We start from the raw sequence: 41288 nt of genomic DNA, 5'->3' as shown, positions 1-41288 counted from the left end.
AGCCCGGAATCCATAACCACCGCCGGGAGTATGGATTCCGGGCCTGCGCCCCAACAGGGGCGCATCCCGGAATGACGGAGTGATGAGTGGCAAGCGTGAGACTGAGGCACCCGTCATTGCGAGCGCAGCGAAGCAATCCATACCGCGAGCACAGACTGGATTGCTTCGTCGCTTCGCTCCTCGCAATGACGACCGAACCGGAGGACCAACGATGACTCCCGACCAGATCGCCCTCGTGCAGCAGAGTTTTGCCAAGGTCGCGCCGATCTCCGACCAGGCGGCGAGCCTGTTCTACGGCCGGCTGTTCGAGATCGCGCCCGAGGTGAAGCCGCTGTTTGCGAAAGCCGACATTCGCGAACAGGGCAAGAAGCTGATGGGCACGCTGGCCGTCGTGGTCGGCGGCCTGACCGACCTGCCGTCGATCCTGCCAGCCGCCAGCCGCCTCGCCAAGGCGCATGTCGGCTACGGTGTCACCGCCGCGTACTACGCGCCGGTCGGCGCCGCGCTGCTGTGGACGCTCGAACAAGGCCTCGGCGACGCCTGGACGCCGGAGCTGAAAGAGGCCTGGACCGGCGCCTACACCACGCTGTCGACCTACATGATCGCCGAAGCTTATGGTGTGGCGGCGTGATGATGACGCTTGCGACATCGCGCGTGCGCTCGAACTCTAGCCGCGACGCACGGCGCCCCCACCCTCCCCTGGAGGGGGAGGGTCGCTCGCGCAGCGAGCGGGGTGGGGTGGCGAAGAGTTCATCCGCAGTGCCCGCGGCTCACCCCACCCGGGCACGCACCCCGCTTTGCGGGCTGCATGCCGACCCTCTCCCTCCAGGGGAGGGTGAAGATCGCTGCGGCGCCTTCGCTTTCCTGCAAGGCCAAGCGCATCCATGAGCGAGCCTCTCGTCATCATCGGCAACGGCATGGCGGCGGTGCGGCTGGTGGAGGAGCTGGCCAAGCGCGCGCTCGGCCGCTACGCGATCGCGGTGATCGGCGACGAGCCGCGGCTGGCGTATAACCGCGTGCTGCTGTCATCGGTGCTGGCGCGCGAGATCGCCAAGGCCGAGATCGAGCTGCGACCGCCGCAATGGTGGCGCGATCGCGGCGTGACGCTGCTGTACGGCGAGAGCGCCGCCGCGACCGCGATCGACGCCGGCATTCGCCGCGTCCGGCTCGCCACCGGCGCGACGCTGCCGTTTTCCAAACTGGTAATTGCCACCGGCTCGAGGCCGATCCGGCTCGCCGTCAAGGGCATGGAGCTGCCCGGCGTGCTGACCTTTCGCGATCTCAGCGACGTCGCCGCGATCGAAGCCGCCGCCTCCGGCGGCCGCCGCGCCGTGGTGATCGGCGGCGGCCTCTTGGGCCTCGAGGCCGCCTACGGCCTCGCCAAGGCCGGTGCGCAGGTCACCGTCGTGCATCTGATGGACCGGCTGATGGAGCGCCAGCTCGATCAGGTCGCCGCGACGATGCTGAAGCGCGCGGTGGAGAGCAAAGGCATCGCCGTCGAACTCTCGGCCGACACCGCGGCGATCAGCGGCGAGCGCCGCGTCGAGGCGGTGCAGCTCGCCGATGGCCGCAGCCTGCCCGCCGACCTCGTCGTGGTCGCCGCCGGCATCCGGCCCAATGTCGAGCTGGCGCGCGGCGCCGGGATCGAGATCGGCCGCGGCATTCTGGTCGATGATCATCTGCAGACCAGCCTGCCCGGCATCTACGCGGTCGGCGAATGCGCCGAGCATCGCGGCGCCTGCTACGGCCTGGTCGAGCCGGCGTATGAGCAGGCGCGCGCGCTGGCGTCGCATCTGTCCGGCGGCGACGGCGCCTATCGCGGCAGCGTGCTGGCGACCAATCTCAAAGTATCCGGCGTCGATCTGTTCTCCGCCGGCGACTTCCTCGGCGGCGCCGGCTCCGAAGCGATCACCATGACCGACCCCGGACTCGGCGCCTATCGCAAGCTGGTGATCAAGGACGGCAGACTGACCGGCTGCGTGCTGTTTGGCGATACCAGCGACGGGCTTTGGTATCTCGAACTGATCCGCTCCGGCCGTTCAATCGAAGCGATCCGAAACGACATGATGTTCGGCCGCGTGCTCGCCGAACGCGCCGAGACGGCGGTCGTGGCATGAGGGACTGATGGGCAGCGAATTCACGATCGACCAGAAGCGCTATCTCGAAGGCTTTGCCTCCGGCGTCACCGCGGCGCGGGCGCAGCGCGGCGCCCTGCCCGCCGGCGGCGCGGCGCAGCCGTCCGGCCCCGATGCGATCCACCTCGCCGCGCAGGACCGCTTCACCGCCGCCGGCAAGAAGCTCGCCGAGCAGGAGAAATGGAAGCGCGATGAGCATCCGTTCGACGCCTATCGCCGGCTGAAACAGCAGGCCAAAGACAATGTGCCGCCGAAGCCGGCCGACAATTTCCGCTGGCGCTATTACGGCCTGTTCTACGTCGCGCCGGCGCAAACGTCCTATATGTGCCGGCTGCGCATTCCCAACGGCGTGCTGAGTTCGTGGCAGATGGCGGGCCTCGCCGACATCGCCGACAGCTGCGCCGGCGGCTACTCGCACGTCACCACGCGCGCCAATCTGCAGATGCGCGAGATCGAGCCGAAGCACGCGGTGAAGCTGATCGAGGGCATCGAGAGCCTCGGCCTGTGGGCGCGCGGCTCCGGCGCCGATAACATCCGCAACGTCACCGGCTCGGCCACCGCCGGCATCGATCCGCAGGAACTGCTCGACACCCGGCCGTATGCGCGCGAGTGGCACTTCCACATCCTCAACGAGCGCGCATTGTACGGTCTGCCGCGCAAGTTCAACGTCGCGTTTGACGGCGGCGGGCTGATCCCGACGCTGGAGGACACCAACGACATCGCGTTCCAGGCGGTGACCATCGCGGATGGGTTTGGCGTGGAGCCCGGCGTGTGGTTCCGGCTCGCGCTCGGCGGCATCACCGGCCACAAGGACTTTGCGCGCGACACCGGCGTGATCGTGCGGCCCGATGAGGCGACCGAGGTGGCGGACGCGATCGTGCGCGTCTTCATCGAACACGGCGATCGCACCGACCGCAACAAGTCGCGGCTGAAATATGTGCTCGACCGGATGGGCTTCGACGGATTTCTGAAGCTCGTCGAGGAGAAGCTGGCGCGCAAGCTGCTGCGCGTGGCAGCGGAGGCCGCGCAGCCGCGGCCGGTGCAGGATCGCAGCGCGCATATCGGCGTGCACAGGCAGAAGCAGGACGAGCTGAGCTGGATCGGCGTGCGGCTGTCGCTCGGGCGGTTGTCGTCGGATCAGATGCGCGGCCTCGCCGACATCGCGCGCCGCTATGGCGACGGCGATATCCGCCTCACCGTCTGGCAGAACCTGCTGATCTCCGGCGTCGCGGATACGCGCATCGAGGACGCCATCGCGGCGATCGCCGCGCTCGGCCTCGCGATCGAGGCGACGCCGCTGCGCGCCGGACTGATCGCCTGCACCGGCGCCACTGGCTGCCGGTTCGGCGCGGCGCAGACCAAGGAAACCGCCGAAGCCATCGCGCAGCATTGCGAGCCGCGCGTCGCGCTCGACACGCCGATCAACATCCACGTCACCGGCTGCCACAACACCTGCGCGCAGCATTACATCGGCGACATCGGCCTGATCGGCGCCCGCGTGCCGATCTCCGACGAAGACAGCGTCAACGGCTTCCACATTCACGTCGGCGGCGCATTCGGCGACCGCGCCGCGATCGGCACCGAGGTGCTGCGCGACGTCAAGCAGGAGGATGCGCCGCGCGTGATCGAGCGCATGCTCGGCGTGTATTTGGCGCGGCGCGCATCGCCGGCCGAAACCTTCCTCGACTTCACCCGCCGTCACGACGAGGCCGCCTTGAAGCAACTCTTCGCCACCGCGCCGGAGACCACGGCATGAGCCAGAATATGCCGCCGCCGCTGCCGATGCTGATCCCGGACAACGCGCCGTTCTCCGACGAGCAGCGCGCCTGGCTCAACGGCTTCTTCGCCGGCCTCGTCTCGCTCGACGGCGCCGCCGTCACCGCGCTGTCGCCCGACCAAGCCGCAGCGCTGCTCGCCGGCGGCCCCGCGCCCGCTGCCGATGACGACGACGGCGGCGCGCCGTGGCACGATCAGACGCTACCAATCAGCGAGCGGATGCAACTCGCCGAGAGCAAGCCGCTGCGCTGGAAGCTGATGGCCGCGATGGCGCAGCAGGATTGCGGCCAATGCGGCTACGACTGCCGCAACTACTCGGCCGCGATCTTCGAAGGCAAGGAGACGCGGCTGAACCTGTGCGCCCCCGGCGGCAAGGACACCGCCCGCATGGTCAAGGCGCTGGCCGAACAGGTCGGCAGCGCACCGGCGGCAGCTGCCGCGCCGGCGGCTGCTAGCGAGGCTGCGCCCGCAGCGGCGCTGCCGCCGCGCGGCACCTCGCGCGACAATCCGGCGACCGCAAAGGTGCTGTCGCGCCGGCGGCTCAACAAGGGCGCCTCCGAGAAGGAGACCTGGCACATCGAGTTCGAACTGGAGGACGGCCTCGCCTACGAGGTCGGCGATTCCTTCGGGCTGTTTCCGAGCAACGATCCCAAGCTGGTCGAGCTGGTGCTGCAGGCGCTCGGCGCGCCCGGTGACTTCCCGATTGCGGACCGGACGCTACGCGCCGTGCTGACCGACGCCGTGTCGCTGGCGCCGGCGCCGGACATGCTGTTTCAGCTGATCAGCTACATCACCGGCGGCGACAAGCGGAAGAAAGCCCGCGCGCTGGCGAATGGCGAGGACCCGGACGGCGACGCAGCGACGCTCGACGTGCTCGCGGCGCTGGAGAAGTTTCCCGGCATCCGCCCCGATCCGGAAGCCTTCGTCGAGGCCCTCGATCCACTGCAGCCGCGGCTGTATTCGATCTCGTCGTCGCCGAAACCGATCCCCGGCCGGCTGTCGCTGACGGTCGATTGCGTGCGCTATACGGTCGGCCAGCGGCAGCGGCTCGGCGTCTGCTCGACCGGCCTCGCCGAGCGCGTCGCGCCGGGCGAGACGGTGCGCGTCTATGTGCAGAAGGCGCACAATTTCGCGCTGCCGGCCGATCCCAACCAGCCGATCATCATGATCGGCCCCGGCACCGGCGTGGCGCCGTTCCGCGCCTTCCTGCATGAGCGCCAGGCCGTGCAGGCGCCCGGCAAGAACTGGCTGTTCTTCGGCCATCAGCGCTCGGCTTGCGATTTCTTCTACGACGACGAACTGAACGCGATGAAGCGCAGCGGCGTCCTGACGCGACTGTCGCTGGCGTGGTCGCGCGACGGCACCGAGAAGATCTACGTGCAGGACCGCATGCGCGAGGTCGGCCGCGATCTGTGGAGCTGGCTCACCGAAGGCGCTACCATCTATGTGTGCGGCGACGCCAAGCGGATGGCCAAGGATGTCGAGCTGGCGCTGGTCGACATCGTCGCGCAGCACGGCGCGCGCACGCCGGCGGAAGCGACCGCCTTCGTCTCCGACCTGAAGAAACACGGCCGCTATCAGCAGGACGTTTACTGATGAACGCTTCCGCGCAGCATCCCCTCGCGGTGCGCACCACCTGCGCCTATTGCGGCGTCGGCTGCGGCATCCTCGCCAAGCCGGACGGACGCGGCGGCGCGGCGATCAGCGGCGATCCGGAGCATCCGGCGAATTTCGGCCGGCTGTGCTCGAAGGGCTCCGCGCTCGGCGAGACGCTGGCGCTGGAGACGCGGCTGCTGCATCCGATGCGGCGCGGCGCTGACGGCACGATGGCGCGGACGTCGTGGGACGATGCGCTGGCGAGCGTGGCGAGCGGCTTTGCCGAGACCATCGCGAAGCACGGACCGGACTCAGTCGCGTTCTATCTCTCCGGGCAATTGCTCACCGAGGATTACTACGTCGCCAACAAGCTGATGAAAGGTTTTGTCGGCTCGGCCAATGTCGACACCAATTCGCGGCTGTGCATGGCGTCCTCGGTCGCCGGCCATCGCCGCGCCTTCGGCAGCGACACCGTGCCGGGCAGCTACGCCGATCTCGACGAGGCCGATCTGATCGTGCTGGTCGGCTCCAACACGGCATGGTGCCATCCGGTGCTGTATCAGCGCATGCTCGCCAACAAGCGCGCGCGCGGCGCCAGGATCGTCGTGATCGACCCGCGCCGCACCGCGACGGTGGAGGACGACGACCTGCATCTGCCGGTCGCGCCCGGCATGGACACGGCGCTGTTCAGCGGCCTGCTGGTGCATCTCGCCGACACGGGCGCGCTCGACCACGCTTACCTCGCGGCGCACACCACCGGCTTCACTGAAGCGCTTGTGCGCGCCCGCGAGATCGCGCCGGATCTCACCGCCATCGCGGCGGCGACCGGCGTCGCGGAAGCCGACATCGCACGATTCTTCGACCTGTTCCGCGGCACCGAAAAGGTCGTCACCTGCTATTCGCAGGGCGTCAACCAGTCGGCGCAGGGCACCGACAAGGTGAACGCGATCATCAACTGCCATCTCGCCACCGGGCGGATCGGCAAGCCGGGCATGGGGCCGTTCTCGCTCACCGGCCAGCCCAACGCGATGGGCGGCCGCGAGGTCGGCGGCCTCGCCAATCAGCTCGCCGCCCATATGGGGTTCGATGCCGACGCAATCGACCGCGTCGGCCGGTTCTGGCGCGCGCCCGCCATGGCGCAGCGCGAGGGGCTGAAGGCGGTGCAACTGTTCGACGCGATCGGCCGCGGCGAGATCAAGGCGCTGTGGATCATGGCGACCAACCCCGCGGTGTCGTTGCCGCGCGCTGACTTCGTGCAGCAGGCGCTGAAGCAGCTCGACCTGCTGGTGATCTCCGAGAACGTCCTCAGCAACGACACCGTCGCGGCCGGCGCGCATATGCTGCTGCCGGCGGCGGCGTGGGGCGAGAAGGACGGCACCGTCACCAATTCGGAACGGCGGATCTCGCGGCAGCGCGCGTTCCTGCCGCTGCCGGGCGAAGCCAGGCCGGACTGGTGGATCGTCACGCAGGTGGCGCAGCGGATGGGGTTCGCGGAGGCCTTCAACTACGCGTCAGCCGCCGCGATCTTTCGCGAGCACGCGGCGCTGTCGGCGTTCGAGAACGACGGCACGCGCGATTTCGACATCGGCGCGCTCGCCGCGCTGTCTGACGATGCGTTCAACGCGCTCGATCCCGTGCAATGGCCGGCCCGCGCCGGCGCGCCGCTGGCGGACTCGCGATTCTTCGCGAATGGCGCTTACTACACGCCGGACCGCAAGGCGCGGCTGATCGCGCCGGCGCTCCCTGCGCTGCACGAAGCGCCCTCGCCCGCCTTCCCGCTGCTGCTCAACACCGGCCGTATCCGCGACCAGTGGCACACCATGACGCGCACCGGCCTCAGTCCGCGACTCGGCGCGCATTTGCCGGAGCCGTTCGTCGAGGTGCATCCGGACGACGCCGCGCAGCATGGGCTCAGCGACGGCGGCTTCGCGCGGATCTCGACACGCTACGGCGCCTGCGTGCTGAGGGTGATGATCAGCGCCGGCCAGCAGCGTGGCACGCTGTTCGCGCCGATCCATTGGAGCGGCGAGACCGCGGCGGCCGCGCGGGTCGGCGCGCTGGTGGCGCCGATCACCGATCCGTTCTCCGGTCAGCCGGAAGCCAAGGCGACGCCGGCAGCGATCGCGCCGGTGAGTCACGCGCTGCGTGGCTTTGCGCTGGCGCGCGGCGCGTTGGCGCTGCCGGCCGAGAGTTGGTGGGCCAGGATGGCAGTGCGCGGCGGCGCGGCGGCTCTGTTTGCCAGCAATGCGCCGGTGGCCGAATGGCGCGCGCAGGCCGCGGCACTGTTCGGCAGTGGCGTCGAGCTCGCCGAATATCTCGACGAACCGCGGCAAAGCTATCGTGCCGCCGCGTTCGAGGACGGCAAGTTGGTCGGCTGCCTGTTCGTCGGGCCGGCCGAAGCGGCGCCGCAATGGGACGCGGTGAAGGCGCTGTTCGAAGCCGAAGCGCTGCCCGCCCCGCAGCGCCGCGCCGTCCTGTCCGGCCGCTCCACAGACGGCCTTGCCGACCCCGGCCCGACCGTCTGCGCCTGCTTCGGCGTCGGCCTCCACACCATCCGCGACGCGATCACAAGCGGCGCCGCGGTCAGCGTCGAGGCGATCGGGAAGAGCCTGCGCGCCGGCACGAATTGCGGCTCGTGCCTGCCGGAACTGCGCAAGATCGTGGCGGGGGCAAAGGTGGTGGAGACGGCGTGAGGCTTACGCACACAGCCAGGCGCTCCTCGCCTTTGCCACTTGCGAATACACACTCAGCGTTCGTCATTCCGGGGCGCGCCTCTTGGCGCGAGCCCGGAATCCATAACCCCTATGCTTTCGATGATGAACACCGCGCCTGAGAGCAGAGGCTGCGGCGTATGGATTCCGGGCTCGCGCTACGCGCGCCCCGGAATGACAACCGAGAGGGCGGTGACGGGTCTACTACACCGACGCTGTCGTCACGCCGCCGTCGATGACGATGGTCTGGCCGGTCATGAAGGTCGAGGCGTCGGAGCCGAGATACGCCACGGCGCCGGCGATTTCGTGGGGTTCGCCGATGCGGCGCAGCGGCGTGCTCGCGGTGCGGCGCTTCAGATTAGCTTCGTCTTCCCACAGCGCGCGGGCGAAGTCGGTCTTCACCAGGCCGGGCGCGATGGCATTGACGCGCACGCCCTTCGGGCCGTATTCGCCGGCGAGGCTGCGGCACAGCGCGAAGTCGGCGGCCTTGGAGATGCCGTAGGCGCCGATCACGGTCGAGCCGCGCAGGCCGCCGATCGACGAGATGATCACGACCGAGCCCGAGCCGCGCTCGGCCATCTGCGGCATCGCGCGGGCGCACAGCCAGATGTTGCTCTTGACGTTCGAGCTCATGATCTTGTCGAAGGCTTCGTCGGGGATGTCGAGCAGCGGGCCGTAATACGGGTTCACCGCGGCGTTGCAGACCAGGATGTCGACCTTGCCGTATTTCGCGGTGGCGCCGTCGATCAGCCCATCGACCTCGGCCTTGCGCGAAATGTTGCAGGCGATGACGTGGGCGTCGCCGCCGTCCTTGCGGATGCCCTCGGCGACCTCTTCACACGCATCGGCCTTGCGGCTCGACACCACCACCTTGGCGCCGAGCTTCGCCAGCAACTCCGCCGACGCCCGCCCGATGCCGCGCGACGAGCCGGTGATGACGGCGACCTTGCCGGTGAGATCGAACGGATTGCTGGTCATGGCGGCGCTCCCTGGTTGTTGTTTGTTATTTGTCAGTGTTGGCCGTTAGCTCTCCCCGTCATTGCGAGGAGGCGCAGCCGACGAGCAATCCAGTTCCGTGCACTGCGCTGGATTGCTTCGCTTCGCTCGCAATGACGGAGAGTATTGTCGTCATTCCGGGCTCGCGCTGCGCGCGCCCGGAATGACTCGTGGATGGGCTCAGATCAGCCCGCCGCCGTTGCTGACCTGCGTCAGGTGATACTCGGTGTCGCCGAAGGTCTGCTCGATCATGGTCAGCCGCTTGAAGTAGTGGCCGATCTTGGCTTCCATGGTCATGCCGATGCCGCCGTGCAGCTGGATGGACTGCTGGCCGACGAACTTGGCGGACTTGCCGATCTGCACCTTGGCGGCCGAGATCGAGTTGGCGCGGTCCTTGGCGTCGTCGAATTCGGCCGCCATGGTGGCGAGCATGGCCATCGAGCGGGCCTGTTCGGTAGCGACGAACATGTCGGCGGCGCGATGCTGCAGCACCTGGAAGCTGCCGATCGGCACGCCGAACTGCTTGCGGGTCTTGATGTACTCGACCGTGGTGGTCAGCGACTCGTCCATCGCGCCGACCGCCTCGGCGCACAGCGCGGTGCGGGCGTCGTCGACCACCGCTTCGATCAGCGGCAGGCCGTTCGCCGGGTCGCCGATCGCCGCATCGGCGCCGACCTCGACGCCGGTGAAGGTGATATCAGCGGCGCGAAAACCGTCCTGGGTCGGGTAGCCCTTGCGCGATACGCCCTTGGCGTCGGCCGGCACCAGGAACACGCCGACGCCGCTGCGGTCGCGCTGGCCGCCCGCGGTGCGCGCGGTGACCACCAGCGTGTCGGCGGCCTCGCCGTTCAGCACCACGAACTTCTCGCCGTCGATCACCCAGCCGTCGCCCTTCTTCTTGGCGGTGGTGGTGACGTCACCGAGATCCCAGCGCGAGTTCTTCTCGAGCTGTGCGAACGCAAACGTCTTGCTGCCGTCGATGATGCCGGGCAGATGCGCGGCCTTCTGCTCAGGCGAACCGGCGCGGCGCAGGAAGCCGCCGGCGACGATCACGGTCGGTAGATATGGCTCGAGCACCAGCGAATGGCCGAGCGCCTCCATGACGATCATGGTCTCGACCGCGCCGGCGCCGAAGCCGCCGTCCTCTTCGGCGAACGGCAGGCCGAGCAGGCCCTGCTCGGCGAACTTGCTCCAGACGTCGCGGCTCCAGCCGTCCTTTTCCTTGGCGTATTTCTTGCGGCTGTCGAAATCGTACGAGGACTTCAAGAGGCCCTCGACGCTGTCCTTGAGGAGCCGCTGCTCTTCCGACAAATCAAAATCCATGGTGATGCATCCTTGAGAAATTCGAACTCTGTTTCCTCGTCATTGCGAGGAGCCCCCGGATCGGCGCTTCGCGCCGTCCGAGTGCAGGCTCCGCGATGAAGCAATCCACACTTTGCCTCGCGGCCCTGGATTGCTTCGCTTCGCTCGCAATGACGGGTACCTCGCAATGACGGACACCTGTAGGATGGGTTGAACGAAGTGAAACCCATCGCGGCGCTGCCGGCATGGGTTTCGCTGCGCTCAACCCATCCTACGACCACGCGCCGCCTACAGCCCGAGCACCGCCTTGGTGATGATGTTGCGCTGAATCTCGTTGGAGCCGCCGTAGATCGACACCTTGCGGTTGTTGAAATAGCTCGGCGCGATCTGCGCGGTCCAATCCATCGTCTCGTTAGAGTCGTCGTCGCCGTGCACGTCGTAGGGCGCGGCGAACGGGCCGATCACTTCCATGAGCAGCTCGGTGGTGGCCTGCTGGATCTCGGAGCCCTTGATCTTCAGCACCGACGACGCCGGGTTCGGCTTGCCCTTGCCGTGCTTGCCTTCATCGGCGACGACGCGCAGCTGCGTCAGCTCGAGCGCTTTCAGCTCGATCTCGACCGCGGCGAGCTTCTCGCGGAACTTGCTGTCCTCGATCACCGGCTTGCCACCGGACTCGACCGAGGCGGCCAGCTCCTTGATACGGCGGATACGCTCCTTCGACATGCCGACGCGGGCGATACCGGTGCGCTCGTTGCCGAGCAGGAATTTGGCGTAGTCCCAGCCCTTGTTTTCTTCACCGACCAGATTCTCGAGCGGCACTTCGACGTCGTCGAAGAACACTTCGTTGACTTCCTTGCCGCCGTCGATGGTCTGGATCGGGCGCACGGTGATGCCCTTCGACTTCATGTCGACCAGGATGAAGGAAATGCCGGACTGCTTCTTGGCGGTGGGGTCAGTGCGGCACAGGCAGAAGATCCAGTCGGCATATTGCGCCAGCGTGGTCCAGGTCTTCTGGCCGTTGATGATCCACTTGTCGCCCTTCTTCTCGGCCTTGGTCTTGAGCGAGGCGAGGTCCGATCCCGAGCCCGGCTCGGAGAAGCCCTGGCACCACCAATCCTCGACGCTGGCAATGCGCGGCAGGAAGCGCTGCTTCTGCTCCTCGCTGCCGAAGGTGTAGATCACCGGGCCGACCATCGACACGCCGAAGGCGAGCGGCTGCGGCGCCGGCGCGGCCTGCAGCTCTTCGTTGAAGATGTAGTGCTGCACGCTGCTCCAGCCGGTGCCGCCATATTCCTTCGGCCAGTGCGTGACGCCCCAGCCCTTCTTGTGGAGGATGCGATACCACTCCACCATGTCGTCCTTCGACGGATGCCGGCCCTCGACCAGCTTCTGCCGGGTCTTCGGCGGCACGTTGTCCTTGAAGAACTGCCGCACCTCGTCGCGAAACGCGATCTCTTCCTTGGTGAAATTCAGATCCATCGGATCCTCCTGGGGTCAATCAGCTCAGTTGTAGCTCAGTCGTCGCCGCGCCGGCAGCCCGCTCCCTCGCCCTGCTCTTGCGGGGAGAGGGCTGGGGTGAGGGGCGACGCGAGCACGAACGCTCGACTTCGCGGAGGCGCCCCTCACCCGGATTGCTGCGCAATCCGACCTCTCCCCGCGCGCGGGGAGAGGTCGCGCCGCGTTGCGCGGCGATTAGTTACTGCACGATCTCGAACAGGCCCGCGGAGCCCATGCCGCCGCCGACGCACATGGTGACCATCGCGTACTTGGCGTTGCGGCGGCGGCCTTCGATCAGCGCGTGGCCGGCGAGGCGAGCGCCCGACATGCCGTAGGGATGGCCGACCGAGATCGCGCCGCCGTTGACGTTGAGCTTCTCCGGATCGATGCCGAGCTTGTCGCGGCAGTACAGCACCTGCACGGCGAACGCTTCGTTGAGCTCCCACAGGCCGATGTCGTCGACGCTGAGGCCGTGACGCTTCAAGAGGCGCGGCACCGCGAACACCGGGCCGATGCCCATCTCGTCCGGCTCGCAGCCGTAGGAGACCATGCCGCGGAAGATGCCGAGCGGCTTGAGGCCCTTCGCGGCCGCTGTCTTGTCGCTCATGATCACCGTGGCCGAAGCGCCGTCCGACAGCTGGCTGGCGTTGCCGGCCGTGATGGTGAAGCCCTCGCCGCGCACGGCCTTGAGGCCGGCGAGACCTTCGGCGGTGGTTTCCGGCCGCGGGCCTTCGTCCTGCGACAACGTGATGTCCTTGAACGACACGTTGCCGGTCGCCTTGTCGACGACACCCATCTTGGTCGAAATCGGCGCAATCTCGTCCTTGAACTTGCCGCCCTGCTGCGCGGCGGCGGTGCGGCGCTGGCTTTCCAGCGCGTACTCGTCCTGCGCCTCGCGCGAGATGTTGTAGCGCTTCGCCACGGTTTCGGCGGTGTCGAGCATCGCCATGTAGACGTCGCCCTTGATAGCTTCGAGCGCCGGGTCGACGGCGTGGAAAGTGTTCATCTTGTCGTTCTGCACCAGCGAGATCGACTCGCCGCCGCCGCCGACCGCGACCTCGACGCCGTCGAAGATCACCGAGCGCGCCGCCAGCGCGATCGCCTGCAGGCCGGAGGCGCATTGCCGGTCGATGGTGGTGCCGGCGGTGGTGATCGGCAGGCCGGCGCGGAGCAGCGCCTTGCGGGCGATGTTGCCGCCGGTGGCGCCCTGCTGCAGCGCCGCGCCCATCACCACGTCTTCGACCTCCTTCGGGTCGATGCCGGCGCGCTTGACGGCGTGCTCGATGGCGTGGCCGAGCAGGGTCGCGCCCTCGGTGGCGTTGAGAGCGCCGCGATACGCCTTGCCGATCGGCGTGCGCGCGGTGGAAACGATAACGGCCTCGGTCATGAGCGGGCTCCTGTTGGTTTAAGCTTGGGCTTTGAGGTGGGGAGAAATCTGACTGCGTAGTTCGTGGCGCGACAGTTTGCCGACGGGGGTCCGCGGCAACTCATCGACGAATTCGACGGCGGCCGGCAGTTCGTGCTTGCCGAGCTTGCCGGTGAGGAACGCCCGCAGGTCCTCGATCGTGAACGGCGCCGCGCCGTCGCGCAGCTTCACGAACGCCTTCGCGGCTTCGCCGCGATAATCGTCCGGGATGCCGATCACGATGACTTCCTGCACGGCGGGATGCTCATAGATCGCCTGTTCGATCATCTGCGGATAGACGTTGAAGCCGCCGGAGATGATCATGTCCTTCTTGCGGTCGACCAGGAAGAAATAGCCGTCCTGGTCCATATAGCCGATATCGCCGGTGAGAAAATGGTCGCCGACGAAGGATTGCGCGGTTTCCTCGGGCCGGTTCCAATAACCCTTGGTGACATTCGGGCCGCGCACGCGGATCTCGCCGACTTCGCCCGGCGGCAGCAGCTTGGCGGGATCGTCCAGCGACACCACGTCCATCTCGATGCCCGGCAGCATCAGGCCGATCGAGCCGGGCTTGTCCGGCCCCACTGGCGGATGGCCCGTGCCGGGCGAGCAGGTTTCGGTCATGCCCCAGCCGCTCTTGAGCTGCAGGCCGGTCTTGCGCTCGAACAATCGCGCGACTTCGACCGGCAGCGGCGCGCCACCGGAACCGGCGGTGACCAGCGACGACAGATCGCGGCTCTCCAGCGACGGATCGTTGGCGAGCGCGATCCACATCGTCGGCACGCCGGGGAACGCGGTGGCGCGCTTCTCTTCGATGTCGCGGAAGACCGCCGCGACGTCGAAGCGCTGATGCAGCGACAGCAGTTCGCCGCGCTTCAGGCCACGCGTCAGAATGACCGTCAGAGCGTAGATATGGAACAGCGGCAGCACGCAGATCACGCGCGACTGACCGTTCGGCGCATCGCGGACCACGCGCCAAAGATCGAAGATCGACACCGCCGCTGTGAGATTGGCGTGCGTCAGCATCGCGCCTTTTGGCAAACCTGTCGTGCCGCCGGTGTATTGCAACAGCGCGATGTCGTGCTTGTCGATCACCGGCCAGGCGGCGGGCGGCTTGGCGCCCTTGACGAAGTCGGCGTACCGGACGACGCGCGGATCGTCCGGCAGCGGCGCCAGCGGCGCGGTCGACGAGCCCCACGCCGCGTCGGCGCAGACGATCAGCCGGTCGAGCAGGCCCTTGGCGAGAAACCTCTCGGCCATCGGCAGCAACGCGGCGGATTCGGTGGTGATCAGCACGCGCGCGCCGGAGTCGCTGAGCTTGTGCGACAGCGCGCGCTCGCCGTCGAGCGGCGACAGATGCACGACGCGCGCGCCGGCCTTCAGCGTGCCGAAGAAGTTGATCGGATGATCCGGCGTGTTGCCGAGAAACAGCGCCACCGACGCGCCGGGGCCGTAGCCGGCCGCCAGCAAGGCCGCCGCGGCGATGTCGGCGTGGTTCTGCAGCTGCGTATAGCTGATCTGTCGATCGCGGAATTCCAGCGCCGGGCGATCGGTGTAGTCCTTCGCCGCCTGCGCCAGCAGATCCGGCAAGGTGCCTGTCGCGATCTCCGCATCCCAGCGAAGGCCGGGCGGATAGTACTGCTCACCGGGATGGGTCATGCGGTCACTTCGCGATTGGAGACAAAACTGTTAGTTCGTCTATCGGATGGGGGACGACGTCGCGTTTTGGCTCCCCTCCCCCTTGCGGGGAGGGGTCGGGGGTGGGGGTCCACGACGGAAGCCTGTCCGTGTGGCGGGGGCGCCCCCGCCCCCCCCCCCCCCCCCGGGGGGGGGGGGGGGGGCCCCCCCCCCCCGGGCGGGGGGGGGGGGGCGGGGCCGCGGGGGGGGGGCCGCGCGGGCCGCGGGGCGGGCGCCCCCCGGCGATTATTCCCCCCCCCGCCCCGCCGCCCCACCCCACCCCGTCGCGCAGCCCGCTATGCGGGCTACGCGCCGACCCTCCCCCTCCAGGGGAGGGTGAAGCCAAAAGAGGAGCCTCGCCATGTCGCGCGTGAAGCTTCTCGCGTTGCAATTCCTCGTCGCTGTGACGGCATTGGTTATGTGGCAGGTGTTCAGCACGGTGCCGATTGCCGGCAAGGTGCTGCTGCCGCCGTTTTTCTTTTCGACGCCCCTCGATGTCGCCCAGCAGGTGTTCGCCTGGTTTTCATCGGGCGTGATCTGGAAGCATCTGTGGATCACGCTGCTGGAATCGCTGCTCGCCTTTACCATCGGCTCGGTGGCGGGCGTTCTGGTCGGGTTCTGGTTCGCACGGCAGCCGCGGGTGGCCGCGGTGTTCGATCCCTATGTGAAGATGATCAACGCGCTGCCGCGGGTGGTGCTGGCGCCGATTTTCACGCTGTGGCTCGGGCTCGGCATTTGGTCGAAGGTCGCGCTCGGCGTCACGCTGGTGTTTTTCGTGGTGTTCTTCAACGTCTATCAGGGCGTCAAGGAAACCAGCGCCACGCTGGTCGACAACGCGCGGATGCTGGGGATGAGCGAGCGGCAGATGATGCGCCACGTGTTCTGGCCCTCGGCGCTGTCCTGGATGTTCTCGTCGCTGCACACCGCCATCGGTTTCGCGGTGGTCGGTGCCGTCGTCGGCGAATATCTCGGCGCCGCCGCCGGGCTCGGCTATCTGATCCAGCAGGCCGAAGGCGCGTTCGACGTGGCGGGGGTGTTTGCCGGGATGTTCGTGCTGTCGGTCTTTGTCATCGTCATCGATCTTGCCGTCAGCCTGGTCGAGCGGCGGCTGCTGGTATGGCGGCCGCAGCCGAGCGGCCAGCCGGCGGACTAGAGCCCGCCGCGGCTTTGACCTATTGTCCTGATCGCTTCGTCCGGGGAGAACAAACGCCATGAAGGCCGGTTTCAAATCCATCATTGCGGCGCTGGCCGCGGTCCTGCTCAGCGCGGGCGCCGCATCGGCGCAGAGCAAGGTGACGATCGCGATCGGTGGCGGCGCCTGCCTGTGCTATCTGCCGACCGTGCTGGCCAAGCAGCTCGGCGAATACGACAAGGCCGGGCTCAGCGTCGAACTGGTCGATCTCAAGGGCGGCTCGGATGCGCTCAAGGCCGTGCTCGGCGGCAGCGCCTACGTCGTCTCCGGCTATTTCGATCACACCGTCAATCTCGCCGCCAAGAAGCAGGAGATGCAGAGCTTCGTGGTGTACGACCGCTATCCGGGTCTGGTGCTGGCGGTGTCGCCGAACCATACGGCGAGTATCAAGTCCATCAAGGATCTGGCCGGCAAAAAGGTCGGCGTCAGCGCGCCGGGGTCGTCGACCGATTTCTTCCTGAAGTATCTGTTGAAAAAGAACGGCGTCGATCCGAACAACGTCTCGGTGATCGGCGTCGGGCTCGGCGCCACCGCGGTGGCGGCGATGCAGCAGGGCCAGATCGAGGCCGCGGTGATGCTCGATCCGGCGGTGACAATCCTGCAGGCCGCGCACAGTGATCTGCGTATCCTCAGCGATACCCGTACCGAGCACGACACCCGCGAAGTGTTCGGCGGCGACTATCCGGGCGGCGCGCTGTATGCGACCACGGCCTGGATCAAGGCACATCCCAAGGAAGCGCAGAGCCTGACCAATGCGATCCTCGGGACGCTCGCCTGGATCCATGCGCATTCGGCCGAGGAGATCGCCGACAAGATGCCGCCGAATATCGTCGGCAAGGACAAGGCGCAATATGTCGCCGCATTGAAGAACACAATCCCGATGTACTCGACCACGGGGCTGATGGACCCGAAGGGCGCCGAGGCGGTGCTGACAGTGTTCAGCACAAGTTCGCCCGACGTGGCGAAGGCCAATATCGATGTCACCAAGACCTATACGAACGCTTTCGTCGAACAGGCGGCAAAAACATCGGGCGCTGTGAAATAACCATGTCGGCAGTGGACGTCCCCGTACCAGTCACCATCCATCGTGTCACCAATCTCGACCTCTGGGTCGGCGACCATGTCTGGCCGTTCGCGGACAAGCGACGCGAGGAGATCGATGCGCATTTCGCGCAACGTCAGGCGGAGCAACCCAAGCTGTGGAACGGACGCGTACTGCTGGGGCGGCAGCCGCGGTTCGACGGGGTGTACTTCAGCGCCGAGTACTTCGAGACGGACTTTGCCAGCTTCATGGCCTGGCGCGATTGGGGGTTCCCTGACGTATCCGTGTTCAATGGCTTCGGCATGGGGGTGATCCGCGCCAGCGACGGCGCGATCGTGCTCGGCGTGATGGGGCCACACACCGCCAATGCCGGCAAGGTGTATTTCGCCGGCGGCACGCCGGACCCGTCCGACGTCCGCAACCGGCGCCTCGAAATCGCGTCCAGCGTCGCCCGCGAGGTCAAGGAAGAGACGGGTCTATCGCGGCTCGATTATCACGCGGCCGATCACTGGCACTGCGTCGAAGCCGGCTCGCTGGTGGCGATGCTGCGCGTGCTCGACGTCGATCAGCCGGGCGATGCGCTGAAGGCGCGGATCGAAACCTTCCTGGCCCGTGAGGCCCACCCGGAGTTGAGCGGCGTGCATCTGGTACGGTCGAAAGCCGATTTCCTGCCAACGATGCCGCGCTTCGTGACTGCGTATCTGACGATGCTGCTGCACGGGGATGATTAGTTCGGCCTCTCGGCGTCATTGCGAGCACCCGGATCGGCGCTACGCGCCGTCCGGGCACAGGCTCCGCGAAGCAATCCAGCGCCGTGCAGTAGTTTGGATTGCTTCGTCGCTACGCTCCTCGCAATGACGGGGTGAGGGCACGTGTCGCTTCAAGGCGAAAGAGCACTTAACTTCGTCATGGCCGGGTCGAAGCCCGGCCATGGCGGCGGTGGGTGCGGGGCGTCGCCGCGCCTCAGCCGTGCGCGTGGACGCCGATGTCGTCGCGCGGGGTGATGCCGAGGCGGGCGAATAGCGCGCGGTCCTTGCTGTCGCCGGGGTTCGGCGTGGTCAGCAAAGTGTCGCCGATGAAGATCGAATTGGCGCCGGCCAGGAAGCACAGCGCCTGCATTTCGTCGCTCATCGCGGTGCGGCCGGCGGCAAGGCGGACATCGGACTTCGGCATCATGATGCGTGCCAGGGCAATGGTGCGGACGAATTCGAATGGATCGACCGGCGTCGCGGTCTTGGCGATCGGGGTGCCCTCGATCGGGATCAGCATGTTGATCGGCACGCTCTCCGGATGCTGCGGCAGGTTGGCGAGCGTGCGCAGCATCTCGACGCGGTCGGTCGGCTTCTCGCCAAGGCCGAGGATGCCCCCGCAGCACACCTTGATGCCGGCGTCGTGCACCTTCTCCAGCGTGTCGAGACGATCCGAGTAGCTACGCGTCTTCACCACGGAAGAGTAGAACTCCTCGGAGGTGTCGACGTTGTGGTTGTAGTAGTCGAGGCCGGCGTCGGCGAGCTGCTTGGCCTGGTCGTCGCTCAGCATGCCGAGCGTCATGCAGGCTTCCATGCCGAGCGCCTTGACGCCCTTCACCATCTCGATGATCGGCGCCATGTCGCGATCCTTCGGCGAACGCCAGGCCGCGCCCATGCAGTAGCGAGTCGCGCCGGCATCGCGTGCCGCCTTGGCGCCTTCGATGACCTTGACCGGGTCCATCAGCTTGGAGGCGGGCAGGGCGGTGTCGTGATGTGCCGATTGGCTGCAATAGCCGCAATCCTCGGCGCAGCCGCCGGTTTTGACGTTGAGCAACTGATTGCACTGCACCGCGTTGGCGTCGAAGCTCTGGCGGTGAATGGTCTGGGCCCGGAAGATCAGGTCGGCGAACGGCGAATTGTAGATCGCGGCGGCTTCCTCGCGGCTCCAGTCGTGGCGCAAAGTCGGGGTGGCGGCGGCCAGCGAGGCCAGATCGATCGAGTTCAACGCGGTCGCTCCATGCTGTGGTGTCAGCTCGACCCAAGCCATAGGCGGTTTCGCCGACAGAGGAAACCCGCCCCGGCGCAAGGCCGGACCGACGATGGTTTAGGTCAGGAATTCTGACGTTTTTTGACGATTTTTGCCCATCATTTGCCGTTGCGGACCCTTGGCGAGGTCGTCTAGAAGGATAGCCATTCGGTCCATCGGCCACTTGCGTCGACTCTCCTCGATACCCTTCCTTTGTGGGTTGGCGCGCACGATATGGACTTCAAGGTGTCGGATATGGCGATTCGCGGCGACAGGGCTGGGATGAAGAGGACGGCGGCAATCGCCGCGTCCGCGATTCCGGCTGCGCCGATCGGTCAGGCCGCTCTTCACACCCTCGCGCTGATCACCCTCGCGCTTGGCGGGCTGCTTCTGCTTATTCGCCCCTGAGGGCCGTCTGGGCGCGTGCGCCTGGGCACTCAGGGGATCGCAAGAATGCCAGACCCAATTGCGCCGAGATCTCCGCAGAGACGGCGCCCTGAACCAAGGAAATCTTTCATGACCACGACTTCGAAGTCCGAGCAGGACCGCGTCATCATTTTCGACACCACCTTGCGCGACGGCGAGCAGTGCCCCGGCGCCACCATGACGTTCGAGGAGAAGCTGAACGTCGCCAAGATGCTCGACGACATGGGGGTCGACGTGATCGAGGCCGGCTACCCGTTCGCCTCCGACGGTGACTTCGAGGCGGTGCATGAGATCGCCAAGCGCTCGAAGAACTCGGTGATCTGCGGCCTGTCGCGCGCAGCCCACAAGGACATCGACCGCTGCGCCGAGGCGATCAAGCCGGCAGAGCGCGGCCGCATCCATACCTTCCTGTCCACCTCGCCGGTGCACATGAAGTACAAGCTGCAGATGGAGGCAGCCCAGGTCTACGAGATGGTGATCTCGTCGGTCACGCGTGCGCGCAACCACACCGACGACGTCGAGTGGTCGGCCGAGGACGCCACACGCACCGAGTTCGACTTCCTGTGCCGCTGTATCGAGGCGGCCATCAAGGCCGGCGCCACCACGATCAATTTGCCGGACACCGTCGGCTACTCGGTGCCCGAAGAGTATCGCGAGATGTTCCGCAAGGTGCGCGAGACCGTGCCGAACTCCGACAAGGCGCGGTTTTCGGTGCATTGCCATAACGACCTCGGCATGGCGGTCGCCAATTCGATGGCCGGCGTCGCCGGCGGCGCGCGGCAGATCGAGTGCACCATCAATGGCATCGGCGAACGCGCCGGCAATGCCGCGCTGGAAGAAGTAGTGATGGCGATGCGCGTCCGTCAGGACAAGCTGCCCTATTGGAACAACATCGAAAGCACGATGCTGACCCACGCCTCCAAGACGGTGTCGGCCGCGACCTCGTTCCCGGTGCAGTACAACAAGGCGATCGTCGGCCGGAACGCGTTCGCGCACGAGAGCGGCATCCATCAGGACGGCATGATCAAGAACGCCCAGACCTACGAGATCATGACACCCGAGACGGTCGGCGTGAAGGGCACCTCGCTGGTGATGGGCAAGCACTCCGGCCGCGCCGGCTTGATCCACAAGCTGGAAGAGCTGGGCTACAAGCTGTCGCGCAACCAGATCGAGGACGTGTTCGTGCGGTTCAAGGCCTTGGCCGACCGCAAGAAGGACGTCTACGACGAGGACATCGAGGCGCTGGTCGACGAGCAAATGACGCACGGCCAGGACCAGATCAAGCTGACCTCGCTGACCGTGATCGCCGGCACCCACGGCCCGCAGCGCGCGACGATGAAGCTCGACGTCGACGGCCAGGTGCGGATCGAGGAAGCCGAGGGCAACGGCCCGGTCGACGCGGTGTTCAACTGCATCAAGGCGCTGGTGCCGCACGACGCCAGGCTGGAGCTGTATCAGGTCCACGCCGTCACCGAAGGCACCGACGCGCAGGCGGAAGTCTCCGTCCGGCTCTCGCATGAAGGGCGTTCGATGACCGCGCGCGCCGCCGATCCGGATACGCTGGTCGCCTCGGCCAAGGCCTATCTGGGCGCGCTCAACAAGATCGTCGCCAAGCGCAAGCGCGACGTTCGCACCGACGCGCCGTCGGTCGCCGTCGCGGGCTGATACCGCTCCGCGAACCCACTTGGTACGCCATCAGACGCAGCGCCTCGGCGCTGCGTTTTTGTTTTTTGCAGCACAGCAAAGTGCGCCAGCTTCAAAGCCTGGCCGGAAACACGCCCCTTAAAATGAGGCACTTTCCCATCCACCCGTCATGGCCGGCACTCGGGTCCGGCTTCGCCGGCCCGAGCACAGGCTCTTGTGCCGGGCATCCACGCCTTGCTGACGGAAATCCAGAAAAGGCGTGGATGGCCGGGACAAGCCAAGGACAAGCCCGGCCATGACGGAGCTTGTGCGCGAATTCACCGGCTGCAGGATGTCGCCGAGACTTCGGCCGTGTTTCTGAGTCAGGCTCTCCGGCCCCTCCGAAACGACAATGGCTTTTCGCTCCGAGTCTCTGTAAGGGGGAAACGAGCCTGTGCGTTTCCGCGCACCCAGAAAATCGAGGGGAAATCCCATGCGTAAACTGATTCTATCCGCGGCCTCGGTCGCAATGCTGGCCCTGATCGGCCCCGCCGCGGCGCAGTCGCCGATCGTGATCAAGTTCAGCCACGTCGTGGCGCCGAACACGCCGAAGGGGCTTGCCGCCGACAAGTTCAAGGAACTTGCCGAGAAGTACACCGACGGCAAGGTCAAGGTCGAAGTCTACCCGAACTCGCAGCTCTACAAGGACAAGGAAGAGCTCGACGCGCTGCAGCTCGGCGCGGTGCAGATGCTCGCCCCCTCGATTTCGAAGTTCGGCCCGGCCGGCGTCAAGGAATTCGAGGTGTTCGATCTGCCGTACATCCTTCCGGACATCGCCGCGCTGCGCAAGGTGACCAACGGCCCGGTCGGCGCCAAGCTGTTCAAGCTGCTCGACGCCAAGGGCATCACCGGCCTGGCGTATTGGGACAACGGCTTCAAGATCATGAGCGCCAACAAGAAGCTGATCGAGCCGGCCGACTACAAGGGCCTGAAATTCCGCATCCAGTCGTCCAAGGTGCTGGACGCGCAATTCCGCTCGCTCGGCGCGATCCCGCAGGTGATGGCGTTCTCGGAAGTGTATCAGGCGCTGCAGACCGGCGTCGTCGACGGCCAGGAGAACACGCCGTCGAACATGTACACCCAGAAGATGCACGAAGTGCAGAAGTACACCACCGTGACCAACCACGGTTACATCGGCTACGCGGTGATCGTGAACAAGAAGTTCTGGGACGGCATTCCGGCGGACGTTCGCGCTCAGCTCGACAAGGCGATGGCGGAAGCGACGGAATTCGGCAACAACCAGTCGCAGAAAGAGAACGAAGACGCGCTCGCCGAGATGAAGAAGTCCGGCAAGACCGAGATCATCACGCTGTCGCCCGAGCAGAACGCCGCGATGCGCAAGGCGATGGCGCCGGTCTATGACGATGTCGGCGGCCGCGTCGGCAAGGCGCTGATCGCCGAATTCCTGAAAGAGAGCGGCGGCGGCCCGACCAACTAAGCCTGGATCCGGGCGCTCGCGTCGACAAGCGCGGGCGCCCGTTGTATTTCCGGACGCAGCGCGCCCGGCACCAATAACGGCCGCTGGCGGATCCGCCGGGCGGCCGATCGATTTGGGGGAGAGAGAATGTTCATGCGCATCCTCGACAGGCTTGAGGAGATCCTGATCGCGACCATGATCGGCGGCGCCACGCTGCTGATCTTCGTTGCGGTGATGCACCGCTATCTGGTCGGGATCCCGCTGTTCTATCCGATCCTGTTTCCGATCGACCTGTCCTGGGCACAGGAGCTGTGCATCTACATGTTCGTGTGGATGGCCAAGTTCGGCGCTGCTTACGGCGTGCGCACCGGCATCCATGTCGGCGTCGACGTGCTGGTCAACGTGATGCAGCCGCGCTTGCGCAAGGTGACGATCCTTTTCGGCCTGTTCTGCGGCGCGCTGTTCACCTTTATCATCGGCACGATGGGCGCCAAATTCGTCTACGGCCTGATCGACACCAACCAGACCTCGCCGGATCTCGAGATCCCGAGCTGGATCGTCTATCTGTGTATCCCGCTGGGCTCGTATCCGATGTGCTTCCGTTTTCTGCAGGTGGCGTATCACTACGTGCGTCACGATCATCTGCCGCATCACGACCATAGCCATGTCGAAGGCATCGACGAGCCCCACATGCCGGGAACGGCGGCGGCAGCTGCGGAGGCGGTGCGATGAACACCGCCCTGATCTTCTCGCTGCTGATCGTGCTGATGTTGACCGGCATGCCGATCTCGATCGCGCTCGGCCTCACCGTGCTGTCGTTCGTGTTCCTGTTCACCAACGTGCCGGTCGAGGCGGTTTCGCTGAAGCTGTTCACCGGGATCGAGAACTTCGAGATCATGGCGATCCCGTTCTTCATCCTGGCCGGCAACTTTCTGACCCACGGCGGCGTCGCGCGCCGCATGATCAACTTCGCCACCACCATGGTCGGACACTGGCACGGCGGGCTCGGCCTTGCCGGCGTCATGGCCTGCGCGCTGTTCGCCGCCGTGTCCGGCTCGTCGCCGGCCACCGTGATCGCGATCGGCTCGATCATGCTGCCGGCGATGGTGAAGCAGGGTTTCCCGAAGCGATTCGGCGCCGGCGTCATCACCACCTCGGGCGCGCTCGGCATCCTGATCCCGCCGTCGATCGTGATGGTGGTGTATTCTGTGGCGACCGGCGGCTCGATCGCGCTCGACCCGGCCGGCAACCGGGTGTCGTCGGCCTCGGTCGGACAATTGTTCATGGCCGGCGTGATCCCCGGCATCATGCTGGCGACGCTGCTCGGCTTCACGACGTTCTATCGCGCCTGGAAGAACGACTATCCGCGGTTGCCGCGCGCCACCTGGGGCGAAAGCTTCGTCGCATTCCGCAAGTGCATCTGGGGGCTGCTGCTGATCGCGATCGTGCTCGGCGGCATCTATGCGGGCTGGTTCACGCCGACCGAAGCGGCGGCGATCAGCGCGGTGTATGCGTTCGTGATCGCGGTGTTCGTGTATCGCGACCTGTCGCTCAGGGACGTGCCGAAGGTGCTGCTCGGCTCCGCCAATATGAGCGCGATGATCCTCTACATCATCACCAACGCGGTGCTGTTCTCGTTCCTGATGGCCAACGAGAACATCCCGCAGCAGATCGCCAACTGGATGTCGACCGCGGGCGTCAACTGGATCGTGTTCCTGCTGGTGGTGAACCTGCTGCTGCTGCTCGCCGGCAACGTGATGGAAGCGACCTCGATCGTGCTGATCATGGCGCCGATCCTGTTCCCCGTGGCGGTGAAGCTCGGTATCCATCCGGTGCATCTCGGCATCCTGATGGTGGTGAACATGGAGGTCGGCATGTGCCACCCCCCTGTGGGCCTCAATCTCTACGTGGCATCCGGAATCGCCAAGATGGGCATCACCGAACTCACCGTTGCGGTGATGCCGTGGCTGCTGACGATGATCGCCTTCCTCGGCGTCGTCACCTACGTGCCGGAGATCTCGCTGTGGCTGCCGCGTACGCTCGGCATGCTGTGACGCCGGCATGAAGGTGTGCTGAACAGATCGGCGTGGCAGCCATGAGTGCTGCAGACGCGTAGTAACACCAGCCGAACATGACATCTTGGTCATCTTCGGCTTTCTGTCCAAAGCGTAAGTTGATCGGGCAGGGCGGCGCGCTCATCCTCGGGAAACCTTTGCACGGAGGTTTCCATGAACAAGCTACTGCTCGCCGGCGCGACCGCGCTGGTTCTCGCCGGCTCCAGCGCTGCCTATGCCCAGCAGCGCGGTTGGTTCGACCATCATCGCGATCACCGGCCCTGGGCGAGTGCGGAAGACCGCACCGCCTTTGCGGATGCACGGATCGCCGCAGTCCATGCCGGCCTCAAGCTGACCCCGGATCAGGAAAAGCTGTGGCCGCCGCTCGAGGCCGCGGTGAAGGATTTCGCCAAGCTGCGCATCGACCGCGCCGAGGCGCGGATGAAAGCGCGCGATGATGATCGTGACAGCATGCCGGCTGATCCTGTGACTCGGCTGCGCGACCGCGCGGACACGATGGCTACCACCGCGGCGGCCTTGAAGAAGATCGCCGATGCTGCGGATCCGCTCTACAAGTCGCTGGACGAAAGCCAGAAGCGCCGCCTGCGCGTGCTGACGCGGTTCGAAGGCGGCCATGGCTGGGGCGGCGAGGGGCGCTGGCATCGCCACCATCCGCGCATGCATCGCGACGATGACGACCGCGGCCCGCGTTGGGAGCGTGGTGATCATGGCCCAGGGCCGCGTCCCGGCATGCGCGAGGATCACGATGACGACGACGGACCGGGCTCCCGTCCGCTTTGATCCGAGCGTTGGATTTCCGTTCGCCATAAGCCTTGGAGGCCGCCGGAAGCCCGGCGGTTTTCCCTGCTCCACAATAAATGCGCCCAGCCATAAAAATGTCGCGCAGCTTGCTGGACATCTCCGATCGGCTTTGCTAAACGCAGCCGTCCCGAACGGGAAACTCCGGATCGGCTCCGGGCGCATAGCTCAGTTGGTAGAGCAGCTGACTCTTAATCAGCGGGTCCCAGGTTCGAGCCCTGGTGCGCCCACCATCCCTTCAATGACATCTCAAGCTTGGCGTGTCCGAATGACTGTTTGCATTCGGACGACCGGCTCCCTGCGGGCAGGGCAGCGCCTGCCTGACGTGAGTTGAAGCGCGATATCCATCAGCAAGATATTCGTGACGCCGAGGCGCCAGCCGTCCTGCGGCTCAGCGGCTTGAAACCGAGTCGAAAGCCCGGCTCAATTCGTGAAGCTCGTAGGGCTTCCGAACCATCGGAAATTCCAGATCAGATCTCAGCGCTGTGTCGCTGTAACCCGTCGTCAGGATGATCGGCAGTGACGGGTAGTCGCGCTTCAATTGGCGGGCCAGACCGAGCCCGTCCATCCGGCCGGGCATTACGATATCGCTGAACACGAAATCGATGCCGTCCTTCGCGATTTCGGCGAGAGCCGATTCTGCATTGGAAGCCCATTTCACGCGATAGCCGAGCTCCTCCAGAAGCATCGCGCCGGCGCAGGCGACCTCGGGATTATCTTCGACGAGGAGCACTGTGCTGGCGGCTTTCCCGCCAATGGAACTCGCCTCGGCGCTTTCACCTTCGGCCCGTGGCAGCCAGATTGCCACTTCCGTGCCTGCGCCGACCCGGCTCTCCACCTCGACCCGGCCACCCGCCTGGTTGGCAAAGCCGTGCACTTGCGACAGCCCGAGGCCTGTGCCCTGGCCGACCGGCTTGGTGGTGAAAAACGGATCGAATACTCTGGCCAGCACATCGGGCGGAATGCCGACGCCGTTGTCTCGAACAGAGATCCGCACAAATTCCTGCGTGCTGTCCGGCGCGCGGTGATTGGCGGCGCTGATCCGGACTTCGCCGCCCTCGAGCAGAGCGTCGCGTGCGTTGACGACCAGATTGACCAGCGCGGTTTCGAGCTCTCCCGGATCCGCGTACACAGGCCAGACCTCTGGCGTAATATCGACCACCAGCGCCACGTTGCTGCGAAGCCCGGCGCGCAACACCTCCTGCATCGATCCGATCGTCTGCGCCAGGTCGAGCTGGACCGGGCTGACCTGCTGGCGGCGGGCGAAGGTGAGGAGCTGGCGGGTCAGCCCCGCGCCGCGCCGGATGCTGGTCTCCATTGCCTCGATCGCTTTCAGAATCTCGGCATCGCTGGTTGAACGCTTGATGCGTCGCAAGCCACCGGTGAGGCCCATCAGCAAATTGTTGAAATCGTGGGCGACGCCGCCGGTCAGCTGACCGAGCGCGTCCATCTTGCGCGACTCGGCAAGTTCGGCCTGCACGCGTTCGAGCTTCTGCTGAGCTTCGCGGCGCTCGGTGATGTCGCGCGTGATCTTGGCGAAGCCGATCAGTTCGCCAGCGTCGTCGCGGACCGGATCGATGATCACGCTGGCCCAGAAGAAGCTGCCATCCTTTCGGACGCGAAAGCCTTCTTCTTCGTAGCGGCCCATCTCACGAGCGGTCTGCAACGCGCGCGCCGGCTTTCCGGCCTTTCGATCGGCCGGTGTGTAGAAGCGGCTGAAGTGTTCGCCGACGATCTCGTCGGGTACATAGCCCTTGATCCGCTGACCACCCAAATTCCAGCTGGTGACGAAGCCGTCCGGATCCAGCATGTACAACGCATAGTCGGTGACATTGCGAACCAGCAGGCGGAAGTGATTCTCGCTCGCGGCCAGCGCAGATCGTGCTTTCAGACGTTCGGTGATGTCTCTGGTGATCTTTGCGTAGCCGATAAGTTCGCCGTTCTCGACGATTGCGTCGATCACCACCGACGCGAAGAAGCGCGAGCCGTCCTTTCGGATCCGCCATCCCTCGGCTTCGAACCTGCCGTGTCGACGCGCGATCGCCAGCGCGTGGTTCGGCAGACCCGCGCTCCTGTCCTCGGGAGGGTAGAAGACTGAAAAATGCTGGCCGATGATCTCAGCGGACTGATACCCCTTGATCCGCGCCGCGCCCGTATTCCAGCTCGACACGATGCCGGCCGGGTCGAGCATATAGATCGCGTAGTCAGTCACCCCCTGGATGAGAATCCGGAAAGCTCGCTCGCTTTCATGAAGCTCGCGTTCCGGCATCATCCCATCGGTCATTCAGTCGCTCCGAAACCGACAAAACACGTTGGGGCAGCTTTTGTTCCGAAGGATCGGAAAAAAATCGTGAGCGTCCGCCAATTGCCTAAGACCGTAAGGCAGAGGAGCAAAATAGCCCGCCGGGAAAGAGGGCCGCAGAGATCTCACCGATCTCCACGGGCTTCTCGCAGCGCCGAATGTGCTCGAAGCGGGCCGGAATGGCTGCCGCGCCATAGCCGGTGGCGAACACCAGGGCGACCCCGCGGGAGGCGAGGAGGTCCGCCAGCGGATAAACCAGCATGCCACGAAGGTTGATGTCCAAGACCGCAGCGTCGAGCGGTTCGCGCGCCAATTCCATGGCCTCGGGAAGCGTCGCGACTGGCCCGACAATCTGCGCACCGCATTGCGCGAGCGCAATCGCGACGTCCTGGGCCACGAAGTATTCGTCCTCGACGACCAGGACACGCAGGCCGGACAGCGGTTTGTTAGTCGTCATCGCGAGTTTCCCCCGCGCCGCCGATGTTGTCGATGCGCGTCAGTGGGAGCCTTCGCGCTCTTGCAGCCACGCAATCATTCCTCGGGCGGCCTCGGCCGATCGGGCGCGCTCCTGCCAGACGCCCTGGATTTCGCTGCTGCCGCTCTGCTCGGCTTCGCGCTTCCAGCGTTCGGAGCACAACGACAGCCGCTCTTCGAGCGACAACTGCTGCTTGGTTCTGTTGCGACGTTTTTTCACGCTGACCCTTTCCGTAATTTCGGACAGGCTATCGGCGTACGTCCTCGGCGGCATTCACCTATGCTAATGGATGTCCCGGAAGCAAACCGCCCTTCGCACCGCGCCGGCCAAGGGCGTCAAGCTGTTTATATTTCGAGACTGAGGGACCCGTAACGCGGCCATTGGCTTTGGCGGAATCCTTAAAAGTTGGCCGCAAGCCGGCAGAAGGGGCCGCACCCCGCCGGTTTGAGTGCTCCTGCTCTAGCCCATCGGAAACTGGATCGAACAGCGTAGCCCGTCGCTCTCGAAATCCAGCCGAGTCGTGGCACGAATTTCGTATGCCAGCATCCGCGTCAGAACTTCGGTGCCGAAACCGTCGCGTTGCGGCTGGTTGATGGGCGTCGCGTCATGCTCCTTCCAGACGAAGATCAGAGTGGGCGTCGCTCCGGTTTCGTCGACGCGCCAGGCGATTTCGACGCGGCCGGTGCTACTCCCGAGACTGCCATGCTCGATGGCATTGACGGTGAGCTCGTGGATTGCCAGTGCGAACAGGCGGCCCATCCGCGGCTGCAAGGCGAGCTCGGGGCCGGATAGCCGGACGCGTACGTCGTCGAGTGGACGATAGTGCAGCAACTCGTCGGTCAACAGCTTCTGCAACTCGATAACGCCCTCTTCGTCGGCGATCGCCTGCACCCGCGCGATCGCGTCGAGTCGATCTTCGAGCAATCCCATATAGGCGTCGAGATCGGTCCGGCTCTCGGCGGATTTGCGGATGATCATGCGGAGCAGGGCGACCGTGCTGCGCAGCCGATGGCGCAACTCGCCGGGTGCGTCTTGCTGATCGAGCAGCCGGCGCAGTCGGTGGTTGTCGGCTTCCAGCTGCGCGATCCGGGTCACCAAAGCATCGTCTGCCATTCACGGCCTCCGCGGTGGTTGCTGATCATGCTCATCCGTTGGCGCCTTCCGGATGAAGGTAGCCCTCGTCGAAATACGATAGCTCGCGCAGCCCATCGAGATTGTTGATCGTCAGGCGGCGACCGCGCAACGACATCAGGCCGGTGCGACGCAGCTCCTGCAGCGATCTGTTGACGTGGACCATCGAAAGGCCGAGCAAATCGCCGAGATCAGCCTGAGTTATGGGCATTTCGTAACTCATCCCCTCGACGAGGCCGACCATATCGAGGCGCAGATGCAGCTCGCAGAACAGGTGGCCGAGTCGCTCGGTGGCGGTGCGTCGGCCGAGGCTGACGAGGTGTTCGCGATCGATCGCGGTCGAAACCAGGAGATCCCACCACAACGCCTCGTCGATGCGCGGACTGCTGATCACCGCGGATTTCAGTCGCTCGACACGCACCGGCGACATCAGCACCGGCGTAAGCGTGGCTACCGAATGATCCATGAAGCGAGGCAGCATGCCGAAAGGTTCGCACAAATCGCCCGGAATGAACAACGAGATGATCTGGCGCTGACCATTGGCCAGCGTCGAGTAGCGGCATGCCCAGCCGTCAACGATGAGCGGCAGAGCATTCGGCTGCACACCTTCTTCGGCGACGTCTTCGCGCTGACGGACCGGTCGCGCCGGCTCGATGATACTCGTCAGCACTGCTTCGTCCTCCGGCGTGAGGCGCGCGCCGAAGCGTAGCTTACGCAAAAACGGATGGGCCATCTTGCTGGTGCTCCAAATCAGTTCGCAGCCGGACGTCAGCCATTTGATCGGCGGCTCTTGCCGTAGGGCCGCAAAGGGCTGGGTGCGCTGCTAACGGGCCCCCTGCAGGGCCGAAGCTGGAGGCAGTGACGAACGGGCGCGGTCCGGCCCGTTGTTCGCCGGCTCCGCACGGCCCGCAGCCAATGTTTCCAAAAGCCTCCATCCGCGTGAACGCTCGATCTGTTCAAGGGGTAACGCGTATTTGCGACGCCAGTTCGGATGTTCGGTCGAAGTCGCTGGCACGTTTACAGGATCATGCTCGCCCAGAAGATCATCGAGCTGCGTCATCGCCAACAGCGAGCGCGTCCGGCCGAGAAAACCATGCACGGCGTTCGAGAATACATCGGGCGTGATCTGCTGCGACGATCCGTCCAGACCGAGGACGCGCATAACGGCACGACGCTCCCGCTGGCGCGACTGCCGCTGCTTTTCGGTTTCTTCGGCCGACGGGTACAGGCCCAATTGATCTTTCAGGTCGATGTCGCTGCCCGAAAGCCAGCTCGGCAGCGTCGGCAGATCGTGACTTCCTGCTACCGCAACGGCGAGACGCGGATAGCTCGTCGCCGGCTTGAACTCACCATCGCCGTCGGCCTCGAAGAACAACACGCGATAGGACAGGATATTGGCTTCTTCCATGCGCTCCCGGAAGCCGGTTGGCACCGTGCCGAGGTCCTCGCCAACGACCAGGCAGTGGTGACGTTGGCTTTCAAGCGCCAGAATGCCGATCAGATCGGCCACCGGATAGTGCACATAAGCGCCAGCGGAGGGCGGCGATCCTTCGGGGATGCAGTACAGCCGCTGGAGACCCATGGCGTGATCAATCCGCAGCCCCCCGCCATGTCGCATGTTCGCGCGGAGCAGATCGATGAAGGGACGATAGCCCTCGGCGATTAGCGAGACCGGATTGAGCGGCGGCAATCCCCAATTCTGCCCGGCTGGATTGAAGATGTCGGGCGGCGCGCCGACTTCGGCCGCGTTCATGTAATCGCCCGGGTTCGCCCAGGTCTCGGACCCGCTGCGATCACATCCAACTGCGAGATCGAGATAGAGCCCGACCTGCATGCCCGCTGCCGTTGCGGCATCCTTAGCGGCGGCAAGCTGCTGCTCGGCGACCCATTGTGTCCAGTTGTAGAAGTCGATCTGCTCCGCGTGCTCGCGCGCGAATGCCAGCGATCCCTCGGAATCCGCCGCGTGGTACGCCTCCGGCCAGAGGTGCCAATCGGCCTGCGATGGATCGGTGTCGGCGAAATGGTCGCGCAGCGCTTGAAACAACGAGGCGTTGTGCAGGCCGTCGCCGGCTGTCGAGACGAATCGTTGATAGTCGGTGATGCGCTGTGCGTCGGCAGCGGTGCGGAAGTCGGCATGGACCAGTCGCAATGCTTGCAGCTTCAGATCGGCGACGCTGCTGTAGTCGACCTGCGAGGTCTTCCGGCATTGCTCGAGCCGCTGCTGGAAGCGAGCGGATTGCACAAGCTTCTGGGCGGCGGCGGATCGTTGATATTCCGCGATCGCGGTGACGTCGATGTACAGCACATTGAGGAATTGCCGGCTCGCGGGCGAATAGGGACTGGCATGCTCCGGGTTGTCCGGAAACATTTGATGCAGCGGATTCAAACCGAGCACGTCGCAACCTTGCGCGGCAGCGAGCCGGGCAAGGTGCTGAAGATCGGTGAAATCACCGATTCCCCAATTGCTCGCAGAGCGCAGCAGATACAGCTGGAGCGACAGGCCGTATCGCCGCTCGTCCCGGCGAAAGCTCTCCGGCAGCCAGCATTCGCCCGGTGTCACGATCAACATCGTCGCGGCGTCTGCATGACCGAGCACGAGCCGGTGATAGCCATGCGGAAGTTGCGGCAGCGTCAGGTGAGCTGTTGCATCTGCGTTGGCGGCCGCCACCGCCGCAGTGCCGCTGCGGGAGCTGCCGTCTTCCAAGGTGAGCTGCCACTCGATCTGCCTCGCCGAGATCGCGCAGCCGAGGTCGATCGCGATGCGGCCGGCGCGGTCAGGGCGTACGACGATGGCAGGTGGCAGAATTGCCTGCTGCTCAGGCTGCAATGTGGTTCCAGCATGGTCGAGCACGCCCATGCTGATCAGCAGCTTGCGGGCCACCTCGGGGTCGGTATCGACGGTGTTGCCGCGGGCGTCTTCGAAGCTGAGGGCGATGCCATAGCGTGATGCAAGGCGTTTGATTTGAGTTGGGTTCACGAGTGCTCCTGCCGACGTCGGAGCTGCTCGCCGGTCGAGCCCGCAGCTACGCGCCGCAGTGCTCCTCCGATCGGTGTCTCGACGTTTGCTGTCACAACCCCGAGTGGTTAGCCGTGTTCCTTTGGAGCGTGCCTGGCGTGAAAAACCAATGGCAAACCCGAGGCGGATTTCGACACCATTTTGCCATAGGTTAGAGAGCGGATATCTGCCTCGCGCTATTCTTCCGCGAGCGGCCCGCATCCGAGCGGGCCGGCGTGTCTTGCTGGAGTAAGTCAGATGACGGACGATCTCGATCCGCGGACGCGGGCCAATATGGAAGTTGCTCTGGAGCGGGTGTGTGGAACTCTGCCGAACGGGCAGGAGCATGCGGTGCGAGCGCGGGTGGCGGCGCAGATTGCGGAGTGTGCTCGCGCGGGCGGGCGCACCTTGCACGAGTTCGAAGCTGCAGGACAGGCGGCGGCGATCCGCAATAGGTTGCGCCACGAAGCCCAGCGCAGTCACTGACCCTTCTATAATCGACAGGCGGGCGCCGCGGCACCCTGTCTCATTTGATGTTAATCACTACTTGACCTTGGCGCCGGTGACCTCCGACCCCGGCATGCGCGACATGCTGCGCTTCATTATCGCGCGAGACACCATGCATCAGCAGCAATGGCTGGCGGTGATCGAAAAGATGGGCGGCACCGCCGCGCTGCCGAAGCGGCACACTGCTCCGGATCCGGCGAGACCACGCTGGTCGGGATTTCGTAGCACAGCCGCCAGCGCTGCAGGCCGATCAGGCCGAACCGGAGCGCCACCGCGAAGCTGGTGCGCCACGGCAAAAAGTAGATCGCGCCGCTCGGGTCGTTGCCGGCGATGCGGCGAAATTGATCGGCGCGATCCATTAGCTGCAGCGTCTGCGCTTAGTACGTGTTGCTGCCGTAAGCGGCCGAGCGCGTCGACAACAGGCGCGTCAACGTCGTAATCTGATACAGGGCCGACAGCGCTACGAGAATGTAGACGATACGGGCAGCGGCCGACGACGTCGCGGTTTCGGCCGCGCCGTTACCGAGGATCGCGGTGACGAGATCGAAATCAAACAGGCCGACCAAGCCCCAGTTGACGCCGCCGACGATGACGAGAAGAAGCGTGACGATGTTAAGAATGCGCATGGTGATCTCCGATGAGTGACGCCGACCAACCATCGCACCCATCACGAGTTCCTATTCGCTGTCGCGTCCGGATGTCACTTCGGCCGTGAATCAGTGGGGAATCGTGCGCGTTGAATGACCGCGATCATCATCCGCGATGTGGAAGCAGAACCGGAATCACCACTGCGCTCCTATGCGAGGAACGCGTCGCGTCGGGCCTGGTTGGCTTGCGGCATTACGACCATGGAGCCCAACATGACAGATCAACGATCCTTCGCCATCGTCACCGGAGCGTCGACCGGAATCGGCCTCGAGCTGGCCCGGTGCTGCGCGAAGGCGGGGTTCGATTTGCTGATCGCGGCTGATGAGCCGGCGATCGAAACAGCCGCGATCGATCTGCGCGCAAGCGGCGTCTCTGTCGAGACGGTGCAAACCGATCTTGCTACCGAGGAGGGCGTCAACCGTCTCTGCGAGGCCGCGAAGGGCCGGCCGGTCGATGCGCTGTTAGCAAACGCCGGCCGCGGACTTGGTCATTCCTTTCTCGATCAGAATTTTGCCGAGGCACGCAAGGTCGTCGATACCAACGTTGTCGGGACGCTATATCTGGTCCATCGTATCGGCAACGAGATGAGCCGACGCAACAGTGGCCGTATCCTGATCACGGGTTCGATCGCCGGCTTCACGCCGGGCAGCTTCCAGGCGGTCTACAATGCGTCGAAGGCGTTCCTGAATTCGTTTTCCTTCGCGCTGCGCGAAGAGCTGAGGGACAGCGCGGTGACGGTGACCTGCCTGATGCCCGGCGCGACCGAGACGGATTTTTTCCGCCGTGCCGATATGCTCGACACCGCAGTCGGAGCCGCCGAGAAGGACGACGCCGGTGAGGTTGCGCAGCTCGGCTTCGACGCGATGATGTGCGGCGAGGGCGACGTCGTCACCGGCTGGAAGAACAAGGTGATGTCGGCGGCCGCCAATGTGGTGCCGTCCGGGACGCTGGCCAGTCAGCACCGCAAGATGGCGGAGCCAGGCACGGCCAAGAGCTGAGCGTGAACGCGGCGACGACGGCCATCGGGGCGTAAAGCCGCGGACGACATCTTCTCTGCCGTGCCGGCTTGATCGCCCCGATGGCAGGCAGTTGCGGCACCGCGGCGGTCGTTATGCGGTCCACAACCTGTTTGCCGACAATGTCAACGCGCTTCCGCCTGAGCGCCCGGCCGTGCCGCCGACGGATCGCGGCGGATGACGCGCAGGCCATCGATCCCGCGGATGTCGCTGTGCAACGCTGCCTCCATGTCCATGCGGCCTGCGCACCAGCGGCGCGTGAGGGCGGGGCGGGAGAAGTTGAAGCTCTTTTCGGGGCCTGGCTCGTCGGATCCGGCCCGATAGCTGAGCAGCGAGATCTCGTCGTCTGCATTCGAGCTGCCGGCGAGTTCGCGCTGAAGGCGCCTGATCGCGATCTTGTCCTTGAGGCGAAGATAGGTCTGGTTGCCGAAGATGAGGTCGTTCTTACGCTCGAGCGCGGCCTCGAGGCTGGTCGGCGGCGCGTCGTCGCGGGCGTAGAGATCGAGTACGAACAGCCGCAGCGGGGCGGTGGATGCCTGCAGGATTGGATCGAACGGCGCGTTCAGCGACAAGCCGCCGTCGACCAACGTCTGCTGGCCGATGGTGACGGGCGCGAACTCGGGCAAGAAGCCGCAGCTGGCGAGCACATGGTCGAGTTCGATGCGGGTGGTGCTGGTGTCGAATACTACGGGATCACCGCTGACGACGTCTGTCGCCACGATGCACAGCCGAACCTCGCCGCCGTTGAGCCGGCCGAAGTCGATCAGTTGGGCGAGCCGCCGGCGCATCGGCGTCAGATCATACAGGCTGTGAAAGCGCGGCGACGGAAATCGCGGATAGAAACGCGACGGATCTCCGATCACATGCGCACGGACAGCGCTCATCCAGCCTTCGAGATGTGCGAACGGGCCGGCGCTCGGCGCTTCTGTCCCAATCCCCCAGAAAGTGCGCAGGCGAAATACGCGCTCGTCCGGCGCGGTGCCGGCGATCAGTGCGGCAGTGACCGCACCAGCGGAGGAGCCGGCGGTCCAATGCAGCGGCAACTGCCGCTCGGCAAAAGCCTGATACGCGCCACCGTGATAGGCGGCAAGGCTGAGTCCGCCGCCGAACACCAGAGCTGTCGTCATATCCGCGGAGCCGCCATCCGCGGGTGCCGAGAATTCACGCGGCAAGCCGCCGATCAATTGAGCGCTCGCGGAGCTTCGGTTTGTTCGCGCGCCTCGATCGAGGACAGACTGGCCGCGCAAGCGGCGTCGATCAGGGTAACGCCGCCCACCATGGCCACGGCTGCCGCGACGTTGGCCTGCTTATTGTTGTCGTTGCTGAGGTGCATGCCGAGAGTGCCGAGGTCGAGCGCGTCGCCGGCTACCCGGCTCCAGACCGAGGTCGCGGACTCGGTCGAGAGGATCGCGACGCCGCTGGCGATTTCGCGCAGCCCGTAGAGCTGGACCATGCCTTCGCTGCCCTGCATGCCCAGCGCCTGCGTGATCCGGCGCGGTGCAATCAGTTCGGCAGCGCCAAGCGCCAGCGAGAACCAGCCGAGCGCACGAGCCAGCCCTCGCGCTTCGGAGGATGTCATCTGCAGCGAAGCTTTGGTCATTGCGATCTCCTTGTTTCGCCTGCCAACGGCGCCGCCGTGGCCATGTTCCAAACGTCGGTCCGGATCGCCTTTGGAACACCGCCAGGGGCCACGGGTTGGATGTCGCTTGCTGAGAAGGAGACAGAGGTTTGCGGCGTCTGCCTACCAAATGGCACGGCCTGTTGGACTACCTGGTGTCGGCGCTGGTGATCGCGCTGCCGTTTCTGGCGGGGTGGCAGGGCGGAGCGCGCTGGTGCTTTGTCACGCTGGGCTTTCTCGGCATCGGCTACAGCCTGGTTACTGATTACGAATGGGGCGCAGTGGGCCTGCTGCCGATGCCGATCCATCTGACGCTGGACGCTGTGTTCGGCGCCGCAATGTTGGTGCTCGCCGCCACGCTTGAACTCGGCGCCTTCGCTTGGGCGTCGGCGGTCGTCGGGGCGCTGGCATTGCTGCTGGTACTGATTACCGAGCGCCGGCCGAACGCGTCTCCTCATCCTATCCGTCCCGACATGCCATGACAAAATCGATCGAGACTGTGGAGCCGATCAGCCAGGCGGCCCATCTGTGCATCGATATGCAGCGAATCTTTTGCACCGGCGGAGTGTGGGAGACGCCGTGGATATCGCGCGTCGGCCCCGCGATCACTGAGGTCGCATCGCGTTATCGCGACCGCACGATCTTCACGCGGTTCATTCCACCGCACCGCGCCGAGGACTGCAACGGCCGCTGGCGGCGCTATTATCACCGCTGGGAGGCCGCAACGCAGCAACACCTTCCGCCGGAGCAGCTCGATCTCGTGCCCGAACTCGCTCGGCTAACGCCGCCGGCGCTGGTGATCGACAAGCCGGTGTATTCCGCTTTCAAGCAATCCAGTCTGGCGGCGATGCTGAACCAGCTCGGCGTCGGCACCGTGGTGTTCACCGGCGCGGAAACCGACGTCTGTGTTCTGGCCACCGTGCTGGACGCGGTCGATCTTGGTTATCGGGTGGCGCTGGTCGAAGATGCGTTGTGTAGTTCGTCGGACCCGGGCCATGACGCGCTGATGACGATGTATCGCACCCGCTTTCACGAGCAGATCGACCTTGTGTCGGTCAGTGATCTATTCGGCCTGTGGGAGCCGGGGCGCGACATCCCGTTCCGCCTGGCTTGAAGCTGGAACACCTGCCAGCGCAAGCTGCGGCTGCGGCTCGCAGCCACTGAGTCCGCGTGTAGTCTCATAGTGCCCAGGACAAGGAGCATAACACCGCTCGCGGCGTGATGCTCCGCCGATCCGGGCCCGCTCTTGCGCTGCTTAGTCAGCCGCACGGCACGGCATAAGCGACCGGCATCCCGGATCGGCGGAGCGCTGCTGCGAGTCGCTGCTTGTCAGGGGGGGATAGGGAACACGGCGGAGCAGTGCCCGACGTCATGCACTGCCGTCGGTCACCGTCTTACCGAGACGATCGCGGCTTTCGAGTTCGGCCATCGACAGCAGATACTCGAGATGGGAAAATTTCAGCTCGCGGGCGAGCTCCAGCGCTTCGCGCAGATGATGGATCAGATCGATCGACTTAGTGGGGTCGTATGACATCGCGTAGTCCTCGAGCATGAGGGTGCCCGGCCGACCGCCGGCCACCCGATCCTTTTAGACGGGGTGGCCGGGTCGTTATTTGGCGGCTGGCGCTGCTGGTGCGGCAGCGCCTAGCTTCTGAGCCATCTCCAGATGATGCTTCAGCGCCGGGAGAGTCTTGCCGGCCCAATCCTTCAACTCCGGCAAATCCCCGTTTTGCGCATAACGCTGGAACAACGCGATCGCATCTTTGTGCGCCGCGACCTGCTGGCTGGCATAGAGCGCCTGGAAATCGTTACCACGGGCGTTGTTCAGCTGGTCGTATTTGTCCTGATGGGCGCTGTCGAGCTGACTCGGGATATCGACCTTCAACCCGCGAACGACGATCAGCTGGCGCAGCTCTGACGAAGTCTTGCCGTGGTCTTCTATCATTTGGTTGGCGAAAGCTTTCTGCCCCTCGGTGCCGCGCGCCAGTGCCAGCCGCGACGAGGCGACCTCGAAGAGATCGGAGATCGCCACCTGGGTAATGAATTGCTGCGTTGCGGGGCTGATGGCGGGCGCCTGCGCGGCGCTGGATTGAGCCGCGGCCGTCTGCACCAAAGGAGGAGCTGCGATCATGAAGCAGCTGAGAACAAGAGCCGTGGTCGTCTTCATTGAGAATCCTTGTCTTGCCTGTCACTGACAACGGTGCTGATGCCTTGCCGAAGCTGAACTCAGCCGGCTTGCAACCCACCCGGTTTGGGGCTCAACGGAGAGCCAATGGCCGAGTTCCAATCCGAACGGATCGTGCGGCGGACTGAACGACGCGGAGCCCGCCGCTGCCTGCATTCTTGAAAGCGCAACCATCGTGCAGAGCTGCATCGCAGCGCAGCGGGCCAATGTCGCCGCTGCGCTTCGTTAGGAACCACTAACAGCTGTGATGTTTGTCAGGCGCAACACACGAGCGGAGATCACCATGAAGGCGCTGACCTGGCACGGCAAGAGCGACATCCGGTGCGAGAGCGTACCGGATCCGAAGATTGAGCACGGCCGTGACGCCATCATCAAGGTGACCGCCTGCGCGATCTGCGGCTCGGATCTGCATCTGTTCGATGGGGTGATGCCCGAGATGCGCAGCGGCGACGTCCTCGGGCACGAGACGATGGGTGAAGTCGTCGAGGTCGGTGCCGACAACAAGAAGCTGAAGGTCGGCGACCGCGTCGTCGTGCCGTTCACGATCTCCTGCGGTGAGTGCTTCTTCTGCCAGCGCGGCTTCTACAGCGGCTGCGAGCGCTCGAATCCCGACAAGAAGAAGGCTGAAACCATGTGGGGCCACTCGCCCGCCGGCCTGTTCGGCTACTCGCATCTACTCGGCGGCTACGCCGGCGGGCAGGCCGAGTATATGCGGGTGCCCTATGCGGACGTCGGGCCGATCAAGGTTCCGGACGGGCTGAGCGACGAGCAGGTGCTGTTTCTGTCCGACATCTTCCCGACCGGCTTCATGGCAGCGGACTTCTGCGATCTGAAGGGCGGAGAAACCGTCGCGATCTGGGGCTGCGGGCCGGTCGGGCAGTTTGCGATCAAGAGCGCCTTCATGCTCGGCGCAGAGCGGGTAATCGCTATCGACACGGTGCCGGAGCGGATGGAAATGGCGCGTGCTTCGGGCGCGATCACGATCGATTTCCGCGATGAGGATGTCTACGACCGTATTCAGGATCTCACCAACGGCCGCGGCGCTGACGCCTGCATCGACGCTGTCGGCACCGAGCCCGACACCGCGTCCGGCTTCGACGCCGTGGTCGACCGCGTCAAGATGGCGACCTTCATGGGCACTGATCGGCCGCATGTGCTACGGCAGGCAATCCATTGCTGCCGCAACTTCGGCACTGTGTCGATCGTCGGTGTGTATGGCGGTTTGCTCGACAAGATCCCGATGGGCTCGGCTATCAACCGCGGGCTGACTTTCCGCATGGCGCAGACGCCGGTGCAGCGTTATCTGCCGCAATTGCTCGGCCGCGTGGAGAGGGGCGAAATCGATCCGAGCTTCGTGATCACCCACCGTGCCACGCTGGAAGAGGGCCCGGAGCTGTACAAGACGTTCCGCGACAAGAAGGACGGCTGCATCAAGGTGGTCATGAAGCCCTGAGTGCGGCCTCTCGATGGCGCGCGTCCGGATCGGCACGTCGGGATGGTCGTACCCATCCTGGCGAGGTCCATTCTTTCCCGACGGGCTGCCGTTGAACCGGCAGCTGCAATACTACGCCAGCCAGTTCGGCTCGGCTGAACTCAACGGTGTATTCTATCGCACGCCGACGCCGGAAGCGGTGAAGGGCTGGCGTGATACCACGGGCGAGGATTTCGTGTTCGCCTGGAAGGCCTCCAAGTTCATCACGCATTGGAAGAGGTTGTCGGCGGCCAGCCTCAACAGCCTTGAGCTGCTTGAGGACCGCATCAGCCTGCTCGGCGACAAAGCCGGGCCGATCCTGTTTCAGTTGCCGCCGCAGTTCAGCGCGGACGAACAGCGTCTGGCCGCGTTCGTCGAGATGCTGTCGCCGCGACGGCGCTACGCATTCGAATTTCGTCACCCGAGCTGGTACGCGCCGAATATTCTCCGCGTCTTGCGGCGGGCCAACGCCTCGCTGTGTCTGTCCGATCACCACGATGCCCCGGCACCCTGGAAGCGGACAGCCGATTTTGTCTATGTCCGCGGCCATGGTCCAGGCGGCCGCTATCACGGTCACTACAGCCGCGCCGCATTGCAGAGCTGGGCCAACACGATCGCAGCGTGGCGCCGCCGCGGCCACGACGTTTACGTCTATTTCGACAACGACCAGAAGAGCGCCGCGCCGCTGGATGCGTTGCGCTTGCAGCGATTGATGGATTGAACCGCGCCGTTCGCCGCGGACGGAACGACCCGCGCCGTGATCGATTGGTGCAGCGATCATTGGAGACCGATATGCCACCATTCTATCCCAAGCCGCCATTTCCGAAGCAACAACAGCCGATGCCGGGCGTGACCGCCGCGATGCAGCCGCGGCCGGACCATGGTGAGTCGAGCTACAAAGGGGCCGGACGCCTGAAGGGCCTGAGCGCCTTGATCACCGGCGGTGACAGCGGCATCGGCCGCGCTGTCGCGATCGCCTATGCGCGCGAGGGAGCGGACCTGCTGATCTCCTATCTCGACGAGCACGACGATGCCGCCGAGGTCAAAGCGCTGATCGAGCAGGAGGGCCGAAAGGCCGTGCTGGTCCCCGGCGATCTGCAACGCGCCGATCATTGCAGGGCGGTGGTGCAGAAGGCGGTCGAGGAATTTGGCGGGATCGACATCCTGGTCAATAATGCCGCTCATCAGGCAACCTTCAGCGATATCGGCGACATCAG

Annotated in this window: 38 protein-coding genes, 1 tRNA gene and 1 pseudogene (1 of these 40 only partly in view); 23 read left to right on the top strand and 17 right to left on the bottom strand. The window is 65.3% G+C overall.

The features are described 5' to 3' along the window. Window positions 1–211 precede the first annotated feature (211 nt). The 5 genes from D4Q52_RS14410 to D4Q52_RS14390 all read left to right on the top strand — a co-directional run bounded on the left by D4Q52_RS14410 (window position 212) and on the right by D4Q52_RS14390 (window position 8200). A complete protein-coding gene (locus D4Q52_RS14410) occupies window positions 212–631 on the top strand; it encodes a globin family protein (RefSeq protein WP_119857255.1) in 420 nt (139 codons plus the stop codon). 253 nt (window positions 632–884) lie between these two features. Further along, complete coding sequence (locus D4Q52_RS14405; protein ID WP_119857254.1) at window positions 885–2117, top strand: NAD(P)/FAD-dependent oxidoreductase; 1233 nt, start codon at window positions 885–887, stop codon at window positions 2115–2117. A gap of 7 nt (window positions 2118–2124) precedes the next feature. Further along, window positions 2125–3891, top strand: coding sequence for a NirA family protein (locus D4Q52_RS14400; protein WP_119857253.1), 1767 nt, complete (start codon window positions 2125–2127; stop codon window positions 3889–3891). Next, a complete protein-coding gene (locus tag D4Q52_RS14395; RefSeq protein WP_119857252.1) occupies window positions 3888–5507 on the top strand; it encodes a sulfite reductase subunit alpha in 1620 nt (539 codons plus the stop codon). Before D4Q52_RS14400 ends, D4Q52_RS14395 begins: the two co-directional genes overlap by 4 nt. Continuing rightward, window positions 5507–8200 carry a nitrate reductase gene (locus D4Q52_RS14390; protein ID WP_119857251.1) on the top strand — a complete coding sequence of 898 codons (2694 nt, stop codon included), beginning with the start codon at window positions 5507–5509 and terminating at the stop codon, window positions 8198–8200. The genes D4Q52_RS14395 and D4Q52_RS14390 overlap by 1 nt, the downstream gene beginning before the upstream one ends. 222 nt (window positions 8201–8422) lie before the next feature. On the opposite strand, the gene D4Q52_RS14385 is transcribed toward D4Q52_RS14390, so the two are convergent. The 5 genes from D4Q52_RS14385 to pimA all read right to left on the bottom strand — a co-directional run bounded on the left by D4Q52_RS14385 (window position 8423) and on the right by pimA (window position 15077). After that, window positions 8423–9196, bottom strand: coding sequence for an SDR family NAD(P)-dependent oxidoreductase (locus D4Q52_RS14385; RefSeq protein WP_119857250.1), 774 nt, complete (start codon window positions 9194–9196; stop codon window positions 8423–8425). 198 nt (window positions 9197–9394) lie between these two features. Then, window positions 9395–10537, bottom strand: coding sequence for a pimeloyl-CoA dehydrogenase small subunit (gene pimD, locus D4Q52_RS14380; protein WP_119857249.1), 1143 nt, complete (start codon window positions 10535–10537; stop codon window positions 9395–9397). Between the two features lie 267 nt (window positions 10538–10804). After that, window positions 10805–11995 (bottom strand): pimeloyl-CoA dehydrogenase large subunit, encoded by a 1191-nt coding sequence (gene pimC / locus D4Q52_RS14375; RefSeq protein WP_119857248.1) that lies wholly within the window; start codon window positions 11993–11995, stop codon window positions 10805–10807. A gap of 217 nt (window positions 11996–12212) precedes the next feature. Beyond that, the gene (locus D4Q52_RS14370; protein WP_119857247.1) at window positions 12213–13400 is read right to left on the bottom strand and encodes an acetyl-CoA C-acyltransferase; all 1188 of its coding nucleotides are present in this window, start codon (window positions 13398–13400) and stop codon (window positions 12213–12215) included. A gap of 18 nt (window positions 13401–13418) precedes the next feature. Further along, window positions 13419–15077 carry a dicarboxylate--CoA ligase PimA gene (gene pimA, locus D4Q52_RS14365; RefSeq protein WP_119857246.1) on the bottom strand — a complete coding sequence of 553 codons (1659 nt, stop codon included), beginning with the start codon at window positions 15075–15077 and terminating at the stop codon, window positions 13419–13421. A gap of 379 nt (window positions 15078–15456) precedes the next feature. Here pimA and D4Q52_RS14355 point away from each other — a divergent pair, with 379 nt between their 5' ends. Genes D4Q52_RS14355 through D4Q52_RS14345 form a run of 3 tightly spaced genes read left to right on the top strand, consistent with a single transcriptional unit; the run spans window position 15457 to window position 18060 of the window. After that, window positions 15457–16248 carry an ABC transporter permease gene (locus tag D4Q52_RS14355; RefSeq protein WP_119857245.1) on the top strand — a complete coding sequence of 264 codons (792 nt, stop codon included), beginning with the start codon at window positions 15457–15459 and terminating at the stop codon, window positions 16246–16248. 58 nt (window positions 16249–16306) lie between these two features. Continuing rightward, complete coding sequence (locus D4Q52_RS14350) at window positions 16307–17332, top strand: ABC transporter substrate-binding protein (RefSeq protein WP_119857244.1); 1026 nt, start codon at window positions 16307–16309, stop codon at window positions 17330–17332. 2 nt (window positions 17333–17334) lie between these two features. Next, window positions 17335–18060, top strand: a complete 726-nt coding sequence (locus D4Q52_RS14345; RefSeq protein WP_119857243.1) for an NUDIX hydrolase — start codon at window positions 17335–17337, stop codon at window positions 18058–18060. A gap of 232 nt (window positions 18061–18292) precedes the next feature. On the opposite strand, the gene bioB is transcribed toward D4Q52_RS14345, so the two are convergent. Further along, window positions 18293–19303: a biotin synthase BioB gene (bioB, locus tag D4Q52_RS14340; protein WP_119857242.1), complete on the bottom strand. Its 1011-nt coding sequence runs from the start codon at window positions 19301–19303 to the stop codon at window positions 18293–18295. 255 nt (window positions 19304–19558) lie between these two features. Here bioB and D4Q52_RS26495 point away from each other — a divergent pair, with 255 nt between their 5' ends. From D4Q52_RS26495 to D4Q52_RS14305, 7 genes are all read left to right on the top strand, one after another. After that, a complete protein-coding gene (locus D4Q52_RS26495; RefSeq protein ID WP_182915315.1) occupies window positions 19559–19732 on the top strand; it encodes a hypothetical protein in 174 nt (57 codons plus the stop codon). Between the two features lie 108 nt (window positions 19733–19840). Next, a complete protein-coding gene (locus D4Q52_RS14330) occupies window positions 19841–21415 on the top strand; it encodes a 2-isopropylmalate synthase (RefSeq protein WP_119857240.1) in 1575 nt (524 codons plus the stop codon). Window positions 21416–21866: 451 nt separating this feature from the next. Then, complete coding sequence (locus D4Q52_RS14325; protein ID WP_119857239.1) at window positions 21867–22871, top strand: TRAP transporter substrate-binding protein; 1005 nt, start codon at window positions 21867–21869, stop codon at window positions 22869–22871. 126 nt (window positions 22872–22997) lie between these two features. Then, window positions 22998–23582 carry a TRAP transporter small permease gene (locus tag D4Q52_RS14320; protein ID WP_119857238.1) on the top strand — a complete coding sequence of 195 codons (585 nt, stop codon included), beginning with the start codon at window positions 22998–23000 and terminating at the stop codon, window positions 23580–23582. After that, on the top strand, window positions 23579–24904 hold the full coding sequence (locus D4Q52_RS14315) for a TRAP transporter large permease (protein WP_119857237.1): 1326 nt from the start codon (window positions 23579–23581) through the stop codon (window positions 24902–24904). Before D4Q52_RS14320 ends, D4Q52_RS14315 begins: the two co-directional genes overlap by 4 nt. A gap of 174 nt (window positions 24905–25078) precedes the next feature. Beyond that, the gene (locus D4Q52_RS14310) at window positions 25079–25705 is read left to right on the top strand and encodes a Spy/CpxP family protein refolding chaperone (protein ID WP_119857236.1); all 627 of its coding nucleotides are present in this window, start codon (window positions 25079–25081) and stop codon (window positions 25703–25705) included. Window positions 25706–25880: 175 nt separating this feature from the next. Then, window positions 25881–25956, top strand: a tRNA-Lys gene (locus tag D4Q52_RS14305). A gap of 158 nt (window positions 25957–26114) precedes the next feature. Here the strand turns inward: D4Q52_RS14305 and D4Q52_RS14300 are convergent. The 6 genes from D4Q52_RS14300 to malQ all read right to left on the bottom strand — a co-directional run bounded on the left by D4Q52_RS14300 (window position 26115) and on the right by malQ (window position 32608). Beyond that, a complete protein-coding gene (locus tag D4Q52_RS14300; RefSeq protein WP_234831202.1) occupies window positions 26115–28007 on the bottom strand; it encodes a hybrid sensor histidine kinase/response regulator in 1893 nt (630 codons plus the stop codon). An 85-nt stretch (window positions 28008–28092) separates the two neighbouring features. Next, on the bottom strand, window positions 28093–28482 hold the full coding sequence (locus tag D4Q52_RS14295) for a response regulator (protein ID WP_119857235.1): 390 nt from the start codon (window positions 28480–28482) through the stop codon (window positions 28093–28095). 39 nt (window positions 28483–28521) lie between these two features. Continuing rightward, window positions 28522–28773, bottom strand: coding sequence for a hypothetical protein (locus D4Q52_RS14290; RefSeq protein ID WP_234831201.1), 252 nt, complete (start codon window positions 28771–28773; stop codon window positions 28522–28524). Window positions 28774–28959: 186 nt separating this feature from the next. Further along, window positions 28960–29613 (bottom strand): HWE histidine kinase domain-containing protein, encoded by a 654-nt coding sequence (locus tag D4Q52_RS14285; protein ID WP_119857234.1) that lies wholly within the window; start codon window positions 29611–29613, stop codon window positions 28960–28962. 31 nt (window positions 29614–29644) lie between these two features. Beyond that, complete coding sequence (locus tag D4Q52_RS14280) at window positions 29645–30364, bottom strand: Crp/Fnr family transcriptional regulator (RefSeq protein WP_119857233.1); 720 nt, start codon at window positions 30362–30364, stop codon at window positions 29645–29647. A gap of 90 nt (window positions 30365–30454) precedes the next feature. Continuing rightward, entirely contained in the window at window positions 30455–32608 is a 2154-nt protein-coding gene (gene malQ / locus D4Q52_RS14275; protein WP_182915314.1) for a 4-alpha-glucanotransferase, read from the bottom strand. 276 nt (window positions 32609–32884) lie between these two features. Between malQ and D4Q52_RS26250 the strand changes: the two genes are divergently transcribed. Then, on the top strand, window positions 32885–33112 hold the full coding sequence (locus tag D4Q52_RS26250) for a hypothetical protein (RefSeq protein ID WP_147407797.1): 228 nt from the start codon (window positions 32885–32887) through the stop codon (window positions 33110–33112). Between the two features lie 76 nt (window positions 33113–33188). Continuing rightward, window positions 33189–33326, top strand: a pseudogene (locus D4Q52_RS14270) (manganese catalase family protein); the annotation flags it as partial. A 184-nt stretch (window positions 33327–33510) separates the two neighbouring features. Here D4Q52_RS14270 and D4Q52_RS14265 read toward each other — a convergent pair. Next, window positions 33511–33759: a DUF378 domain-containing protein gene (locus D4Q52_RS14265; protein WP_119857231.1), complete on the bottom strand. Its 249-nt coding sequence runs from the start codon at window positions 33757–33759 to the stop codon at window positions 33511–33513. Between the two features lie 234 nt (window positions 33760–33993). On the opposite strand from D4Q52_RS14265, the gene D4Q52_RS14260 reads away from it, so the two are divergent. After that, window positions 33994–34779, top strand: coding sequence for an SDR family NAD(P)-dependent oxidoreductase (locus D4Q52_RS14260; RefSeq protein WP_119857267.1), 786 nt, complete (start codon window positions 33994–33996; stop codon window positions 34777–34779). 143 nt (window positions 34780–34922) lie between these two features. Here D4Q52_RS14260 and D4Q52_RS14255 read toward each other — a convergent pair whose 3' ends face one another. Both D4Q52_RS14255 and D4Q52_RS14250 read right to left on the bottom strand, forming a co-directional pair. Continuing rightward, window positions 34923–35924: a patatin-like phospholipase family protein gene (locus D4Q52_RS14255; protein ID WP_119857266.1), complete on the bottom strand. Its 1002-nt coding sequence runs from the start codon at window positions 35922–35924 to the stop codon at window positions 34923–34925. 53 nt (window positions 35925–35977) lie between these two features. After that, complete coding sequence (locus D4Q52_RS14250) at window positions 35978–36397, bottom strand: hypothetical protein (protein ID WP_119857230.1); 420 nt, start codon at window positions 36395–36397, stop codon at window positions 35978–35980. A 128-nt stretch (window positions 36398–36525) separates the two neighbouring features. Between D4Q52_RS14250 and D4Q52_RS14245 the strand changes: the two genes are divergently transcribed. Both D4Q52_RS14245 and D4Q52_RS14240 read left to right on the top strand, forming a co-directional pair. Then, on the top strand, window positions 36526–36897 hold the full coding sequence (locus tag D4Q52_RS14245; protein ID WP_147407796.1) for a hypothetical protein: 372 nt from the start codon (window positions 36526–36528) through the stop codon (window positions 36895–36897). Beyond that, window positions 36894–37529, top strand: coding sequence for a cysteine hydrolase family protein (locus D4Q52_RS14240; RefSeq protein ID WP_119857228.1), 636 nt, complete (start codon window positions 36894–36896; stop codon window positions 37527–37529). Before D4Q52_RS14245 ends, D4Q52_RS14240 begins: the two co-directional genes overlap by 4 nt. A gap of 255 nt (window positions 37530–37784) precedes the next feature. On the opposite strand, the gene D4Q52_RS26490 is transcribed toward D4Q52_RS14240, so the two are convergent. Next, the gene (locus D4Q52_RS26490; protein ID WP_182915313.1) at window positions 37785–37949 is read right to left on the bottom strand and encodes a hypothetical protein; all 165 of its coding nucleotides are present in this window, start codon (window positions 37947–37949) and stop codon (window positions 37785–37787) included. Window positions 37950–38024: 75 nt separating this feature from the next. Continuing rightward, window positions 38025–38582, bottom strand: coding sequence for a DUF4142 domain-containing protein (locus D4Q52_RS14230; RefSeq protein WP_119857226.1), 558 nt, complete (start codon window positions 38580–38582; stop codon window positions 38025–38027). A gap of 301 nt (window positions 38583–38883) precedes the next feature. Here D4Q52_RS14230 and D4Q52_RS14225 point away from each other — a divergent pair, with 301 nt between their 5' ends. From D4Q52_RS14225 to D4Q52_RS14215, 3 genes are all read left to right on the top strand, one after another. Beyond that, window positions 38884–40053: a zinc-dependent alcohol dehydrogenase gene (locus tag D4Q52_RS14225; RefSeq protein ID WP_119857225.1), complete on the top strand. Its 1170-nt coding sequence runs from the start codon at window positions 38884–38886 to the stop codon at window positions 40051–40053. A gap of 13 nt (window positions 40054–40066) precedes the next feature. After that, the gene (locus D4Q52_RS14220) at window positions 40067–40792 is read left to right on the top strand and encodes a DUF72 domain-containing protein (RefSeq protein WP_119857224.1); all 726 of its coding nucleotides are present in this window, start codon (window positions 40067–40069) and stop codon (window positions 40790–40792) included. Between the two features lie 71 nt (window positions 40793–40863). After that, a protein-coding gene (locus tag D4Q52_RS14215; protein ID WP_119857265.1) for an SDR family oxidoreductase crosses the window boundary here: on the top strand, window positions 40864–41288 show its 5' end (the start). It continues 436 nt past the right edge of the window; 425 of the gene's 861 nt are visible here — the first part of the coding sequence; it begins with the start codon at window positions 40864–40866; the stop codon falls past the right edge of the window.

Origin of the sequence: Rhodopseudomonas palustris, from assembly GCF_003591005.1 — a bacterium.
GTDB lineage: Bacteria > Pseudomonadota > Alphaproteobacteria > Rhizobiales > Xanthobacteraceae > Rhodopseudomonas > Rhodopseudomonas palustris_K.
Note: the sequence above shows the minus strand (reverse complement) of the source record. Positions and strands in the feature narration are given on the sequence as shown.

Excerpts from the sequence above, each read along its gene's own strand:
- D4Q52_RS14290 (WP_234831201.1), bottom strand. The coding sequence starts at position 28,773 with ATGCCGCCGAGGACGTACGCCGATAGCCTGTCCGAAATTACGGAAAGG.
- D4Q52_RS14390 (WP_119857251.1), top strand. The coding sequence starts at position 5,507 with ATGAACGCTTCCGCGCAGCATCCCCTCGCGGTGCGCACCACCTGCGCC.
- D4Q52_RS14310 (WP_119857236.1), top strand. The coding sequence starts at position 25,079 with ATGAACAAGCTACTGCTCGCCGGCGCGACCGCGCTGGTTCTCGCCGGC.
- D4Q52_RS14230 (WP_119857226.1), bottom strand. The coding sequence starts at position 38,582 with ATGAAGACGACCACGGCTCTTGTTCTCAGCTGCTTCATGATCGCAGCT.
- D4Q52_RS14350 (WP_119857244.1), top strand. The coding sequence starts at position 16,307 with ATGAAGGCCGGTTTCAAATCCATCATTGCGGCGCTGGCCGCGGTCCTG.
- D4Q52_RS14325 (WP_119857239.1), top strand. The coding sequence starts at position 21,867 with ATGCGTAAACTGATTCTATCCGCGGCCTCGGTCGCAATGCTGGCCCTG.
- D4Q52_RS14355 (WP_119857245.1), top strand. The coding sequence starts at position 15,457 with ATGTCGCGCGTGAAGCTTCTCGCGTTGCAATTCCTCGTCGCTGTGACG.
- D4Q52_RS14280 (WP_119857233.1), bottom strand. The coding sequence starts at position 30,364 with ATGGCCCATCCGTTTTTGCGTAAGCTACGCTTCGGCGCGCGCCTCACG.
- D4Q52_RS14405 (WP_119857254.1), top strand. The coding sequence starts at position 885 with ATGAGCGAGCCTCTCGTCATCATCGGCAACGGCATGGCGGCGGTGCGG.
- D4Q52_RS14400 (WP_119857253.1), top strand. The coding sequence starts at position 2,125 with ATGGGCAGCGAATTCACGATCGACCAGAAGCGCTATCTCGAAGGCTTT.
- D4Q52_RS14330 (WP_119857240.1), top strand. The coding sequence starts at position 19,841 with ATGACCACGACTTCGAAGTCCGAGCAGGACCGCGTCATCATTTTCGAC.
- D4Q52_RS14295 (WP_119857235.1), bottom strand. The coding sequence starts at position 28,482 with ATGACGACTAACAAACCGCTGTCCGGCCTGCGTGTCCTGGTCGTCGAG.
- D4Q52_RS26490 (WP_182915313.1), bottom strand. The coding sequence starts at position 37,949 with ATGTCATACGACCCCACTAAGTCGATCGATCTGATCCATCATCTGCGC.
- pimA (WP_119857246.1), bottom strand. The coding sequence starts at position 15,077 with ATGACCCATCCCGGTGAGCAGTACTATCCGCCCGGCCTTCGCTGGGAT.
- D4Q52_RS14385 (WP_119857250.1), bottom strand. The coding sequence starts at position 9,196 with ATGACCAGCAATCCGTTCGATCTCACCGGCAAGGTCGCCGTCATCACC.
- pimD (WP_119857249.1), bottom strand. The coding sequence starts at position 10,537 with ATGGATTTTGATTTGTCGGAAGAGCAGCGGCTCCTCAAGGACAGCGTC.
- D4Q52_RS14395 (WP_119857252.1), top strand. The coding sequence starts at position 3,888 with ATGAGCCAGAATATGCCGCCGCCGCTGCCGATGCTGATCCCGGACAAC.
- D4Q52_RS14370 (WP_119857247.1), bottom strand. The coding sequence starts at position 13,400 with ATGACCGAGGCCGTTATCGTTTCCACCGCGCGCACGCCGATCGGCAAG.
- pimC (WP_119857248.1), bottom strand. The coding sequence starts at position 11,995 with ATGGATCTGAATTTCACCAAGGAAGAGATCGCGTTTCGCGACGAGGTG.
- D4Q52_RS26495 (WP_182915315.1), top strand. The coding sequence starts at position 19,559 with ATGGACTTCAAGGTGTCGGATATGGCGATTCGCGGCGACAGGGCTGGG.
- D4Q52_RS14225 (WP_119857225.1), top strand. The coding sequence starts at position 38,884 with ATGAAGGCGCTGACCTGGCACGGCAAGAGCGACATCCGGTGCGAGAGC.
- D4Q52_RS14300 (WP_234831202.1), bottom strand. The coding sequence starts at position 28,007 with ATGACCGATGGGATGATGCCGGAACGCGAGCTTCATGAAAGCGAGCGA.
- D4Q52_RS14345 (WP_119857243.1), top strand. The coding sequence starts at position 17,335 with ATGTCGGCAGTGGACGTCCCCGTACCAGTCACCATCCATCGTGTCACC.
- D4Q52_RS14250 (WP_119857230.1), bottom strand. The coding sequence starts at position 36,397 with ATGACCAAAGCTTCGCTGCAGATGACATCCTCCGAAGCGCGAGGGCTG.
- D4Q52_RS26250 (WP_147407797.1), top strand. The coding sequence starts at position 32,885 with ATGACGGACGATCTCGATCCGCGGACGCGGGCCAATATGGAAGTTGCT.
- D4Q52_RS14255 (WP_119857266.1), bottom strand. The coding sequence starts at position 35,924 with ATGACGACAGCTCTGGTGTTCGGCGGCGGACTCAGCCTTGCCGCCTAT.
- D4Q52_RS14265 (WP_119857231.1), bottom strand. The coding sequence starts at position 33,759 with ATGCGCATTCTTAACATCGTCACGCTTCTTCTCGTCATCGTCGGCGGC.
- D4Q52_RS14260 (WP_119857267.1), top strand. The coding sequence starts at position 33,994 with ATGACAGATCAACGATCCTTCGCCATCGTCACCGGAGCGTCGACCGGA.
- D4Q52_RS14220 (WP_119857224.1), top strand. The coding sequence starts at position 40,067 with ATGGCGCGCGTCCGGATCGGCACGTCGGGATGGTCGTACCCATCCTGG.
- D4Q52_RS14320 (WP_119857238.1), top strand. The coding sequence starts at position 22,998 with ATGTTCATGCGCATCCTCGACAGGCTTGAGGAGATCCTGATCGCGACC.
- D4Q52_RS14315 (WP_119857237.1), top strand. The coding sequence starts at position 23,579 with ATGAACACCGCCCTGATCTTCTCGCTGCTGATCGTGCTGATGTTGACC.
- D4Q52_RS14285 (WP_119857234.1), bottom strand. The coding sequence starts at position 29,613 with ATGGCAGACGATGCTTTGGTGACCCGGATCGCGCAGCTGGAAGCCGAC.
- D4Q52_RS14240 (WP_119857228.1), top strand. The coding sequence starts at position 36,894 with ATGACAAAATCGATCGAGACTGTGGAGCCGATCAGCCAGGCGGCCCAT.
- D4Q52_RS14410 (WP_119857255.1), top strand. The coding sequence starts at position 212 with ATGACTCCCGACCAGATCGCCCTCGTGCAGCAGAGTTTTGCCAAGGTC.